Below are 57,671 nucleotides of genomic sequence, written 5' to 3'. Positions count from 1 at the left end.
TTAGCCGTTTTGTACTGTTCGCACGCGATTATGGCGTGTAGATCAGTAGAGTGGTAAATCGGCAGTTATAGGATCAATTTGTTCGGGAAAAAGCGGCTCAAACGCGCAGCAAGTGTAGGTTGCTTCACCGTGAAACTCGGTAAGTCCAGCATCCTTAATTAAAGCTACTAGAAAGCCGCTTTGTCTTCCTTTATCAACAATGCGCAACAACTCGTCTTCTGAAGAAACGTATACACAAATTTTTGCGACGCCTGCTTCAAACCACGCATCAAGAGGAGTTATATCATCGGAATAGGTTTCATGCGTTTGCGGTGCAAGATAGGCGTATGTATGCTCGTCATTCAGTGTTATATCTGATTGTCGTTCATTATGAGCCAAAGCCATAAGCACGGCTTCTACGCTTGCATGACTAGCTTGAGCTGCGATTTTTCCTTTTCGCATATGAAGATCTTTGCGCATGATAATAAGTTGCTTTGCTTTATAAGAACCACCAGACATAAATCCTGCTTTCAAAACGAATAGCTTATTGCGTACAGTATAGTGTAGCCGTGCTGAGAAGACGTTGCAATTTTGTTGAGTGACCTAGCGACAATGAGCGCTTTAGATATCGTTTCTTTAAGGTGGTCAACCTTTATTTTATACGAGATGACAACCGCAATACTCAAGTTGGCAATCGTAATAAGCGTGTAAACTCTTTAATTGCAGCTTATTGTGCCTTATACTTGTGTAATAATTTATATACGTGCGAGCCTGCGTAATGGATATAAGGTGAAAGTATGAGCAATCGTCAGGGTTTTATAGGCGTTTTTGATTCGGGATTAGGTGGAATCAGTGTTCTTAAGAAGCTGGTGAGCCAGCTTCCCCACGAAGATTTCTTTTATTTTGGAGATACTGGTCATAATCCTTATGGGGCGCGTAGTGCTGATGATATTTTTGATCTGTCAAAAGCCATTGTAGATAACATGGTCTGCAAAGGAGCAAAGGCCGTAGTAATTGCATGTAATACGGCAACTGCCGTTGCTGCGCATAAGCTGCGCACAATGTATCCTCAACTTCCGCTGATTGGCATAGAACCTGCTCTTAAACAGGCGTGTGACGCACATATCTATAAACATATTTTGGTATTGGCAACGCCTGTGACGCTGCGCATGGAAAAATTCCATCAGCTTCGTGATCGTATGTGCGCATGTAACAGTGCCAACGTAAAGATTTCCGCTTTGGCATGCGATGGTTTGGCGCATAGAATTGAGCAGGGAAATCTTGATGCGCCCGATTTAGATAACGATTTGCGAACTATATTGGCTCCCTATATTGGCTCCGTTGATGCGGTAGTTTTGGGGTGTACGCATTATCCTTTTGTAAAAGATCGCATTGTATCAATCTTGGGAAATCCCGTGTGCTTTGATGGTGCCGCAGGAGTTGCTCATCATGTACGTGATGTTTTGCAGGATAGAGATCTGCTGAACGATCAAATTGAGCGTGGGTGTGTGACGTTTGCAACAAGTGCTCATGACGCGCATCAACTTGATTTGTACGAGCAGTTTTATCATTTGCCACAGTAAAGCAAAAGAAAGCTTAAAGCGGTGTATAGAGAATTAAGGTGGTGCATAGAGAACTATGCACTTGCTTATTGTTTTGAGGAAACTGCTCTTTCTTTTCCCCAGTAAAATACGGCAACAGTTCCAGGTCCGGTATGACAGCCGATAGTGGCTCCAATTTCAAAATTTTGAATAGAGCTAGGCTCAAGCGATGGAAAAGCGTTTTGTATCTGTGACGCAAGTTCAAGCGCGTCTGTCTCGCAATCAGAATTGCTTAAAAACACCTTGCCACAGATTTCTTGAGGGTTAGGAATGGTTGCTTTTATTATGTCGATGAGGCGTTTTATAGCGCGATTTTTTGTACGCACCTTTTCTACAACTTCAAGCGCGCCTGTTTGAGAAATGGCAAGAATAGGACAGATTTTAAGCAAGCCGCCGATAGCACCAGCTGTTTTTGATACGCGTCCGCCTTTTATGAAAAAGCGCAAATCCGAGGTAAAAAACCAAGCTTGTATGTTTAGGCGATTCTTTTGTGCCCACTCAGAAACTTCCTTTGCATCCATGCCTTCATCGCGCAAGTCGGCAAGCTTATCTACTAAGAGCCCAAATCCAGCGGATGCGTTGAGCGAATCAATAACTTCAATGCGGCGCGCAGGAAAACGTTGTTGGAGCTCTTCTTGCGCGGTACATGCAGCGTTGTAGGTCCCCGAAACCGCAGAAGAAAGGCATACATGGACAATGTCTTTGCCTTCTTCTAAAAAAGGAGTCCATGATTGAATGTATGCTCCAGTAGACACGCACGAAGTTTTTGCATCAGCACCTTTAAGCATACGTTCAAAAATTTCATGACTAGAGTTAGAAGCGCCAAAATCATCTTTGAACGCAACGCCATCAAGCTCGTAATTAAAATAAATGCAGTTAATCGAACGCTTAGCAAGATACTCTTTTGTTAAGTCAACTGTTGAGCAGCAGCTCAATACAAAATCACTCATGTGCACTCCCTTCTGTTTGTATATCAGAATAACTATTTTTCTTAAAAAAGTTTCGATGATTTGGCATGTGTCTTTGAAGTGTAACAATATATCAAAACTATATAAAGTAAATGATTCGATTGTCTTACGGTTTGCGTTTATAATTCTCAAATACACAGCATAGCTGGTATTAATATACATCTATTTGTATAAGAGATCGAGAAAAGACGCGAAAACATGAGTATCCCTCATTTTTTTCGTTTATTTATCGTGTAATTTTTATTTCTAGGTAATTTGCGTTCATACTTGACAAGAGATAACGATGAACTATAAACGCGTAAGAAGGAGTTGACCATGGTTTTTCAAACTACTCCAAATGAAGTTCTTTTTTTGGGTGATACTGGCGACGTTAAAGGTCGCGTACGCATGAGCGATCCACAAGATGGTGTAATTGATATTGTAGAAACATATGTAAGCCCTAATGACCGTGGCCTTGGCTTTGCAGGCAGGCTTATGGGTCGCGCAGCGGCATATATTAAGGATTCGGGCAATCGTGCAAAGCTTTCGTGTAGTTATGCAAAATCATGGTTTGCAAAGCACCCCGAATATCAAGATATTGTGGATGACGCCTCATAACACGAGGTTAAACGCTATCATATGCAAACAAACACGTACTGATTAGTTCATGCGTGTTTTTTATTGGCCTTGAGGTGCCGCGGCACAAAGGCATCATAAGAAAGGAGCGTTGATACATGATACTTACAGGAGCGCTTGTTGATGCAATTCTTGCATGTGCAGGAGGCATTTTAGGGCTTATTTTTCGCCGTCATGTATCACGTGATCTAGGGGAGTTCTTGCTGATCGGTCAAGGTCTTGTTTGTATTTTGCTGGGCATACAAGGAATGATTGGGTATCACAGCGATATTTGCGTTATAACGCTTTCTATGGGCTTTGGTTTTTTAATTGGATTTGCGCTCAATATAGATTCAAAAATTACACATTTTGCCAATATTATGCAGGAATCACTTGCGCGTCTTGCTCAAAAATTTTCTGGTAAAGCACAAACAAACGCAACTAGGAGCGAAGACGACTCATGTGCTCACACTTCCTTTTCTTCGGGCTTTATTTGTGCAAGCGTGTTTACCTGTACGGGTGCTATGGCTATTATTGGTTCGCTGCAAAGCGGTATGCAACTTGACCATTCAACGCTTCTGGCAAAGGGCTTTATTGATATGATTTCCTGTTTTGCGTTTGGTGCCTCTATGGGCAAAGGCGTGCCGTTTTGTGCGTTGAGCGTGTTCATTTATGAAGGATGCTTAAGCGTTCTGGCTCATATTGTGAGTCCATATTTAAGTCCTGAGGTCATTAATAATGTTGTTGCATCTGGTTCGCTTCTTTTAATTGTTGTGGGCTTTAACCTTATGAAAGTTGGAAAGTTTAAGGTTGCAAATATGCTGCCTGCTGCGTTTTTGCCCATTATTTTTGTTCCGCTTATTGCGTGGTTTAGTTCTTTACTTTAAATTGCTTGCGTAGGAATATATGCTTTTAAGTGTGCGCTCATTTCTTTTCTGATAAAAATATTGTTTGATTCGTTGTAGCACTCGATAACCATCTGCAGGCAATACACGTCCATATACGTAACTGTTGTATGACGCCTGTGCATCTTCGGTTAAGCTGATTTTGTGCTGATACAAATGTCTGTACATAAGCTTTGCGCTTTGCAGTGCCTTAATGGTAAGCTCGCGTACCGTGTACTCAAAAAACAGGCTCATTGTATCTAGGTTTGGTGTTTAGAACGTCAGCAGAGGTGACGACGAAATGGTATTTGAAGTTATGTTTATAATACTTGTGTGCGTTCCTCTTTTTGTTGTATGGCGCATGTGGGAGCGTTCAAACGATCTTGCCGAGCGACATCACGCACACCATGATACCTATTCGGTTTCTCCTGCATTGTTGCAAGTTGTTGCATATGCGTCCATTTGTAGTTCGTTCATGGGAATTGTCCTTGGTTGTTTGTGCGCAACTGGTAGTATTGCGTTTGATTCGATAACCGTGACGGTATTTTTTTCTGCATTTTCGCTTACATGCGCGGCTATTTGGGTGCTATTAAGCCGTTATTGCATTGCAACCTATGATACACAAATGTGTATTACGCCATTTTTTGGTAAATCCTTTATAGTTGCGTACGAAAAAATTACCGCAATGAAATGGACGCCTGCGTATTTCTTTGCCACGCAGCAAAGTATCCGCGTTGCGTTTTGCTCGTCTCAAAACCATTCTGATTATGTATCCGCAAGTAAGTTCCTACAAGATCCCAAGAAATGTACATACGAACAAGAAGAGATAAGCAATCAAGCTCAAAACAAGCTCGCTCATCACACGCAAGATGCGATCACCAATACTAAGTCAGCGGCAACTCATGATGTATCGCAAAGTGTTGACACCAATACGTATCACGAGGATACACATTATGTATTTCATATCTGGTCAATTTTGGATATTGAACAAATTTTAATGCGTATCAATCGCTTTGATGTGCTTGATTCTCATAAATAGGTAACCGCGTGGTATATCTGGGTTGTCCTTCATTATCTGAATCATACGTATAGATGTATGATATCTGCGTAATGGTTGCTCTCACGCAACGGTTGCACTCGTTATTGTGATTATTTATTGATATATATATAATTTGCATGATAGAATATCTAAGTCTGTATAGTATATATTTTATACACATACGCTCTCTTAATTTGTTTATAAATTAAGATAAGCCTTACGTGATGATAATGCTTGAGGAGGCTAATATGCCCGGTAAACGTAAAAATGTTATCACATGGGATGAGTTTTTTATGCGCGTGGCCGCCGCAGCTGCCATGCGTAGTAAAGACCCTCATACGCAGGTTGGAGCATGTATTGCCGACAGCAATGACCGCATTTTATCGGTTGGGTATAACGGAACGCCAACAGGAATTAACGACGATGAATTTCCGTGGGAATCATCGGCAGATCCGCTTCGCGATAAGCATAATTTTGTTATCCATGCCGAGGCAAATGCATTGCTTAATTATCGAGGCTCTCTTAAAGACATGCAGGGGGCAACGGCATATGTTACGCTTTTCCCTTGTCAGGAATGTGCAAAAATGCTGGTACAAGCAGGTATTGGAGAGGTGATTTATGCCGAGGACACCTATAAAGATACCGAAGGCGCAGAAATTTCGCGTAGTATTTTAGACCGCTGTGGCATCACGTATCGTCAAATACCTTATGTAACTAAGTAACCAGCGCATCAAACATGCATCAAGCTTATAGCATATATTTAGATAGGAGATAATACCGTATGATAAAGTTTAAAACCGAAAGCAAAAAACTTCTTGATTTGATGATCAACTCCATTTACACCAATAAAGACATCTTTTTGCGCGAGCTTATTTCTAATGCATCTGACGCCCTTGATAAATTAGCATTTGCTTCACTTACCGACCCCTCAATTAAAGTTGATTCTTCAAATGCAGCTATTACCATTGATTTTGATAAGGACGCACGCACTATTACCATTCACGATAACGGTATTGGTATGACGCGCGAAGAACTAGACACCAATCTTGGAACCATTGCGCATTCTGGTTCTGAACAGTTTAAGCAGCAACAAAACTCATCTACAAGCGAAGTACAAAAATCTGATGATACCGCAGATAATACCGCAGATAATGCAGCACAAAGTTCTGCGCAGAAACCAGTTGATATTATCGGGCAATTTGGTGTTGGATTTTACTCGGCATTTATGGTTGCAAAACGTGTGCGCGTCATCAGCCGTTCTATGAGTGAGACCTGCGCCTACGAGTGGGAATCTAACGGCATTGACGGCTACGAAATTAAAGAAAGCTCTAGTCGTCCCGAGCCTGCTGATCATGGTTCGGATGTTATTTTGTATCTTAAAGATAATACCGAAGAAGATAATACTGACCATTTCTTAAGCGAGTGGACGTTGCAAGAGCTTATTCGCGAGTATTCAAACTATATTCACCATCCCATTAAAATGATGGTCACAAAAAGTCGCGAATTGCCACGTCCTAAAGACGCGGGCGATGATTACAAGCCGCAGTACGAACAATACCAAGAGCTTGAAACCATCAATTCTATGACACCTATTTGGAAAAAGCGTGCAAGTGATGTAGAAGGAAAGGATTACAACGAGTTTTATAAGTCAACGTTTCACGATTGGAATGACCCACTTTCTGTGTTGAGCTTTCACGCGGAGGGTTCGCTTTCCTATGACGCGCTTCTGTTCATTCCATCACAAGCTCCCTTTGATTTATATAGCAAGGATTACGAAAAAGGCCTTGCACTTTATTCGTCTAATGTTCTTATTCAAGATAAATGTGCCGAGCTCTTGCCCGATTATTACAACTTTGTGCGCGGCGTAATTGATTCGTGCGACATTAGTCTTAACATCTCGCGCGAAACGCTCCAAAAAAATGCTCAATTACATGCTATTGCGCGCAGAATTGAGAAAAAAGTTCATGGCGAATTGTTGCGTATGCTCAACGACAAACGCTCAGATTACGAAAAATTCTTTGAGCACTTTGGACGCGGGCTTAAATTTGGTATTTACAGTAGCTATGGCGCAAAAGCGCAAGATTTATCGCAGCTGTTACTCTTTTGGTCTGCACGCGATAAAAAGCTTATTACGCTTGCCGAATATGCAGAACACATGCCAACAGATCAAGACAAGATTTATTATGCTGCCGGCTCTTCGCGCGAGCGTATAGCACAGCTTCCTATGGTAACCGCGGCGCTCTCTCACGGCTTTGATGTTTTGTTATGCACGCAAGACGTGGACGAGTTTATGTTCCAAGTATGGCGTAACTATGAGGCGGCTGCTGCTGTACAAGATGGTGAAACGTCTGAAAAGACCACGCGTGAACTTGCATTTACAAATGTTTCAGCGGCTGGTCTTGACTTTGCGACTAAAGAAGAAAAAGAAAAGGCTCAAAAGACTCGAGAAGAGCACAAGGATGTCTTTGAGGCGCTTAAAGACGCACTTGGATCTAAAGTTAATGACGTAAGGGTTTCTGCTGAACTAGGAGATTTTCCTGCACGTATTTCTGCAGAAGGCAATGTATCTCTTGAGATGGAGCGTGTGCTTGAGCAAAGCCCCGATGCAGCACATGCGCCGCGTGCACAGCGTATTTTGGAGATCAACCCAGAGCATCCTGTGTTCAAAAAACTTGTTGATGCCTGTGCTTTAGAAGATAAAGACAAGCTTAAATTATATGCAAACGTACTTTTGGATCAGGCACTGTTGGTTGAAGGTCTTACCATTGAGGATCCAATTATGTTCGCAAAGCATATTTGTGAGTTAATGTAGACTAACTTAAGTGTTACGCTTACCATGATATAATCAAACGGTAAGCACGGTTAAAGCCTTAGTACGTATCGACAAGTATCGTGCATGTACGAGGGGAGCTTGGGTGTTGTGGTAGAGCGACGTTCATATAACACGCGACAAAAGAAGATCATAGGCGAGTTTTTGGCTAACAACCAAGACCATTATTTAAGCGTGGACGAAATTTACGCACGTCTTGCACAACAAAATGAGTCGCCTGGTAGAACAACCGTGTATAGAACTCTGGAAGCATTTGTAAAAGATGGCATTGTTGCCAAGGTTGCAGCTCCAGGGGGAGAAGAGTCGAGGTATCGTCTGGCAGGTAAAGGCCAAGAATACGGTCAACTTGTTTGCATATGCTGTGGTAAGGTTATTCCCTTTGATTGCGACGCTCTTGTTAATTTTGCCTCCCATGTTCATAACGAGCATAAGTTTGTAGTTGATCTGATGAGGTCGGTTATGTATGGGTATTGCAGTGATTGCACGCTTCATCAGTCGCCTGCTGTGCATGATAAAAAGTAGTATACCCAAGGCTACGTATGCGTTCAAAACGTAAGAGGTGCCCCTTAAAGTGAACTAAGTAACTTTAAGGGGCACAACCATTGTGCTTATGCAAACATTTCGCGCTCTTTGAACTCTGCTTGAACGGTTCTAAACATAAGATCTACGTCTTCAAGGCCAAGGTGTTTTTCTTTTTCTCCGCTTACAAGCGTTTTTCTTCTGCGTGCCCAGCTTTCAAGCGCTGCAGGTCTTGATTCACGTGGAAGCGATTTAATTTCGGGGTCGCATCGTCTACAAATATCACGAGAATCGATCACTACAATTTTTCCTTCTTTGCGTGCTTGAGCATAGCCGTTGAGGTGGAGCATAAACCACGAATCCTCAAATGCGGCATTGTGAGCCATGATAGGGAATGTACAAAACGCATGCAGCAAGGCTTCTTGAATTTTTGTTGCTTGCCTAAAGGGAGTTTTTCCTGCAATATTATCCCAGGTAATGTGATGGATTTGTGCAAGAGGAACGCCTTTTTGTGCATAGAGATCTGGCATTCCAAAATACGCACTGTGTCCGTCACGCGGGTCGGAATCTTCGCGTAAATCAATGAACTCCATACCAAGGTTAATGATGTAACCGCGGTCGGGAAAGCGCGAGGTGGTTTCGAGGTCTACACCTAAGATAGAAATAGGTTTAATAGTAGCTTCTCGATATGCGATTGAAAGATCTTGTAAGGCAGAACCTGCAGTTTTTTGCACCTTTTGAAAGCTGCGTTGTTGCATGACTGCAACAGCTCGGATGAAGTCATTGTCTGAGAGCGTTCTTTGCAGACTGCTGCCATTAACGCGTTCAAGACGTTCAATTCCGTACGAATCGCAAAGCTCGCGATTTCTATCCGCTACTTGCATAATAGTGGCAAAATCACAAGGTTCTTCACCTGCTTTAGACGCTTTCCATGCACTCATAAGCGTGGCAACGCAATCTTCGTTGCGTCTACGCTCTTCCGTGATAGCGGTATCTCCGGTGATAAAGCCTGGCAAAACAGAGCTATGTGCATGTTCGAGTGCTTGCTGAATATTCATGATGATCGTTCCTTAGGATGACTGATAACATAATATAAGTGTACACGTATAGGCAGACATTAATTGACCAAAACTAAGTTGAGGCTGTTTGCTTTTGTGAGACTAATTAACTTCTTCAACAAAACACACAAAATCAAGTGCTTGAACTGCGTCGATGAATGGCTGCTTACGTGCTCCACGCTCGAGCTTAATGGTAAATGTAGCAGCTCCTCCAAACTTACCTGCTTCTCCTTTTACCAGTTGAAATGAAGAAAAATTGCAATTCCAACTATGGAGTTTTTTAAGGAGTTCTTTAATTGCATGCTTGTCTTCTAACTCAACATACAAGGTGAAAATTCGTGCGTTTTCGTGGAGCCAATGATCGATTTTGTTAAGAATTACAAAGGTAAAGATAACAAACAGCATGGCAATGATAGTGCCTTCTGCAAATCCTGCGCCTGCCGCAAGACCAATACATGCACATGCCCATAAACCAGCTGCGGTTGTAAGGCCTTGAACTTCATTTTTGCCTGTAATGATAATAGTTCCTACGCCCAAAAAACCAACGCCACTTATGACCTGCGCGCCAATACGAGCCATATCTGCACGTACTCCAGGAAATTGATGGATAAGATATTCACTTACGATCATCGCCATAGCGGATCCTAGGCACACCAGAACATGTGTTTTAATCCCAGCGCCCTTATTTTTGAACTCGCGCTCAAAACCAATAAAAGTACCTACAAAGGTTGCTAAAAGCAGTCGTAAAAAGATAGCAAGTGGGCTCCAACTTGCAATTGAGCCTATAATATCGCGCAGCATATGTACCTTCTTCGTAGTAACGAACGTTTACTTTTGATTATGGGTAAACGTTCCCAAAACATTGTAATCCCAGTGCCTCACGAGTTGACGTGCGTTCAACATACAGTTGCTTTATAATGGATAAAGGCAGGTGGTATGTTTTTTCACTCATACCTTGTGTGTGATCTTGTGTATAAGATAGCATACCTTACCTATCAAGACGTATTGTAATGTAATTATGTGACGAATAAAAAAGGTTCTTCTTGTGAGCACATTCCATAATCTACTCACCAAACATGCATGTTTGCGGCATGTTTTACACATAGGGGCCTATGTGCTTGCCTTGTTGTTTCATATGGGTGCAACCACGCTTACTACACTTTTTTGCGTTTACCGATGTAACTTTGACCTTATGCTCACTTATGAAGCTGCAAGTCTTGTTTGGGCCATATTGCTTTGCGTGCTTCTCAACGGTTTGTCGATATTTAAAGCCACTAAAGTACAATTATGCATTTCATGGGATATATATAAGCCAATGATTTTTATTTCAATGGTAAGTGCTGCGCTTTCGATTCCCATGCTGCTGCACGATTCTATAACATCTCATGTATGCCAATCTGTTATGTATCAAATGGTCTTGTGCATAGGCATAGGCTTTTCCGAAGAAGTTTTGTTTAGGGGAGTGCTTTTCCACGGGTGCCTCAAGATATTTTCTACACATAAGCATAAATTATTCTTGAGTTGTATTGTAGTATCTTTGGTATTTGGAGCGTTTCATATACCTTGGAATCAAATTGACCTATCTGACACCATACAACTTGCCCAAATTGTAGGAAAAATTGTGCAAACGGGTTTGTGCTCTATTTTGTTGTGTTTGGTCGTGTATAAAACCAAGTCAATTGTGGGTGCTTCACTACTTCATGCGTTGGATGATTTTATTGTCATGATTATCCCATTTGGAATTTTGGGTCAGCCTGTATCAACGGACTACGTTGTTAAGGGCGCTGATGGTGTTTCGCTGTCTATCTTTTACACAATTTTGATTGTGATTTATATTGTTCCAGTTATACGAGGCATTAAATGCTATAAGCGGACTTTAGAGCCCGCGTATGCACCTGCTCAACAAAAGTTTTTTTCATGACACTATATATGTTTAAGCGTCTAGTATCATGCAACACGCTTGCACGCACGCATGCGCTCTACATGTCTACATGTTAGCTTTTATGATTTGGAGCTGTCAGGTGTTACCAGTGAACTACTACAGAGTCGCCCACGTGTACTAACGAAAAGAGTTCGGCAGCTTTACTAGGCGGTAAATTAACACAGCCATGACTTCCATTTGTTTTATAAATGCTGCCACCAAATGAACTGCGCCAGGGGGCGTCGTGCAAACCTACCATGTTACCAACAAAGGGCATCCAATAATCTACGTGTGATTTGTAGTCAGGTTCACCGTCTTTGTCGGTATCGGCACCTATAAGCGTCTGATTGCGTGCCTTAGCTCTGATTTCAAAGGTACCTGTAGGGGTGGCGTGATCGGTGCTGTTGCCTCCCGAAACAAGCCACGATTCCCATAGAATATCACCGGATTCATCGTATAGACGTGCATATTGCGTGGCAAGATTAACGTCTATGTGACGCCCAAGTTCACGCGCACCAGGGGTTTCGGCAGGTGCGCCTTTTGGTGTTGTATGTAAAACTTTAACGGGTAGGGTAATTTCGTGTACATCAAGATTACATACAGCTTGGGTAAGCAACTCATTGAGTTTGTCATAATTTATTTTTGTGATAACGCCTGCGTCGTTCGATTTAATGTGCAAATTATCTTTACCCCATGTTTCAACAGCACTTTGGTCGATGGATAGCGTTTTAGGATCGGCTACGTGCATCCATTGTGCCAACAAAGTTTTGTCTACGGTGGCAATTTGTTGCTGGTTATACATAAGCGCAATAGAAAGTTCAAGAGCCTTGTTAGCTTTGTTGTTTATCGCAATAAGATCCGGATCTTGTGCGGTAAGTGTTGGTTGTTTAAGCACGCTATCATCTAATAGCGATTCTGAGCGCAGCTCATAAATATCATGAATTACACAATCGCTTACGGCTTTGGTCTCAAGCGCGCTTCCAACTTGTGCATCTTTTATGGTAAATGATTGAGTAGAGCTGTCGTATTGTGAGTAGGCATTTACCGGATTGGTAGCGTTAGTGTTAAACGCGTTTACCTGCTCGGTTATGAGCGATTGAACAGAATCCTCATCAAAACTTGGCTGTTGCTGCATATTTATGTGCTGTGGTTGAAATACATATTGCACCCATGTAAAACCAGCTGCATTGTGCTTAAGAACATCCTCGGCACAACTTTGTGTATCAACATTTAGGTTGAGTTGGCTCTGATCAAGCGTCATATCAAAGTTGAGTCCACTTACGTGTATGGTATAAGTGGAAAGTTGCTTGTCCAAATAAGTGGCAAGCGTGTTGATATCCATATACGAAACGTCTTGTCCATTAAGGGTAGTGCGATACATAAGATGGTTGGTAAAGTATATCCCCGCACCAACATAACCTAGGATCAGAAGAACAAAAACCGCCAGAGCAATACGACGCCCGAGATGTTTGTGTGTCTGTGTATCTTTTTTATGCATGTCTTGCTGAGCGGAGCCATTCATTTCAGAAGAAGTGATGGTTTTAAGATCGGTACAAACAGCAGTATCGTTGGACGCTTGAGTTGTTTTGAGGTTGGTAATAGTTTTTGAAGGATTATTTTGCGTATCGTTGGAGGAAGCAAAGTGTGCTGCATGTTTAGACAAAGTAACCTCGATAGTTAGATTTATGGGTACAAAAGTGCTGCGTTTCAAAAGAACGTTCTCTATTTTAACGACTTAATCTATAACATTCAACATAATATATACCGTTTTTATGTATTGTTGTTTTATAGCATGTATACCACTATCAACGGGCTTTATAACCACTTAAACAAATAACCGTTTGCCAAAGTGGTTAAACCCTTTACCTAAAATCTAAGCTGTTTTGCCGATACGTGCTTGAGTGCGCTTGTATATTGTCTTATAAAAGAAACAGCTTGATTTGTTCCGGTTGCATTGTTTTTGGTTGCATGGGTTTTCTACTTCTTTGTAAGAGCATGTAGAAGATGTGCACGCATTGCATTCCTTTTATGTCAAAGTAAGTTGTACGTTCAACAGGAGCAAAAAGCACGTACCGTGTGAGGTGTATGTCTGTGAAGCGTACACGTAAGGAGAGATTTCGTTATGGAGGCGAGACATATGGTTTCTATTTCGCGCAGATCATTTTTGAAAAACACAGGAATTTTGGGAGCTGCAGTTGGCTTGGGTGCCCTTGCAGGATGTGATAAGGGCTCTACTTCGGCAAACGATGGTGGAGATTTAAGTAGAATTGCAAGCTCAGATTTAATTGATGCTGCAAAAAAAGATGGCAAGCTTGTTGTATACGGTTCAAGTGAAGAATCTCACGTTGCGGCAGTGTGCGAGAATTTCCAAACATTATTTGGCATTGATACTCAATATCAACGCCTCTCAACAGGTGAGGTTGAGTCTAAGGTTGAAGAAGAAGCTGGCAATCCATCTGCAGATGTTTGGTTTGGTGGTACAACCGATCCATATAATGTTGCTATTACTAAGGGCATTTTGGCCCCTTATCAGGCAAAAAACGCATCACACCTTATCTCTAAAGTATACATGGACAAAGACGGACATTGGTACGGTGTTTATAAAGGAATTTTGGGATTCTTCTACAATAAAGACGAGATGGATCGTCGTAATTTGGATGCTCCAAAAGACTGGCCCGATTTAATCGACGAAAAATATAAAGGCCTTATTTGGCTTTCAAACTACAATACCGCAGGTACGGCAAAGCTTGTTATTAACACCATTATTCAAAAGTACGGACACGACAAGGGCTTGGAGTATCTTACCAAGCTTGATAAAAATATTTCTGTTTATACAAAAAGCGGTTCTGGTCCTTCTAAAAATGTTGGAACGGGCGAGTGCACGCTTGGCATTGGATTTTTGCATGATGCAATCTATCAGATTGTAGATAATGGTTATCAAAATATTGGTATGGTTATTCCGTCCTCGGGTGCATCGTTTGAAGTTGGTGCAACTGCTATGTTTAAGGGCGCAAAGCACGAGAACGCCGCAAAGCTTTGGATTGAATACGCGCTTTCACCTGCATGTGTTGATCGTGGTCAGGAAGTAGGATCGTATCAATTCTTGGTAATCGATGATGCTAAACAACCAGAAGTTGCAACTCAATTTGGTCTTGATCCTAATAACGTTATGGATTATGACTTTGAAGACGCCAAGAAAAACACCGAGCAGTATGTCAAAGACACTATGGAGGCTCTTAAAGGCGGAGACGATCGCTTTAAGACCAAGTAAGTCTTGGAAAGACGGTGTGCATAACCATGTATGCACACCGTTCTTTTTACTGGTAACATTATCGAGAGCAGATAAAGGAGGGTGTTATGGCAACAAGTCAAAGTGCGCAGCTTGATCGTAAAAAGCTTTTAGCCGATCCTATCTTGGTATCAACTATTATCGTACTGGTAGCAGCACTTGTGCTGTTTATTTTGTACCCACTTGCTATCTTAATGGTTGATAGCATTGTAGGCGAACACGGTCCAACGCTTGATGTATTTGCGCGTGTTTTAGCTATGCCTACGTTTGAAACCGCTATCATTAACACACTGAATGTAGGTTTTTTTGTAGGTATTATTGCAACGTTTATTGGTCTGCTTTTTGCGTATGTAGAGGTGTACGTTAAGCTTAAAAGTCGCTTTATTAGCGGACTGTTTAAGATTGTTTCTATGTTGCCTGTTGTTTCACCTCCGTTTGTTTTGTCCTTATCGGTTATCATGCTGTTTGGTAAAGCAGGTATTATTACCAGGCACTTATTGGGCATTTACGACAATAACGTCTATGGTTTTTGGGGCATTGCGCTTGTACAAACGCTTACCTTTTTCCCTGTATGCTACATGATGTTTAGAGGTTTGCTCAAAAACATTGATCCTTCTCTTGAAGAAGCAGCTCGTGATATGGGAGCTTCTCGTTGGAAAGTCTTTACCTCGGTTACGCTTCCTCTTATTTTGCCTGGTTTGGGTAATGCATTTTTGGTTACCTTTATTGAGTCAATTGCCGACTTTGCAAACCCCATGCTTATTGGTGGTTCTTACGACACACTTGCAACATCTATCTACCTTCAAATTACGGGTGCATACGATAAACAGGGTGCTGCAGCAATGGCAGTTGTATTGCTTGGTATTACGCTTGCCATGTTTGTGGTACAAAAATATATTCTTGAGGCAAAAAGCACGGCAACGCTTACTGGTAAGGCAAGCCGCGGCCGTATGCTTATTTCCGACCTTTCGGTTCGCCTACCGCTGACCTTGTTATGCGGTTTGCTTGCATGCTTTGTTATCATGATGTATATATGCGTACCGTTTGGTGCATTGTTCAAAACCTGGGGTTATGATTTTTCGCTTACTACTAAGTGGTTTGAACAAGTATTTAAGCTCCACCACGGTTTTCAAGCGTTTAGAGACTCGTTTATTTTGTCGCTCATTGCTTCTCCCATTACAGCGCTTTTGTCTATGATCATCTCGTATTTGGTTGTAAAGCGTAAATTTGCACTTAAAGGCTTTATCGAAGCAGCATCTATGCTGGCTATGGCGGTACCTGGTACGGTATTAGGTGTTGGATATATTCGTGGTTTTTCTGGCGGACTTTTCCATACGGGCGTTATGCAAGGGCTTTATGGTAGCGCTGCAATCCTCATCATCGTATTTGTTGTGCGTTCACTTCCTACCGGAACTCGCTCTGGTATCTCTGCACTTCGACAAATAGACAAATCTATTGAGGAATCTGCCTATGACATGGGTGCAAACAGTTTCCATGTGTTTATGACGGTTACGTTGCCTCTTATTAAAGACTCGTTCCTTAGTGGTTTGGTTACAGCGTTCGTGCGTTCAATTACCGCAATTTCGGCCATCATTTTGTTAGTTACACCTCAATTTTTGCTTATTACCGTGCAGATTAACGAATTTGCCGAAAAAGGCGCATATGGTATTGCGTGTGCGTTTGCCACAATTTTGATACTTATTACCTATGGTGCAGTGCTCTTGATGAATATTGCCATCAAGTTCTTTGGTACAAGTGCATCTACAAGAGATTAACAAGGAGTATATGATGGCTAAAGAGAAAAAAGGTGTTCGTCTTGAACACGTTTCAAAGATTTATCAAGATCCAAAAACTCATAAAGACTTTTATGCAGTTCACGATGCAAACATTACCATTGAACCAGGAGAGTTTGTAACACTTCTTGGACCTTCGGGTTGTGGTAAAACAACCATCTTGCGTATGATTGCTGGTTTTGAGTCTCCCGATGAGGGCGAGATATTCTTAGCTGATGAGCCTATTAACGAGCTTACGCCTAATAAACGCGATACTGCTATGGTATTCCAAAGCTATGCGCTTTTGCCGCATTACAATATTTTTGACAATGTTGCCTATGGCTTAAAGCTTAGAAATATGGACAAAGAAACCATTAAAGCCAAAGTTGAACACATTTTATCCCTCGTAGGTCTTGAAGGCATGGAAGACCGCAAAACTAATCAGCTTTCTGGTGGCCAGCAGCAGCGTGTTGCCCTTGCTCGCGCGCTTGTAATTGAGCCTGGTGTTCTTTTGTTTGACGAGCCGCTTTCTAACTTGGACGCAAAACTTCGTGTTGATATGCGTACCGAAATCCGTCGTATTCAACAAGAAGCAGGAATTACCGCAATTTACGTTACCCATGACCAGTCCGAAGCTATGGCGCTTTCAGACAAAATTATTGTTATGAAAAAAGGCGTTGTTGATCAAATTGGAGATCCGCGCACCATTTATCACCGTCCGTGCGATGAATTTGTCGCCGACTTTATCGGTGAATCTAACTTCTTACACGGTAAAGTAACCGAAGCCCACGAACAGAGGGGTGTAGCGGTTATAGAGGGTTCACCAGTAAAAATTGCCGATCTTAATGGTAAGCACGTAGACGACGAGATTACGCTGGTATTACGCCCCGAATCGGTACATGTAGCCGATGAAGGCGTGCTTCCCTGCGAAGTAATTCTGTCTCGTTTTATGGGACATTATCAAAATTACCATGTGATGTGTGGCGATACGCTAGTAAAGATCACGGAATTCAACCCAAAGAACAAGCGTATTTATGAAGTAGGAGAAAAGGCATTCATTAAGTTTTCGTCTGACGACGTTCACGCTTTATAAACGTGCAGTGCAAAGGAGTGCCTTGAGCACTCCTTTGTGTTAAGGAGCAGCTATGCAGTCGTTTCTTGAATTAGCACGAGCTCGGTATTCGTGCAGGAGCTTTGACTCAAAACCTGTTGAGAATGAAAAGATAACAAAAATATTGCAGGCGGGGCAGCTGGCACCTACCTGTGTTAACAGGCAACCTTGGCACGCTTGGGTGATACAAGGTGAAAAAGCTCTGAGCCGTGCATACGAAGCCACGCGTTTTAATTTTGACGCCCCTTTGATCATAGCTGTGGGAGCAAAGCCCGGAAGCGGTTGGATGCGTCGTTGTGATGAGCATGATTTTGTGGATGTAGACGCTGCGATAGTGGTTACTCATATGATGCTTGAAGCTCAAGACTTAGGGTTATATAGCACGTGGGTAGGGTATTTTGATCCCAAAGTGCTGGCTGATTCTTTTGAAGAGATGAAGGGTTATCGCATGCTTGCGATGCTTGAGATCGGCTATCCATCAGCTCAAGGCGTGCCATCTGCTCGTCACGAAGAGCGTAAAAGTTTGGATGAGTTGGTGAGCATTATCAAATAGTTAGTGTGTTTTCTTGCACGGTGAACACCACAATCAATATAAAAGCTTTGTGAATATTCATATTTACTTGTAATATACTTAATATTTGCTTCTTATTGCATATTGGCTCATACTCAAAGGACAGGTTATGTCACAACTTGATACCTCGATCATCATTCGCCCTTTTAAGGATATTGATTTTGATGAAGTTGTTAATCTGTGCGTCAGAAAATGGTGCAGTGATATTACGGGTGCATATGACCGTATTATTTTTGGGCGCGTGCTTACCGCTGGCGCGCTGCAGCGTTCGGTGTATACGATGGTTGCCGAAGAAAATGGTAGTGTGATAGGTGTTTGTTTTGGTGGATTAAGTAGCAATAGGAGCATTTCACAAAACTCGTTTTGGCACCGTCGCTTTGAAGACATTATGGTAATTGCGCGCGACCGCGCACGCCGTGGTGGTGTAAAAGTTGAGGATCGTCTTTTTAGTCGTTTAAGAAGCTACACAACGGCGGATGTTTTTATCTCGCTTGGCTATGCAAATTCCGAAGCAGAAATTAACTTATTGATTGTAGATCCTAACCACATGGGCAAAGGTGTTGGCTCGCGATTGTTTGACGATATGACAACACGCTTTAAAGATGCTGGTGCTCGTGGCTTTTTCCTTATTGTAAGTTCGGAATCTGACATTGATTTCTTTGAGCACCGCGGGCTTAACTGTATTCAGGAAAAACAGGGAACCTCGGGCGATAGAGGAAATAGCGTTATTTATTTATATGGGCGTCGTTTGTAACTGCGTTTTGTTCATCTAGAAAGTGCGCCATAGTCATACGGATGTTTAATTTTACAAGATGAGGGTGTAATAACAGCAGGTATAACAGTAGGTAAACATGTGTAGAGTTAGGAAATTGCTGTGAGTGAGCTTTTAGATATCTACCGTTCTTCATCTGCCCATATGCGCGTAGGCGTAGGCATAACCCTTGCGTGCTTACTTGGGTGGCTTTATTTTTTATGGGCATTTACCTGGTATTTTGCGCTCAACGCACTTACAACTTTGTGTTTGGTTGCATGTGCTTTGGTTGATAACAAGTATCGCGTTATTCCGCATACGTTGCTTGTTATACCTGCTTGTATCGGGGTATTTTTTGCGCATCTGAGCTGCTCGCTTTTGACATATGATAGCGCCCCCTTTATATGTTTTATCTTGTGTATTATTTGGTTTGTATTTGCTTATGCAAATCACGACGCAAACGCGGCACCGCTGATAGGCGCTGGTGATATAAAACTTTTACTTGTATTGTCTTTGTATATGACACCGTTGTCCTTTTTGGTTATGTTGGTTATTGCGTGTATAGGCGGTCTGTGTCATGCTGCGCTCATTAGGCAGAAAACGTTTCCATGGGCTCCTTCTATTGTGTTTGCGTGGTATATGGTTATGTATACGCCCTTCTTAAACTATGTGTATATTGCGTTTGTGCAAATATTTTAAGTGGAGGAGCAATTTGATTGCGCTCCAGATACGAAAAAATAGTTGATAATATTAACTAATATGACTATCCTTATGTTCACTTTTACATTTGAACAAAGGAGTTGTAATGGATACAACACTACACAATACAACACCGCATAATGCGACGCTGCACAAACCTATTCACATCTTAAGTCCCGAGATAATAATTAAAATCGTTGGCGTGATAGCTGCATTTTATGGAATGGCAGTACATTGGGAGGGCTTATTTTCGTTTACCTATTTTACAAACTTATCTAATCTTGTTATAGCCACCATTTTGTTATATGCACTTGTGGGTAAATTAACTTGTCTAGTAATGCATGGTGATTGTGCATGTGTAACAGACGCATTGGCACAAGACGCTGCAGGTGGTTGGCGCGTTTTTATACAGAAAACGCTTTCTACACAAGTGTGGTACCGCGTGAAATATATGGCAACTCTGGCAATCACTATTACATTGTTGCTCTATCTGTGCTTTTTGGCTCCAACATCAGATGCTGGTTTTGTGGGCGCATATCTCAATAATCATGCTTCGTCACTCTGCACCCATTTTATTGCTCCTCTGTGCGCTATAGCAGATTTTTTGTTATTTGATCATGGCTTTAAGCCGCAGACTCACGATGTGTTTTGGGCATTGCTTCCACCCTTTGTTTATATCGGATATGTGTGCGTGTTGTCGCTTGTATTTGGTGTGCGCTGGAAAACCGTTATGCTTGCACCATATAATTTTCTAAATTTTGGTGCGCCATGTGGATGGTTTGGCATTGATGTAACCACAGCAAATACCTACACATTAGGAATTGGAGTTTTCTATTTTGTGTGCGTATTCACCTTGATATTTATAGCTATTGGCGTATGTTTTCTTAAAATCGTAGAGCACCGCGCAAAATAGCATAATCGGATGCAAGCTTGGATAAGCACTCATCTTCTATATACGGTTATAAGGAATTGTGAATCTATAAACTTGGGTATGTAGTTGTGTTAGAATATCTGTACATATTCGATAACAAGCTCCTACGAGACATCGTAGCATAAATACAACTAAGGAGTTGGAACTTGGCTATCAAAACGTTTACACGGCGAGAAATTTTGCAGCTGTTTTCTATAACCGCAGCTCTTGCGGCTATGCCTGCTCAGATTGCGTTTGCTGACACACAAGATGACTTAAATGCTGCTCAAAAAAAGCTCGACGAAGTTCAAAAACAACTCGATACCATTGCTTCCCAGTACGAAAAGCTCGTGGGTGAGCAAGAAAAAACATGTGAGCAAATAGAAGATGCGCAGACACAAATAGCCTCTACGCAAGATCAGATCGATAAAAAACAGCAAGAGCTTGATGCAAAAAAAAGTGCGCTTTCAAAACGTGTTTCAAGTGCATATAAGTCTGGCATAGATGGATTTTTATCGGTGCTCTTTTCTTCGTCGTCGCTCGAAGAGCTTTCTTCTAACATTTATTATCTTGATAAAATTTCCGAAAAAGATCGAACGATGATAGAGGAAGTCAATCGTGTTAAGCGTGATCTAGATGATAAAAAGAGCAGTCTTGAAAGTCATAAAGCAGCTCTTGAACAGCTTAAGGAAGAACAAGATAAAGAGCTTACACAAATGACCGCCAAGCAAGATGAGTCTAAACGTGTGCTGGATGGTCTTTCTCAGGATGTAAAAGATCTCATGGCAAAACGCGATGCTGAACTTCAAGCGGCTGCACAGCAGCGCGCGCTTCAAGAGGCTCAGGCTGCAGCTGCTCGTTCAGGAAAACGTACCTATACGTTAAGTGAAGTATCTGGTGAGGTTAATTTAAGCCCTAATTTATCGGGGAGCCAAAAGGCAGTTATTTCGTATGCATATCGAGTAGGTTCGCCGGGTTATGGCTTGTGTGCTATGTGGGTTTCTCAGGTTTTCTCGGCAGCGGGGTTGGGCTATCCTTCAGGTGATGCTTGCGATATGTATTATGCTTGGTGCCATAGCTCCAACAAGAGTGAGCTCAAACCGGGGATGATTATTGCTGTTCCTGCTCATGCAGGAACGCCCGCTGGTAGAATTTATGGCCACATAGGTATTTATGTTGGAAACGGAGAAGTTCGCCACAACATAGGCTCTGTTGCAACGTGGTCTTTGGATCGTTGGATTAGCTATTATAGCTCTATTACAACACCGCGTTGGGGTTGGTGTATGGGGATACCGCTTTCGTAAGGTCGTAGAGTTGTGAGGTTGTAAGGTCGTAATCGCGTGAAGACGCAAGAGTGAAAAGTCGTAAAGCCGCAATCGCGCAAAGGCTAAAAACACGTAAACTCGCAGGCGCGAAATTGTGCACGTTTCATACATTCTTTTTATAACACGCGTTTATCTAACGCACAACAAATTCAACTGCATGCATACTTGGTATGCATGCAGTTTTTTACACGTTTACTAATGGTCGCTTCTGTTAAAGCCGTTTTTCATACCCATAGAAGCGCTATACAACACCTTGTCAAGGGTTGTATCGGTTTCTTGTTTGGTCATATCGGCTATAGCCTGATTGGTTTTTTCTAATACCTCTGTGCAAGCTTCGTACGAGAGTTTTTGATCTTCTACCTGTTTATCGCATTGAAATACTAAACGCCAACCTTGTGATCCAACTGCTTCTTGATAATGCTCAATATGATTGGCGCATGCATTAAAGTGAGCATCTGCCAAAGCTCCAATTAAGCGATTTGCCCAGTAAAAACTTTGGGTATCAACGTGTGCACAGGTGTTATTAAGATATACAGGTGTGCTATTAACATTTGCATAAAAAGGTACCAGCGCATTAAAGGCATTAGATCCATACGCCATCCATTGAAGTGCTTGGCAACCCCGAGGTGCCCATCCACGCAGCTGCAGTGCTGCAAGCTCGCTATTACGGTTAATACCAATAGGGCGATACAAAGAACGCGTTGCAGCTGTTCCCTGTGCTGAATATGGATCAAAAACGGTTCCTTGGTAATGAAGCGAAAGCGAGTATTTAACATCTTCCATGGTGATCTTGCGATCGGGGATAAGGCACCAGGGAATATCGTCACTTTCGGGTTGCCAAGGAGCACATGCAGGATCGGCAAACAGTGACGGAACAAAGTATTTGTGCATACTCCACGCGCGTGGCGTGTTGTAGACGTGGTCGGCATCACTGTGGCTGCCGAAAGCATCGCGCGGATTAAAGATCTCGTGCTTGCAGGCGCAGCTGTCGTCACAAGAGCAATCGGCACAGCATGCATTGTCGTCGCAGTCGCAATCATCGTCGCAGTCGCAATCATCGTTGCAGTTGCACTCATCGCCGCAGTTATCTTCATCACAGCAGCATGCACATTCATCTAAGTTGTCGTCTTTGAGTGTAAGATCAAGGTGATAGGTATCTATCCAGTCTTTAAGATCCGCAGAACACATATACGACTTTTGTTCACCATAAGCATCGGTAAGGTCAAATTCGTCAATTCCCAATTGGTTTGGCATGGTAACATAGGCATCATCAGGCACGCGACGCGCGATCCAGTGATGACCACCTACGGTTTCGAGCCACCATATTTCTTCGGTATCACTAAACGCAATACCGTTCATCTCGTAGGTACCATACGTTTCAAGCAAATGACCTAGGCGCTCTACGCCTTCGCGCGCAGAGTGAATATAGGGAAGAACAAGCGTAACCATGTCTTCTTCGCTAATACCACCGCGGACTTCGGGCGTATAATCAGCGTCTCCTTCTTTACCACATGCCTTCTTAAAGTAAACCAAGGGATCAGCACCTAAAACGCGCTCGTTGGATGTAAGCGTTTCGGTGGCAGTCATGGCTACGTTAGCTTCGTTTACACCTGCTGCAGCCCAGATACCCTCATTTGAAAGCGCATTGGGAACCGCGGTATAACGCATAGGATTATCAGGCAGATCCATTTCAAAATGCGTTAACACCGATTTGTAGTGACGCGGTTGATCCTGCGGTTGTACAACGGTAAAGTTTTTAGGACAAAATTCGCCATTGGGAGAATCTTCGTTACGCGCAATAATAGTTGACCCGTCAAAACTTGCATCTTTACCAACAAGTAAGGTGGTACATGCCATCATAGCCTCCGTTTCTAAGAAAACATTTCATTAAATTATTGTATCTGATTTTGACATAGCATACTATTCATCTTAATCTGTATATATTGTTTTATTTCGTTTTACGCGCTCAAGATAAGGTTAGCACGTCAGCACGCGCGTGTTACAAAAGCTGTTCGCGCGCTCACAAAGGAGTTTTTCTATGTCCATGAATTTTAAACGACGCTTACCTATTCCCAAAGAAATTCGCGAAGAAATGCCGCTCGCCCCTCAAATTGCGGCTCAAAAGCCTGCATTTGATGCAGCTGTAGCAGATGTATTGTGCGGTAAAAGTGAAAAAAAATTGCTCATTATAGGACCGTGTTCTGCCGATAGAGAAGACTCTGTTTTGGAATATGTTGAGCGTCTAGCGCGTGTTGCCGAAGAAGTGCGCGACAAGCTCATTATCATTCCTCGTGTGTATACCAATAAACCTCGTACCAAGGGAACGGGCTATAAAGGTTTGTTGCATAATCCCGATCCCTTAGGTGCGCCCGATCTATTAGGTGGCGTAAAAGCTATTCGCCATATGCATATTAAGGTTGCAGAAACAACTGGCATGTTTACTGCCGATGAAATGCTGTATCCCGAGAACTACCAATATCTTATAGACGTTATTGCATATAATGCAGTTGGTGCGCGCTCAGTTGAAAACCAAGAGCATCGTTTAGTGTCAGCCGGAATTTCAACTCCTGTTGGTATGAAGAATCCAACTGGTGGTTCGTGTTCGGTTATGCTTAATTCCGTTTATGCAGCTCAACAGCCTCAGACATTTATTTTTAGAAATTGGGAGGTTGAAGCAACGGGTAATCCTTTAGCACATGCTATTTTGCGTGGATTTCAGGGATTGGATGGTCGTAATTATCCTAACTATCACTATGAATATCTTGAGCGCCTGTGCGGGCTTTATACCGCAGACACCTATGCTAATCCTGCCGTGGTGATTGATTGCAACCACGATAATTCGGGCAAACGTCCGCTTGAACAAATTCGTATTATTCACGAAGTACTTGATAGTGTACATAGAAACGAAGATATTGCGCGCCTGTTTAAGGGTTTTATGGTGGAGTCTTACCTTGAAGACGGCAATCAGCCTGTTGACGGTGGTGTATTTGGTAAATCTATCACCGATGCTTGTTTGGGTTGGGATAAAACAGCTCGCTTAATTTATAATATTGCAGACCGCCTGTAAGCCATCTTAGGTGTAGATATACCTGCATGTAAAGCACGTATCGCAAGCGTGAGTTAAAAGACAAGTTACAAGTACAAATTAAAGCGTTTACCTCACAACAAAGGTAAACGCTTTTTTCATGGTTGTATCACTAAATCTATAAGTAACGTGTTCTAGGTATTTCTATTGTGCAACACCTGTTGCAACACAAGCCGTTTGCTGCGTCTGCATGCGCGCTTGTGCTTGCGCTGCCTGGGCTGCTCTAAGCGCCATTTTACGCGCCATAAGTCGCTCAGCACGCGCTTTCATAACAATATCTCTAAGTTCCGGTATTTTTGCAGCGTCCATTGAGGGCACGCCTTCAAGTGGATAGGGAATATTGAGGTCTTTGTATTTTGGTACGCCCATCTTGTGATACGGCAATAAATCAAGTCCAACTACATTATCCCAATCGGCGATAATGTAGCCCACGCCTTTAAGCTCGTCCACTTGATCGGTAATACCTGGTACTACAACGTGACGAATCAATACAGGAATATGTCTGCGGCACAGTTCATCACCAAACGCGCGCGGACGCAAATACGTTCCCTTTACCAGCTCCATATGGCCTTTAGGATCTGAGTGCTTGATGTCTAGTAAAACCATATCGGTGTGGTCAAGCAAATCCGACACATATTCGGGATGACGTGGATTAAAGGTAGCGCCCGAGCTATCCAGGCAGGTATGTATACGACCTTTAGGATCTTCGTGCGCTGCTTTGAAAAGTGCTGCAATAAAATTTGGTTGAGCCAAAGGCTCGCCGCCACTTGCCGTAATACCGCCACGACGATAAAAAGGACGGTTGCGGTCATAAACCTTCATTAACTCAGCAACACTCATGCGTTGTCCTGTGTCAAACGCCCACGTTTCGGGGTTGTGGCAATATTTGCACCTAAATGGGCATCCTTGACAAAAAACAACCATACGAGTACCAGGGCCATCTACGGTACCCATGGTCTCTAGAGAGTGAACCCGCCCAACTACCTCGAGCGGGTTCACTGTCTTGTTTATGTTGGTTTGAGCTACCACAAAAACATCTCTTGTTTAGACTTATTAAAGAGCATCGTGGAACGTACGAGAAATAACGTCGTCCTGTTGCTGTTTAGTAAGTGTGGTGAACTTAACGGCATAACCAGAAACACGAATGGTAAGCTGAGGATATTTCTCAGGATGAGCCTGTGCATCAAGCAAAGTGTCTCTGTTGAATACGTTAATGTTCAGGTGGTGACCACCTTTTTCGGCATATCCGTCAATCATGCTGACGAGGTTGTCGACTTGCTCTGTAGATGCTGCCATAGCAACGCTCCTTTCTTGTACACCGATTACACGGTGCGCCCTTTATTTGTTGTCTTCGCATCCTTCTTTTGCACTTGCGTCTGCAGCACATGCGCAATCAGGTTTGTTTTCGATGGTAAAGTCAACCGTTTTAAAGTCGATCTTTGAAACATCGTCTAACTCTTTCATCTCACACATGTCGCACTCACCAAACATGACGTTACCGCTCTTACCCAAAGCAGCTGGAACAATAGAGAAGGTATTTGATATACCATCCTCTGCATCACGGAAGGGAAGTTTAGAAACAGATGCAAGAGATGCAACCGCACCGTGTGTATCACGCTGGTGCATGGGGTTGGCTCCTGGTGCAAATGGAGTTCCTGCGCGACGACCATCAGGAGTATTACCCGTTTTTTCACCGTATACAACATTAGATGTAATAGTTAATACAGAAGTTGTAGAAACTGCATTTCTGTAGCAGTTGAATTTACGTATTTGTTTCATAAAGTATTCAACTACATCGCGAGCAATGCTGTCTACACGGTCATCGTCGTTACCATACTTAGGATAGTCGCCCTCGATCTTGAAGTCGGTAACCAAGCCAGTTTCATCGCGGATAACTTTAACTTTTGCATATTTGATTGCAGAAAGTGAGTCGGCAACAACCGAAAGACCAGCAATACCAGTTGCAAACCAACGGTGAATATGTTCATCATGGAATGCCATTTGAATGCGCTCATAGGCATATTTATCGTGCATGTAGTGAATAACGTTAAGAGCATTAACGTATACGCTTACCAACCAGTAAACCATGTCACGGTATTTTTGAATGACGTCATCGTAGTCCAGATAATCGCCTTCTACAGGACGGAAACGAGGTCCTATCTGCTCACCAGTAATTTCGTCACGACCACCATTGATGGCGTAAAGCAAGCACTTTGCAAGGTTTGCACGAGCACCAAAGAACTGCATTTCCTTACCTACGACCATGGAGCTTACGCAGCAAGCAATTGCATAATCATCGCCGTGGTAAACACGCATAAGGTCATCGTTTTCGTATTGAATTGACGAAGTGGTGATAGAAATCTTTGCGCAATAACGTTTGAACGGCTCAGGAAGACGTGTTGACCAAAGAACAGTTAAGTTTGGCTCGGGGCTTGTTCCCATGTTTTCAAGTGTGTGCAAGAAACGGAAGGAGTTCTTGGTAACCATAGGACGACCGTCTATACCAATACCACCGATGGACTCGGTTACCCATTGTGGGTCACCTGAGAAGAGTGCATTATACTCGGGAGTACGTGCAAACTTAACCATACGAAGCTTCATAACAAGGTGGTCGATAATTTCCTGAACTTCGCTTTCGGTAATGGTACCTTCTTGCAGGTCGCGTTGGGCATAAATATCGAGGAACGTTGACGTACGGCCAAACGACATCGCAGCACCATTTTGCTCCTTAACCGATGCAAGGTATGCAAAGTACAGCCACTGAACAGCTTCTTTGAAGTTCTGAGCAGGTTTTGAGACGTCAAAGCCATACTCGCCCGCCATAACGTTAACTTCTTTAAGGGCGCGAATTTGCTCGGAAAGCTCCTCACGGTGACGAATGGTTTCCTCGTCCATCGTGGTGTGAGTGTTTGCCTTCTCTTCTTCTTTTTCTTCGATCAGGCGATCAAGACCATAGAGTGCAAGACGACGGTAATCACCAATGATACGACCGCGGCCGTATGCATCGGGCAAACCAGTAATAATGTGAGAGTGACGGCAAGCGCGCATCTCAGGTGTGTATACGTCAAAAACGCCCGCATTGTGAGTCTTACGACGGTCAGTGTAGAACTTAACTAGATCAGGATCTACTTCGTAACCATAGCTTTTGCAGGCAGACACTGCCATACGAATACCACCATTAGGCATTAAGGCACGTTTTAATGGCTTGTCTGTTTGCAATCCAACGATTTTCTCGTATGGTTTGTCAATGTATCCTGCTGGGTGGCTGGTAATAGTAGAAACAATCTTGGTATCCATATCAAGAACGCCACCATGTTCACGTTCTTGCTTGAATAAATCCATTACTTCTGCCCAAAGCTTAGTGGTAGCTTCGGTAGGACCAGCTAAAAACGATTCATCTCCTTCATAGGGAGTGTAGTTTTTTTGGATGAAGTCGCGAACATCAATAAGATGTGTCCACTCTCCACCAGTAAATCCACGCCATGCCTCTTTCATTGGACACGCTCCTTGCTCGTATGTTACTTAACTCTACTTAATTTACCAAAAATCGACTGCAATATTACACACAATAGCCGAGTGGTTTTAGAAAATGAGTTTTCTGATGGTAAAATCGTGAGTAACATAATCCGACAGATTAAATATATATTGTATACAAAAACACAAAATTTTTATGAGAAAAGTTCAAATATTTTTTGTCTGTCAAATAATTATCAAGTCATGATAGACTTATTACAGGTAAACGTATTACTAAGATAAGATATACAACACATGTTCCGCACAACGCGTATGCTAGGTGCGAAAGGATTTTAAAACAATGCAGGGTAAGAGTGAAGACTTATATACAAAACATCCACATGAAAAAAATATAGATGATAAGCCATTCACGGAAAGCGTACTTGCGCAAAATGAGTTAGACGAGTATAATTCCAAAAATTTTCAAAAGTCGCACGAGCTTTTTATTACCTATCATCCGTGGAAACTCTTTTGCATTGCGGCAATTCCTGGAGCTTTGAGCATGCTTTCTTCGGCAATTTACGAAATTGCTGACGGTATTTTTGTAGGACAGATTCTAGGTGAAGAGGCGTTTGCGGCAATCAATTTAGCCATGCCATTTGTTATTATGCTATTTGCATTTGGCGATATGGTGGGAGTTGGTTCGTCTGTTCCTATTTCAATTAGCTTAGGTGAAGGAAACACACGCCGCGCAAATAATATTTTTACTTGCGGTATTTTGATGATTTTAGCTGGCGGTGCGCTCATTGGTACGCTCTTTTGGTTTTTAGCGCCAGCGCTTATGGAACTGATGGGTGCATATGGAACGCTGCGTGATATGGCAGCCGATTATTTGCGGATGTTTGCTCTGTTTGCGCCCTTAGGCACCATTTTGTTTGCGGTTGATAATTATCTACGTATATGTGGCAAGGTTAAAAGCAGTTTTGCACTTAACGCGTTTACCTCACTTTTTGGCTGCGTTTTAGAATTTTCTATGCTTTATTTTTGGCATTTAGGTACCCTTGGTGCAGCACTTGCATTTTCAATTGCAATAAGCGTGGGCTCTTTGTGTGCGCTCATTCCTTTTATGGCCAAAAAAATGTTACTTCAATTTGTTAAGCCACAATTCTCGTATGCACTGCTTAAAGAAATTGTTCAAAGTGGAACACCTGCGTTCTTAAACGACGTAGCAGGGCGTGTGACCGTTATTTTCTTGAATGTAGAGTTGATGATAGCAGGAGGAACTGCCGCTGTATCGGTCTACGGTTTTTTGATCTTTGCAGGAAGTTTTATTTATCCTTTGATTTATGGAATCTGCGACGCTTTGCAACCTGCCGTAGGCTACAACTGGGGCGCGCGCCGCTACGATCGTATTAAACAGATCGAAAAGTACGTATTTTCAACGGTCTGTGCTATTGCGCTGCTGCTCGCCGCTATTATGGCAGTGTTTCCCGATGAATGCGCGCGTTTATTTATGGTTGATGTTTCACAAGACATACTGGTTATGTCACGCGATGCATTTAGATTCTATGCGCTTTCATATGTGTTTCGCTGGTTTCCGCTTGCCTGTGGAAGCTTGCTTACCGCGGTCGAAAAAACCAAACTTGCGTCACTGTTGTCATTTTGTATGGTCACGTTGTTGCCGCTTGTGGTGCTGTTTGCGCTTAAGCCGCTTGGCCTATTGGGGCTGTGGCTTAACGCTCCTGTTTCGGCAGGTATTGCAGCCTTGATTTCAATATGGATTCTAATTGTGTTTAGACGCGAACTTCATTTGGAGTAATACCATAGAGGTAAATAAAACTTGTTACGAGTATATTTGTTTGTGACAAGTGAGCGTGTAATAGATGTGCGTGTCTGTTTATGCGCACCTTTATACTAAGAGTATGGGAGGACAATATGTCAAAAACTCAACCGCGTGTAGCTCTCTTTTTGGCGCCAGGTGTCGAGGAATGCGAAGCACTTGTTATCTATGATTTGTTATTTAGAGCCTCTATTGCGTGCGACAAAATTGCCGTTGCACCTACGCGCAGCGTTGTATCTTCTCATAACGTAGAGCTTACCTGCGATTACGCCTTAGATGATCCAGATTTTTCGTTTGATAATTACGATTTACTTTTCTTGCCCGGAGGCCTTCCAGGAACCACAAATCTGCAAGAAAACAAAAAGCTCTGTGACGCAGTGGTAAATCATCACAAGCAGGGCAAGCTTTTGGCAGCAGTTTGCGCTGCTCCTTCGGTATTTGCACGCTTGGGATTGCTTGAGAATAAGCGTGCAACGTCTAATCCTGGTTTTCAGGATGTTTTGCGCGAGTTTGGCTCTGTTGTTGTGCAAGATAGCTATGTTAAAACGGGTAACATTTTTACCAGTAAAGGGCTTGGTACGTGCATTGATTTAGGCTTGGCGCTTATTGAAGAATTAGCTGATCACGATACCATGGAAAAAGTTAAGCAAGGTATTGTGTATATGCACTAACAGGTTTATCTTCGGTGGGAGCGTGTGTATGCTTGCTGTATAAAGCAGCAAAGCGTGTACGCTGAGCACATAAGGAGTGTGCGCGGTGGCATTTGTTGAGTTCAAAGATGTTTCTAAAACCTATCATATGGGCGATTGCGAAGTTCATGCAGTTCATCATATGAACTTTACTATGGAACAAGGCGAGCTTGTGGTCATCGTTGGTGCTTCTGGTGCAGGTAAAACAACCGTTTTGAATATGCTCGGTGGCATGGATTCTCCAACCGAGGGAAGCATTTTACTTGCGGGTAAACAAATTAGTGGACTCAATGCGCGCGAGCTTACTCTGTATAGAAGACATGCTATTGGTTTTGTGTTTCAGTTCTACAATTTAGTTCAAAACCTCACAGCACTCGAAAACGTAGAGCTTGCCAGTCAAATTTGTAAACATCCTTTACCAGCTGCAGATGTGCTCAAACAAGTTGGCCTCGAAAAACGTATGCACAATTTTCCGGCGCAACTTTCTGGTGGTGAGCAGCAGCGTGTGGCTATTGCCCGCGCGCTTGCCAAGAATCCTCAGCTGCTCTTATGTGATGAACCTACGGGTGCCCTTGATTATGTAACGGGCAAACAGATTCTTAAATTGTTACAAGACACCTGTATTAATACAGGAAAAACGGTTGCCATTGTTACGCATAACAGCGCGTTTACCGAAATCGCGCATCGCGTTATTCATGTTCACGAGGGGAGTGCGCAGTCTATAGAAATACACGATCACCCTCGTGATGCTCTCGATGTTGAATGGTAAGGTGATGAAGTGCTCAAAAGAATTGCGCCGCTTCTTCACCAAACTTTGCGGTCCATACATACCACGTTCAGTCGTTTTTTGGCTATTGTTGCGATAGTTGCCTTAGGCACGGGTTTCTTTGCTGGACTTATGATGACAGGTCCCGACATGCGACAGGCCATGGATACCTATTACGACGATAACCACGTTTGGGATATACGCCTCATTTCAACGCTTGGTTTTTCTAACGACGATATTCATCAATTTGACGATGTAGAAGGTGTGCGTGCTTGCATGCCCAATCATACGGTTGACGCTATTGCACGTATGAATGATACGCAGGTAGCGGTGCGCGTTTCTTCGTTTGACACTACGATGGCACAACAATTTGTTGATGGACATACATATGCTGCAAAGGATTCTTCTTTTGATTTTCTTAATCGCTTTCAATTGGTAACAGGAAGACTTCCGCAATCACCTGACGAATGTTTGGCTGCGGCATATGCTCCTCATGCACAATTGAGTGAAGGCGATATTGTTGATATTACCTCGGCAAACGAAGATCTTGATAAAATTTTTTCTACCAGACATTTACGTGTGGTTGGAACCATAACATCTCCTTTATATCCCTACACGCGAAGTTTTGGATCTACAACTATTGGTTCGGGCTCTATTGATCAATATATTTTTGTACCAACATCTACATTTCAGCAGGATTTTCCCTATACCGAGCTGTATATAAGCGTTGAAGGTGCTGATAGTGTTCAAAGTAATAGCGATGCATACAAAAACATCGTAGGTGCTACTAAAGAGCGTCTTGAAGCTCAAAAAGACCGCATGAGCGTGTTTCGCCAGCACGAGGTGCAAGAGCTGGCACAAAGCAAGCTTGACGAAAAAAAGACTGAGTTTGAGCAGCAAAAAAACGAAGCATTTGAAAAGTTAGAAGCTGGCGAATCTGAGCTTGCGCGCAAACATAGCAAGCTGCAGGAATCATGGCGCAAATACACACAAGGTACAAGCAAGTTAAAAGCGTCGCGAGAAGCCTTTGAATCACAAAAAGCTGCCTCACAAAACAAGTTGTCTCAAGCTCAAACGCGTCTTGCCACGCAAGAAAAAACTTTGTTATCAACACTTCGCGCACAAGGGATGGATGTTTCTTCACTTGAGCAAGCTCAAACAGTTTTGCAACAACGCATACAAGACTTTAAGCTCCGCGCGCAAGAAGGGCAAACTACAGGATCTAAGCAGGTTGAGGATGCTGCAACGAAAAAACAGTTTTCAACACTAGATACGCCGCCTTTTGCAAGCGATCGCTCTGCTCAAAACACAAGTTCAAATCGTGTCGCTCGCCTGCACGTGCCTCATGCGCCGTTTTCGCAAGCTGCGTCTTCGTTATCTAAGCAAACTGTATCGCCTGATGAGCAGCTGCAAGGTTTGCAACAAGGGCTTGCAGGGGTACAGCAATTACTTGCAGCAAAAGCAAAGCTACAAGATGAACGCGCTGTGGCAGATAAAAAATTGACTCACGCCGAGCAAGAGCTTGCACAAGCTCAAGCCAAGCTTGATGCGTCGTATGTTCGTCTGCAAGAAGGTCAAAAGAAATATGATGAAGGCGCGCGTGTGCTTGCACAGCGCAAGCAAGAACTCGATGACAAATTTGCTACCGTTCAAAAGCAGCTCGATGATGCACAAGAAACGATTGATACAACCGATCTTCCCGACATATACATTTTAGATAGATCTCAACACGAAGGCGCTGCTATTTACCATGCCGATACCGAGCGCATGGACGCTTTGGCTCGTGTATTTCCTTTTATGTTCTTTTTGGTAGCAGCTCTTGTTTCGCTTACCACTATGACACGCATGGTGGAGGATGAGCGCATACTTATTGGCACCTATAAAGCATTGGGCTACTCTACTATACAAATTGCAACAAAATATTTGGTGTATGCGTTACTGGCTGCTGGTATTGGCTCTGTTTTAGGCGTTGGCGTTTTATGCCAAGTTTTGCCACTTATTATTATGAAGGCGTACTCAGTAATATATGCTATTCCACTGTTGCCACCACCGCTTCCCATAAAAGCCGACGTAGCAGTCTTTTCTGCGGGATTGGGTATAGGCATTACGCTGATTGCAACCATTTGTTCGGTGCTTTCAAGTTTGCGCGAACAGCCTGCTCCGCTTATGCTTCCGCGCGCTCCCAAGGCAGGAAAACGTATTCTTCTTGAGCGTATTCGTCCTTTATGGCGCCGCATTTCGTTTTCGTGGAAAGTAACGCTTAGAAATCTCTTTTTGTATAAAAAACGCTTGTTTATGACCGTTATTGGCATTGCAGGTTGTACCGCTTTATTGCTGGTGGGCTTTGGTTTACATGACGCCATTTGGGATATTATCAACAAACAGTACGTAGATATTACGCATTATCAGATGACGGTTGGTTTAAATGATCATGCCAACGATCTGGATGTGCAGCATGTTAAAGACGTACTTAACCAACATCCAGAAATTGAGCATATCGATCGCGTGCATACAGCACATATGGCAGCAAAAGGCGAAGACGATACACTTTCTTCAACGCATGTAGATGTTGTTGTTCCGCAGTCGTTGGATATTTTTAATAAGTCAATTACGCTTAAAAACCGAATCAGTGGCAAGCAGGTTCCCTTTGATGAGTCAAGCGTTGTTATCAGCGAAAAGCTGGCAACACTTCATCACTTGCGTGTTGGCGATACGCTTGTACTTTTCGACCGCGATAAAGTGGGGAATTCAGTTGGCGCCGGCCATAAACTTACTATTACGGGAATATGCGAAAATTACGTAGGCACTACCGTTTACATTGCACCAACAATTTTTGCCAAGATTTCGTCGTCACCTGTTATGTATGAAACGCTCTTTATTCAAGCGCCCGATCTTAAACCCGGCGAACAGCAACAAAATATTGCCAGTGAGTTGCACAGTTGTGACGATGTTTCGCTTGTTGCGTTTTCAGACGAAACCATTTCTTTATATCGCAATATGATTTCGGTGGTTGATTACGTAGTGGCAGTTCTGATTATTTCTGCCATTTTGTTAGCGTTTATCGTTTTGTATAACCTTACCAACATCAATATCGAGGAACGCTTGCGCGAAATTGCAAGCCTTAAAGTTTTGGGCTTTACCAAGCGCGAAATATATGCGTATATCTTTAGAGAAGTATTTTTGTTGTCGTTATTAGGTGATGTATTTGGTTTGGGTGTAGGTGTATATCTTGAACGCTTTGTAGTGGCAACTGCCGAGGTTGATTATGTGATGTTCAGTAGAACTATTCACCTTGAGAGCTTTGTGATTGCTTTTGTCTTGACGCTGGTATTTACCGGACTTATTGTATTGGTTATGACGCCAAAACTTAATCGTATTGATATGGTTGAATCGCTTAAAAGTGTTGATTAGTGCGTTGCCAAGGTGTATGTAGTGGGATTTTTATTTCCTGTCGTTTTTGTAATTTGCGTGGCACATCAAGTTTATGCGCGCTCACGTGTTCAATTTAAGCTAATCTAAGTTTGGGAGCTTACAGCGAGGTAGGCTGAGAAAGATGCCAGCATCTGACCGTACCTGATCTGGACAATGCCAGCGTAGGAATCATATACAAACACATACGCCTAAGCTTTGGCATAGGCTTATTTTTGCCCTGTATTGGTAATCGATTCCTCGGTAATTGTAAGTGCTATGTTAAGAGAGTTGAGGTTAGTATGGAGTGTTCTGTTGCTATTCAATTTTTACCCATGGACGCCAAAGATGATAAAACAATATGTAAGCAGGTAGATGCTGTAATTGCTTATATTGCTTCGACGGGTGTAAATTATTTTGTTGCTCCTTTTGAAACCACCATTGAAGGCTCTTACGAACAATGCTTAGAAATCGTTAAAAATTGCCCGCTTGTTGGCGCACAAGCTGGCTGCCACTCAATGATGACGTACGTAAAAATCAATTATCATCCTCAAGGCGAAGTGCTTTCAACTGCGCAAAAGTTATCTCCTTATACCCAGCATAATGCAACAACACAGCTTAGCTCGTAAATGCGTACATTCATGCAGGTACTGTATGAGTATACAGACGCACGCACATGTTGTGTATTTAGTATCTATTCCGCACGTCGATTGATAGTAAGATGGAACTTCGTAAGGCGCTCCCAACAAAACAAATCATAATTCCTGTTGTAGTAACGCTGTTGCTCATTTGTATCTGGGAAGCAGCAGTTGATACAGGAGCTATTGCCAACTTTTTACTTCCCAGCCCGCTTCAGGTATTGAGCGCGATGATTCGCGACAAAGACTTGTTGTGTGCTCACGGTATCACAACTATAACCGAGGCAATTTTGGGCTTGTTTTGGGGCTGTGTTTTAGGATTTATTGTTGCAATTCTTATGGATTCCTCACCGCTTATTCATGCGGCACTTAATCCACTTATCACCATTTCGCAAACTATTCCAACTATTGCCATTGCTCCTCTTTTGGTGTTGTGGCTTGGCTACGATTTGTTACCTAAAGTTGTTTTAGTGATTATTACTACGTTTTTCCCTATTACTATCTCGCTGGTTACAGGGTTTGCATCGGTTGACTCGCAAACTATTAACCTCATGAAGATTATGAATGCACGCCCGTGGCAGGTATTTTTGCACGTTAAACTCCCGTGTGCGCTGAGTCACTTTTTTAGTGGATTAAGCATAAGCGCAACTTACGCCATTATCGGTGCCGTTATAGCCGAGTGGTTGGGAGGTATATCGGGGTTGGGTGTGTACATGATTCGTGTTCGTAAGTCGTTTTCTTACGACAAAATGTTTGCCGTCATCTTTTTAACATCGGCACTTTCATTGGTATTGATGGGTGCGGTTCGCGCACTTGAACATATATGTATGCCTTGGAAAAGGTAGAAAGGAAGTAGTATGGCTTCTCAATTAACTCGTCGTGCATTTATTGGAACAGCAGGTGCGGCATTTGCGGGCTTTTCGCTGTTTGGATGCTCTCAAAATAGCGCGTCTTCAGGCGATTCAGATAACAATGAATCTAAAAAACTCACCAAGATTACGTTTTGTTTAGACTATACGCCCAATACTAACCATACAGGCATATATGTTGCACAACAAAAAGGTTACTTTAAAGATGCAGGCATTGATATCGAAATTGTGCAGCCTGCAGAAGATGGAGCCGAGGCTATGATCGGCTCTGGCCAAGCGCAGTTAGGTATTAGTTACCAAGACTTTATTGCCAATACGCTTGCAAGTGATAATCCTGTTCCTATCGAGGCTATTGCAGCCATTATTCAACACAATACATCAGGTATTATGAGCAGAAAAGAAGACGGTATTACTTCGCCTAAATTTATGCAAAATCATACCTATGCAACTTGGAACATGCCTATTGAACAAGCTACGGTAAAACATGTTGTAGAAAAAGACGGCGGAGATTTTTCAAAGATTAAGATGGTTCCTGCCGATGCTACAACCGATGAAGTTCAAGGGCTTAAAGCAAAATTGTATGATTGCGTGTGGGTGTTTGAAGGCTGGGGTGTTCAAAACGCTCATGTTCAAAATTATGACATCAATTATTTTGCGTTTAACGACATGGATGAAGTGTTTGATTTTTATACACCGGTGCTTGCAGTTAACAGTAATTTTGTACAAGAAAGTGAAGATAATCGCAGCTTGGTACAAAATTTTGTAGAAGCTTGCAGTCAGGGTTACACGGACGCAGTTAAAGATCCTGATGGAGCAGCACAAATTTTGTGCGACGCTGTTAAAGAGCTTGATCCGGCACTGGTGCGCGAAAGTCAACATTTTCTTTCTAAAAAGTATATTGACGATGCGAAGAGATGGGGCATTATCGATCCTGTACGTTGGTCAAGATATTTCCAATGGCTTAATGACAACAAGCTTGTAAATAACCCAATTGATGTTAATAAAGGTTTTAGCATGGAATATATCACATATTAAGAGGTTACGCGCTTACTGGCACATCTATAATTATGAGGTGTGCCAATGCGCGATTTGGGCATGCTTAAACGTCTGTATATGCTCTATTGCCGCGTACGGGCTTGCACAAAGAGTCTTTGCTTTTGCACATAAAATTGTGCTTGTATAGCTAAGTTGGATTGTATATGAATGAACAAACAGATATGCCTACACTTATGGCACAACACATGTATCTTTCGTGGCAGCAGGTGCCGTCTGTAGAGCACAAACATACGTTATTTTCTGGTTTTAATCTTAACGATCATCAAAAGAGAGCAACATGTGATGAGCGTCTATGGAGTTCGGTGGTTGTTGCGGATATAACCATGTCTGTTAAAAAAGGCGAGCTTGTGTGTTTGGTGGGAAGATCGGGCTGTGGTAAAACAACCATTTTACATGCGCTATCAGGACTTATGAAACCTGTGATGGGGCAGGTGTTTTTTCATGGAACAGATATTACAGGACGCCCTGGTCATGTTTCTTACATGTTCCAAAAAGATTTGCTTTTGGAACATAAACGTATTATTGATAATGTTTGCCTTCCACTTACTTTGCGCCGTGTTGTGCAAGCAGAAGCATACGGTCAAGCGCAGCCACTTTTTGAGCGCTTTGGCTTGGCGGGTTGTGAATATAAGTGGCCACACGAGCTTTCGGGCGGCATGCGCCAGCGTGCCGCATTTTTGCGCACCTATCTTATGGGAAGCGATTGTATTTTGCTGGACGAACCTTTTTCGGCACTTGATGCGCTTACGCGCGTTGCCATGCGGAATTGGTATTGTGATATTGCGCACGATTTAGGCATTGCAACGCTTGCGATTACGCACGATGTAGACGAAGCTGCTACTATGGCATCACGCGTGTACGTATTAGGACATATGTCCAAAAAAACGCAGCGTACTCTTCAAAATCAACAGGTACCCACTACGGCGCATACTATAGTTGGTGAGGTTCATGTTCCTACGCACGATGTATCAATGCACGCCGATGCTTTTGCGCTTACCCCCGAATTTCTATCATGCAAAAAAGAGATACTATCGCTTCTGTAGCTGGGTCGAATGCCTGCTATGTGCTTGTTAGATGCACAGACGCTTTACTTGAGTAGACGCTTTACTCATTAGTTTTCGTTAGTGTCTGTTGATGATTTTTGCTGTGTGTCATTTGGTTGGTTATTGGCGTTATTGTCTTTCTTCTCTTGTCCAGAAACAGATGTACCACCTTGAACGGTGCCTTCATGTTTCTGATGAGTAGCGGTGGGTTCATTGGTATTTTTTTGGCCGCCTGTGTCTGATTCGGTGTTGGTATCCGTGGTATCTTTTTGTCCTTCGTTTTCACTATCTTGCTGGTTTTGAGCATTTTGAGTGGTAGAAGTGCCTTTATTTTGTTTAGGAGATGCATTATCGCGTTTTTGCGCAATTGTTTCGTCTTTTTTAGGCAATGATCCTTGTTTATCTTGTATGTTGTGTACTTGAGGTGCTGGGGTAAAGACTTGTTTTGAGCCAATGCCTTCGCCGTGCGTTGCAAACATGACAACAGCTGCGTAAATTCCAACGCATGCAAGCGCAGCTAGAGTACTCAACGCACCAACAAGTATCAATCGTTTTCTTGCTTGCTGTGACGCTGCCAGTCTTAAGGATTGTGGAGCAAGTCGTAAATTATAGTGTTGGGCGTTATGTTCTGGTGTCTGTGTGCCTGCATGTGGTGTTTGAGCCGGAGCTTGCGTGCGCGCTTGCTGTAGGCGCGCTTGTTCTTGCTGATCCTGTTGTGCTTTAAGTTTTTCACCAGTAGCGGTTAATACTGAACTACATACTTGTGATGCAAGAGCCGATGCTGCGGCAGCAATACCTACACCTATAATCGAACCTGTAAGGCCTATCTGAGAAGAAAGTACAAAAGACGTAAGAGAAGCAAGCGTACTTGCAACAATGGCAACAAACGATATATCGTTGAGCACGCCTTTTTTAGTATGTGGCTGCTGATTTTGTTTCTGATTTGTAATAGACGGCACGTGTTCTGCAATGTTAGTGGTCTGATTTAAGTTATTTTGCTGCACATCATACGCGCTTTGTTTTTGTTGATGAGTGGAATACATTGTTTGTGTTGGTTGATACGTTGAGTATGATGCTTGCTTTTGCTGTTGGTGTGTAGACGCAGCTTGTGTTTTCTGATATATGTCTATAGGAAGCTGTGTTTGTTGAAGCTGCTGTTTGTCCATGTATATATCCTTTGTTTGCTATGTCCTCTTTGAAATATATCCCTAAATATTCGCATGCAAACAAAGACAATAGAAGTGTCACATGATAAGCATGAAATTGTATACATTTTGCAAATTTTAGTATAAATAAGTATCAAGGCATAAAGTCATATTAAGAACAGAAAAGCTGGGTGTAGCTTTCTAGTAAATACTGCACTCCATGGGAATGCGACCGCCAAAAATACGCCCAAATGTCCATACGCCTAAATTCCATAAAAATGCACTGCCCTACACCTATGGTAGCAAGGCAGTGCAAACTTTGGTGCAGCTAAAACTTAAGCCACAAACTCAAATGAAATTAAAGTAGAGGTACACCTATCGTAAGAGCCGCAACCAAAGCAAAGGTTACAACGAACATGTAGATAGGACCAATAAGTTCAGCCTACATAAGCGTTAAAAATGCCTGATACAACAATGCTCCGCAAACGCCGCCTACGATTGGGCCAACAACAGGGATCCATGCATAACCCCAGTCGGAGTCACCTTTGTTTGTGATAGGTAAAATGGCGTGCATAATACGAGGACCGAGGTCTCGAGCAGGGTTAATAGCATAACCAGTTGTTGCACCAAGAGAAAAACCAACAACGATAACTACCAAACCAACAACAATAGGACCAAGGCCGCTCGCAAGGTTGTTTGGGCCTAATGCCATAACGCAAATAACCAGTACAGCGGTGCCAAGTGCCTCGTCAAGTACGTTAGACCAGGTGTGTCTAATGGCAGGAGCAGTTGAGAAGCAACCCAAGATAGTGGGAGCGTCTTTGGTTTCTTTCCAGTGTGGGTAGTAGTGCAGCCACACTAAAGTAGCACCAGCAGCTGCGCCAAGTGTTTGCGCAAGAACAAAGCTGGGTACTTGCTCAACAGGAAACATACCAGCGGCGGCAAGTGCAATAGTTACTGCAGGATTTAAGTGACCAGGACATACAACACCTGCAATATATACGGCAATGGTTACTGCAACACCCCAGCCAAGGACTATTGCTGTCCAGCCAGTTCCTTCCTCTTTTGTTTTGTGCAAGATGTTACCTGCTACAACGCCGTTACCAAGCAACACCATGATCATAGTGCCAAAAAATTCACCAATAAGAGCATTCATACGTGCCTCCTTTTAGCAATTACACCTAACTATTCATCTCATTTCAACGAGATTATTTGGTAATTTTGAGGGGTTCTAACTCGTCTAAGACTTCGCTAAGCGCAGCGCCTGCCTGGATTAACACAGCTGCGGCAAACGTACCCTCAACAATAGGAACTGGCTGCATAAGTACTTTTTTTGTACACGTTTCGCACGCAAGCTCCAAGTTGAGCTTTGCGCTTCCCAAGTCATAAAATGCAAGCAGCGTATCAGCGGTATTTTCTTCGATAGCTCCTAAAACCACATCAAACGTACTTCCAATGTCACCGTCTGCCGTACCGCCACAATAGGTAATACTTACATCATGGGCAACCTGATCCACCAGCTTTTTTACGCCGAGTGCAATTTCGGGTACGTGCGAAACAATAACGATACCAACGCTGCCAGTGCCTTGTGTATCTGTTGTGCTCATACTACACTCCTTGCTCAAGAAGGGCGCAAAAGAGCATGCCAGATGAAGCCGCGCCAGGATCGATATGGCCGCACGAGCGCTCGCCGGTGTATGAAGCACGACCCTTCGTTGCGCGCAAAGGTGCAGTAGCGTCTACCAGAGCTTTAATACTGTCGCAGCTAAGTTCACCACGGCGCAGCTGTTCAATGGCTGGGCTCCAAAAATCAACCATGGTTTTTTCTCCCAGCTCGGCATGACCACGCTTTTGGATTTGATCAAGCCCGCACTGCAACATGTCGGGAAGACTATCGTTTGCATGCATACTCATGCCCAAAAATGCCGAACCGTACAGAGGACCTGATGCACCACCAACGTGGCTCAGAAGTTGCATTGCACACAGTTTAAGGGCTTCGGCTGTTGTTTTAGGTGGTTTTTCTTCAAGTGCTTTGCGCACAAACTCCATGCCACGCGCCATGTTTGCGCCATGATCGCCGTCACCAATGGGGGTGTCAAGGTCGGTAAGGTAGGTTTTGTTTTCTTGAATTTTTTTATCAAAGGCTAAAAGCCACTTTACAGTTACTTGAGTTTCCATGTTATCACTACCAAGCTGGTGTATTAACAGGTGCGTTAAGCGCCTTAACGTCGTTATCGGTTACCTGCATAAGGGTAAGCGATAAGCCCGCCATATCAATAGATGTCATATAGTTGCCAAGTTTCTTAAATGCAACTTCAATGCCTTTTTCGGCTAAAAGTTCTTCAACATCGTGAGCAAAAATGTATTGTTCCATAAGTGGAGTAGCACCCATACCATTAACAAGAAGAGCAACTTTTTTATTGGTATCCCAATCAAAGCTTTCATACAGTTTTCCAAAGAGCTCTTGTGCAAAGGTTTTGGACGGAGCCATCGCATCGCGCTTGTAACCAGGCTCACCGTGAATACCAATACCAAACTCAATTTCGTCTTCGTCCAAAACAAAGCCAGGTTTTCCAGCCTCAGGCACGGTTGCACCTGAAAGTGCTAAACCAATGGTGTGAATACGTGGAACAATGTCGTCGGCAAGCGCTTTGATCTCCTCAAGCGTGCAACCACGACGTGCCGCGTCGCCTAAAATTTTATGCACAAAAATGGTTCCTGCAACGCCGCGGCGCCCTTGTGTGTACAAACTGTCTTCAACAGCAATATCGTCGTCTACAACAACGCTTGCTACCCTGATATCTTCGGATTCGGCAAGCTCTTGTGCCATCTCAAAGTTCATGATATCGCCTGAGTAGTTTTTGATAACCATAAATACGCCCGCACCCTCATCTGCCTGGCGGATTGCCTCCAAAATTTGGTCGGGCGTAGGAGATGTAAACACGGCACCACATACAGCACCAGAAAGCATGCCTTCACCTACAAACCCTGCGTGAGCAGGCTCGTGACCCGAGCCACCACCCGAAATAATACCAACGTGACCTTGCTTTTCAGCGCGGCGCATAATAACGTCAAAACCTTCTGCACGGCGTAATACATCGCTGTGAATAAAGGTGAGGCCTTGCAACATCTCATCTACAACGGTAGTGGGATCGTTGATAATCTTTTTCATGGCTACCAACCCTTCTATAAATGTTTAATGCAAGCGCACAATTAAACGTTGGTGTTGCAGGCGTTGAGTCTTGTCAGGCCAAACGTGATACCCATGTAGTTATGCAAGCCTTGTGTACCATGGGTCATCTCTTGCAGTAAACGCTTGTGTATGTGCGCTTTGCATTCTTGTTAGTGCTATTGTATGCAAGGAATTTTTTTGATTGTAGTGGACAACTTATACTCCTTGTCCATTGTCCTTGGTCACATTTTCCGTAATAATTTATATACTGTTGGTACACGTGGGAGGTGATAGAGTGCATGTCTGGTTCGATCATCACCAAAAAGAAAATTGCAAATGCGTTCAAAACAGAAATTGAATGTCGCACGTTCGATTCAATCTCGGTAAGCCAGATAATGAAACGTGCACATATCCGCAGGCAAACCTTCTACGATTGCTTTATCGACAAATACGATCTGGTAGATTGGATATTCCAAAACGATCTTCACGAGCAAATTTCCGATCGGCTCGACTTTTTGAGTGGTCTGGACTTGCTGCAAGAAGTGTTTTACTTTTTTGAAAAACACGTGCATTATTATGCACAATTATTTAAGATTGTTGATCAAAACGACTTTTCAACCTATTTTTTGGACTATTGCGAACAACTCATACGCAAAATCTTTGATGAGGAGCTAAACGGTGCAGATATAGACATTGCTCCGTATATAAGTTATCACAGCATCGCGCTTTCTAATGTTATTCGCTACCATGTGATGCATGAAAATTTTAACCGTGAGATATTGTTTAAGATGTGCAAGAATACCATAAACATTACTTTACAAATTATTTCGGACGATACGCTCTAGCGCAGCCACATACGTAAGATACAGAACAGGAAGCATCATGATACAGATTATCAATCAGCCGGAGAACGTTGTTGAAGATATGCTGAGCGTTTTGCCTGATATTTACCCCAAACTTAAGTATAAAAAAGAAACGGGTATTGTATATCGTACAAACCTAACAAAAGACTGTGTGCCACTGCTTTCGGGCGGTGGATCGGGTCATGAGCCCGCGCACTTTGGATATGTTGGCCAGGGAATGCTTAGTTGTGCTGTTGAAGGTCCGATCTTTGTTCCTCCTTCAGCCGAGCACATCCTTGAGGGCATTAAAACGGTGTATAACGCCAAAACGGGTTTACTTGTTATCATTAAAAACTTTGAAGAAGACGTTACAAACTTTGGGAGTGCCATACGACAGGCTCGTGAGATGGGCATGAACGTTGAGTATGTAATTTCTCACGACGATATTTCTATTGAGTCTAGTTCGTTTACGCGTCGGCAGCGTGGTGTGGCAGGCACCGTGCTTATGCACAAAATTCTAGGTGCAGCAGCGCAGGCAAAAGTTGATCTTGACAGCTTAGTGTACATGGGGAATCAAATTTCTGAATGTATTGCTACACTGGGTGTTGCAAGTCGAGCAGCAACGCTACCAGGAAAAACAGAGCCCATGTTTGAGCTTGATGACCATGATATTTCTTATGGCATTGGTATTCATGGCGAAGAAGGTTATCGCACTATTGGTTTTGAATCGTCTGAAAAATTAGCCGTTGAGCTGGTAAATAAGCTCAATTTAAAGTTCCACTGGCATACTCACGACCCCTATATTGTGCTTGTAAACAATCTGGGTGGCTGCACGCGCGAAGAGGAGCTTATTTTCACGCATGACATTCTACAGCTCCTTGATCTTGAAGGGCTCAATATTATCGATGTAAAAATTGGAACATTTATGACAAGCTTAAATATGGCAGGGCTTTCGGTTACCCTCTTTAAGCTTCACGATCCGTCATGGCTTGCCTATTATCAAGCGCCCACTGATGCATTTGCGTGGTAAGCTCACATCGCAGGCTTGTTGGTATAAAATATGTCGTTAAATGTTTGCATGCAAACAAAGACAATAGAAGTGTCACATGATGAGCATGAAATTGTATACATTTGGCTCATTTCATCAAATTTGCCTTCAAATGTAATGTGCCACCACGAGCAAAAATAAGCAGAAAATCCGTGATAAAACGTTATATCACGCCGTTATTCGTGAAGTTTCGTATATATTTCGTATAAGTTACAATACCTACGTTACTCTTATGGAGAAAAAGGTATTATATATATGAATGCTAACGGTTGGTACGTCAAGGAGGTACTTTCATGCTCGTTTCTGCATCTTCTATGCTTCGCAGCGCAGAGCAAGGACATTATGCTATTGGTGCGTTTAACACCAACAATCTTGAGTGGGCTTCTTCAATTTTGGATGCCGCTGAAAAAGAGCAAGCTCCTGTCATTGTTCAGTGCACAGGTGGAGCTGCTAAATGGCAAACTTCATTCAAGCTTGTTAAAGACATGGTCGAAGAATTAGTTAAAGTTAAAAATATTACGGTTCCTGTTGCTATGCACCTCGATCACGGTAACTACGAAGAAGTATTTCAGGCTATCGAGGCAGGATTTACCTCTGTTATGTATGACGGTTCTCGTGAGAATGATTTTGAACTCAATCGTAAGCGTACCGAAGAAATTGTTAAACTTTGCCACAAAAAAGGTATCTCTGTTGAGGCAGAAGTTGGTGGCATTGGTGGTACCGAAGACGGCGTAACCAACACTGGTGAATTGGCAGATCCAAAGCAATGCGAAATCTTTGCTAATCTTGGCGTAGACGCACTTGCTTGTGGTATTGGTAACATTCACGGCGTTTATCCTAAGAGCTGGAAGAGCCTTTCCTTTGAGCGTATTTCTATGATTAAAGAAAAAGTTGGCGATCTTCCTTTGGTTCTTCACGGAGGAAGCGGTATTCCTACCGAGCAAGTTCAAAAAGCAATTTCTATGGGTATCTCCAAAGTTAATGTTAATACCGAGCTCCAACAAGTATTTACCGCTGCAGTTCGTAAATATGTAGAAGAGGGTAAAGACTTAGAGCCTAAGGGCTTTGATCCTCGTAAGATCTTAAAGCCTGGTCGTGAAGCTATTGTGGAGCGCGCATGTGAACTCATTCGCGATTTTGGCTCTGATAACAAGGGTTGGAACTAAGTTTTTACACCTTTTGAGAGGCTATAAGAGTAAATTACGTATATTTATACGCTGTTTATAGCTTATAGCACTTGCATAAGACAAGGGGTGTTTAGGTACTTTTTCGCATAAGCGGAAAAGTACCTTTTTTTATAGCTGATTGCGCAAACAAGAATTTGAGTATAAAAACCGTTTAAGCTGACTTAGGAAAGTTGTATATCAGCGCGTGTATAAGTTATACAGTGAATTTTTATCTGTTTTCGCGTGCACACCATAAATCATGCGTTTTGCCAAGCATATACAATAAAATAACCGTATCGAATATTTTTAGTCGACTTATGCAATAAATATACCGTCTGGATATAAATATCTACAGACGCTTATATCCATAGGCTTTAATCTGCTAAAACAGGAGAAACAATGATTGCTCTATACAAAGCTTAGCACCGTTGTTACAATAGTTAAGCTTATAGGTGTAAATATCGATTATTGTATACAGGTGTTGGTATGGTTAAAAATAATAGGATGGAACAAATTACATCACATAAAAAAATAACCGCAAAACATAAGCGCGAGAAAACGTCTTTAGGTGTTGCAGCAAGTGTTGCCCTTGTTTCTACACTTGCAATTACCACGCCAGCATTTGCTGCTCAATCAACAAAGAAGGCAGACAATGCAACGGATGCTGCTATCGAACAAGCTTCGGCGTCTGCGCAAACGACCCCACACGATTCAGCAAACGCTGGATCTAAGGCTACCCACCCGTCAATTTCTGAGCACACTCAAGCAGCAGCGCATACAATTTCTGCAGCAAAGTCAGCTCAAACGCCCAATGTAGCGCCGGCTCCTGTAAGTGCACAAGGTGCACAAGGCGCACAACCTTCAGGCACCACTGCGCATAATGAGCCAAATTCGGCTACCCCCCCCCTTCACCAACCAGCTAATACGCCTTCAAAACCTAAAGACAACACCAACCAACAAGTTGTAAAGCCCAATACCGAGCACCCAGAAGCAACAGATCAACCTACGGCAAATGGTCAGGTGGCACGCCCCGAAAATGAGCGTAAGACGGTGTATAACTTTACGGTGCATTATGCGGTTTCGGGCAACCAAACTAAACAACTTCTTCAGCCAACAGAATTTTCGTTTACCGAGGCAAAACTCAACGAAATTAGCGCACAAGGCGCAGATGGTGTATACATTCCTGTTCCTACTACTAAGGGCTATCGTGCTCCACGTGGTAAATATATTAAAAACGAGCAGGGCAAATATGTACTTGATACCGAGCAAAATGCATCGGTGCAAACCTATATTAAAATTGATAAAGAACTTATTGAAAAATATAAAAATGACCGCTTGAGTAAGGGCGATACGGTTGTTAGTGAGTTTACGCTTGAATATAACCCCAAGCAGGTAACGTTTTATGTTCGTCATATGCTGCAAAATCCAAACTATGACCCAACGGTTACCGATTCTAGTGATCCACGTTCCAAGCGCTTTATCGAATATAAAGACATTAATCACAAAGTACAATTGCAAGACGAGCAAGGACATTGGCATACGGTATGCGTAAGTAAGGCAATAGGTTTGGTGGGCTCGCAAGTATTTGCGCAGCCGGTAAATATCGAGGGCTATAGCCCAGAGCCCAATTTGGTAGGATCTGCAATTCCAGACGACGCGTATTATACCGAAGCCGATGACGACGAGGCGCAAGATCCCAGTTCCACTCAAACGCCACATAAACATTTGGTGTTTGAGCTGCGTTATTTGCTTAAAAAGCACGAAGTTTCCTACGACGTGCAAGGCGGCACAGCCATTCAAGGTCATGTGTATAAATTTGGCGAAAAAACGCTCAAACAAAATAATCCTGCACGCAAGGGTTACAAGTTTTTGGGTTGGACCGTAAAAGGTATTAAAGGAAAAGAAAGTGACACGCCTTCGCTCGACCCGAATTTTACCAAACAGGTTCTGCCCGATAACGACGTTAAATTTATAGCGCACTGGAAGCCCGCCCAAGAAGAAACTACCTACTGGGTAAATGTATGGGTGCAAAAAGCACGCCTGGTAAAACCCAACGATCCCAACAGCCTTGACAACTACGACTACGTGGGACGTGTACAGCGCACAGGCAAAAGCGACCAGAATATCGAAAATGAATTCACGAAATACAACCCATCGTTTGACGCACCAGCCGATATGCTAAACGGGAAATATCGTGTGATCAAAGGCACACTTACCGCAGAAGAGCGCAAGCAGGTGCACTTTGACGGGCTGGATACCACCAATGATCGTATAAAAGCAGACGTTGAAAAAGTCCTTGCGAGTGATAAAGAGTTCGATAGATTTTATAAGCCAAACTATCAGCTAGAAAATAAGCTGAACGCAGGCGAGGCGCCTGAGTGGTTTGGTGCAAAAGAGATGCGTCCGCTGTATAAGCTGCGTCCCGATGGCACAACCGTGCTGAACGCGGTGTATGACCGACAGGTGTATACCTACTACTTTGCTAAGCCTGATGGGTCGAAGAAGAGTACAGATGCAGATCCCTACGCCAATCCTCCCATAGCTGGCGACCCCGACTATAAGGGTAATGCAAGAGGCAGCAGCACCACGGTTACGATAGGCGGGAAAAAATATACATACGATAAAGATAAACATGATTCTGCATACGCTATTAAAGTGCGCTTTAACGAAGAGCTGCGCCCTGGTATAGAATTTCCAAAGACATCTCAAATTACCTATAGCCCTGTTGATAGAACACATGATATAGACGGAAGAGAAATCGACGGTTCAAAAGAAGAGCCTCAGGCGAATATGGGCTTATACATACTTGGTGACGCTACCAACAAGCATAAGGGTATATCAGATGATGGCGACAATGTGTTTGATACGCCGCCCTATCGCTTTGGTTTTGAAGATGTGTATTACACGCGTGAAGTAAAGGGCGCAGATTTTTACAACAAACAAGATTTCTTCTGCTTTAGTGAGCATTACCATCAAGGCACCTCTACAACCGAGGTAGGTAACTACGACTACAACCCCTACCAGCGGCTTTTTACGCCTTTTCCTATGGACACGAGGCAATTTCAATCAAATGAGCCATCAAATGGGCCTTTTCATGTAGTGATACGTGTAGAAACACCTGAATCTGCTGCAGCACGACTTAAAGACCCTCACGCAAAACCGCAGTACAAAATAAGCGTGATGTCTTACACCCAGTATAACTATATATATAGAAACGGAAATTTTAGCGAATCGAGTTTACTTGGTTGGAATGGATTTGTCGGACCAAATCTTATTGGGTATAAAACGCCCTCGAGTACATCAGGTGGAGATCCTGCTATTTGGAATAATGAAGACGAGTATTTTTTTGGCAATTCAGAGCAAAAACCCATACTCGATCCAAATGCCTCTATACCCGAAAAACACATGCAATGCGTGTATGAACTGCTGTATCAAGACTATTGTGCATATCTTAAAGCGAAAGGCGAATCACCTGTTGCACTTGTAGGTGACAAAGAAAAAGATAAAGACGAAAAAGAGCGCTTTAAGAAATACGTTAATGAAAAGTGGAAAGACGCATTTGACTTTACCTATAAGAAAAACAGCAAAGGCGAATGCATACAAGAAGTAGTTGATAAGGAGGGTAACCTCAAAGAAGTACCTGTTAAGTACCCCTTTAGCGCCATTCTTGTGTGGACCTACGATCGTACTACACCCACACTTCACTTCTATAGCGACGCAGCTACCAAGGTAACAGATAATAACGGTAACGCCGCTACTATCCAATCTCCTTTTGGGAGTAATCTTTTCAAAAAAGATTATATTATGGGCGGCCGCATTCAAGATGGAAAGTTTACGCCTACTATTAAGCCTTATACGCCAGCTGGGCAAGCGCCTGAGCAGTTCCCCGGTATGTACAGTTTTGAGCTTAACGGTAAAGAGTACTTCATAAAACGACCTGATAATCTGCCTAAAGACTACGTCTTTGACGGCTGGGCACTTGACGCCAATGGCTCGCAGGTGCTTATTCCGCACATGAAGTCTGACGGTACGCCGCTAAGTGCACAAGACATTCTTGATTATGTACAAAAACAAACAACACAGCGCGTACTACCAGATGGTGGACTTACGCTCTATGCACATTGGGTGCCTGCTCAGGTTACACATACCATTAAGGTCGATATGAACCGTGGGGATGGTTCGCACTCAGAAGTGTTTGTAAAGCATGGAGCACATGCTCACAAAGCTAAAAATGATGGTATTACGCGTGACAAGAATAAAATTCCTAAAGATGAATTTCCTCTTCCTGCCGAGCGTTCTGGCTATGTATTTTATGGTTGGGAAGTAAAAACGCACGATGCAGACGGTCACGAACACTGGTTGCCGTTTGCGTTTAGCACGCCTGTAGTAGAAGACTTAGAAGTTCGTGCCGAGTGGATTGAAGACAAGCGTGTTACTGGTACGGTGCGTCAAGTGTTCCTCAATCCTGGTTGCACCATTGAACAATATGAAGCAGCTAAGAAAACAGGCAATCAAGAAGAGCTTAACAAACTTATTCACAATATAAAAGTTGAGCAACTCCACGATTTGCGCCCCGGTTCTTCTACCTCGGTACAAGCGGGGTACCGCGATGATGAGTATTTCCCCGATCATACGTATTCAACATTTGTGGTAAATGATGACGCAAGCAAAAACAGCGCCGAGTTTGTATATCAGCCGTATTCAAAACGACACTATACGGTACATTATAAAGATGCTGCAGGTAATGAGATTGCCGCGTCCGAGCCTCAAGAGGGAAATGTTTCTGTTTACACTACAAATAAGCTTAACTATAACGTTGTTGAAGCAAAAACAATTCCTGGCTATGTACTTAAACATGGTATTGCTCCGCAGTACCAGTTTGTGATTAAGCCAGAGTCAAACGGTAGCTATAAAGACAGCTACGACTACACGTTTGTTTATGATGACGTGCGTATACTTAATCGTAAAGACGATACGCAAGTAACACCTACCAATTATTCGCGCTTGGTATTTAAGACAGAAACTACCGAGCTGGTTGTAAAAAATAAAAAAGTTATTTCACAAATTTCTAAAACGGCTGGCGGTGAGCTTAAGCCCTTTGCGTTTGATCCAAGCGCGCCTGCAACAAATGTTTCGGAGATTGTGCTTGACGCGGTACAGGGCACAAAAGCATATCAGCTGCCTTTGCCAACTCCTGTTGCAAAAGAAGGCTTTACCTTTGTAGGCTGGACTTCAGAAGACTACTATGACGGACAAAAATACGATGGTGCCAATCGTTTGCCTGCCAACTCGCAAACGTTTGACCATAAGATTGTTTACATTGCCCACTTCAAAAAGACCGAAAATGCCTTTGTAGGCTCCGACCCCAAGGCAGAAACGCCCACGGGCTACTACAAAGTTAACTACACCGCCGACCAAAACGGCCGCCTCTCGCGCCAAATTTCTGACGGTCATGGTGGTACTAAAGATGAAACGCTTGATACGCTTACCAATATTGTTGTTTTGGACAAATATAAGATAAACGTTATCAAAGCTCCAACTCCTGTACCCGATAAAGGTTTTAAGGCTATAGATGGCTTTACGTTTGAGGGGCAAGACGCCAAAGACCGTACCTACACCAAGCATTTTGTGATGATTGACCCTATAGCAATTGATCATCGCTATGTTTTGCCAGGCGCTCCTGTATTGGGCACCAATGAAACGATCATGAGCCTTATTAAAAATGCTAAAGAGTATAAAAATGAGGCAGATGCTAGTACCCCTGGTGCGGCTGCAACGTATAAGCTTTTCGATGAAAATGGACAGCCTGTAAGTTCGCTTGACTCAACCACAGCAGGTGAGCACAAGGTATTTATTGAGGTTACCGCAGGTAGAGAAGGCCATCGCGTAAGCAAAAAAGTTCCGTTTTTCTATACGGTCATGCCGCGCGCGTTCCTCCAAGGCGATCTTAATAAATATGACCCAGCTCAGGTAGCTGCACACTATAAGAAATATACCTTTAAGTCTAAGACTAACCAAGGTATTATGACTGGTCGCGAAACTGCGCACCAAGAAGGCGAATACGAAACACTAGGCGCATATGTATATGTAGGCACTACCGAAAAACCTGCAGACACCTATACGCTTGATATTCCTTCTGCTGCTGGTCGTGACTTTGAAGCCGACGGTTATCATTATGTGTTCCGTGGTTGGAAAAAAGTTGATACGGCGTCTGCTCAAACTGGTGGTGCGTCTGGTAGTACCGCACCTGACGTGTTACCCGCCGACTTTACATGGAAAAACTTTACACCTGATATTGGTCCAAAAGACCACTATAAAGACATTAAACCTACGGATAATGCGTCATATGTAGCAATGTACGAGAAAATCCCCTACATTGTGGCTAAATCCGAAGATGGTACTGTTCCGCCCGACAGCGTTGTTGTTTCGTTTAAGCCAGCAGCTGGTCGCGCTTGGAAAGACGGACAAACAGGTCCTAAAGTACTCTACATTAAAAAGGGTATGGATATTTCCAAGCTCGATGAGCACGGTAAACCCATTAAAGCAGACGACCATACCACTAAGTCGATCCTTCAGGTTTTGGGTGAAAAACTCTATGGTTACACAGGCGACTGGACCAAGTCATCCATGGAAGGTATCCAGCTTATCGAAAGCATGAAAAAACATGGCGAGGGGATAAGCGGTGCCGATGAAGCATGGAAGTCTAATAACGCCTTCCAAGAGTTTGTTGCACGTCAAACAGCGTATGTTGATCCTGTTGGCGGTGTAGAAAAGACCATTGTCAAGGGCACCGCGGCACCTGAGGCACTTGACTTTGTTAAGAATAAAGACCAGTTTAAGGCTGCTGATGGCTCTCCATTTGAAAGCATAAGCGCTGAGTTTGTAAAAGCTCCTTCAACCGATGCTGCTGCAAACCTTACCGTACCTATCAAAGTAACCGTTAAATATAAAGACAGCGCAGAAACCACGCATACTCGTGTGTATAACATCACAGGTTCTTTGCACGTATTAGGCGATGTACTTGAAAAGAAAAACGCTCCAAGTGACCCTGCACTTACAAGCAAGTACACAACCATTACCTTTGTAAGCAAGAAGCAAGATGCTCCTTTGAAAGAGGGTCAAGCGGTTGCCGACAAGGAAGCGCCTGGTCAGGTATCGGGTGCTACGGATAATGGCGATCAGAGCGAGCTACAATATTTGGCGTACAAAAAAGACGATGCCAACTACACAATTACCATCCCGCAGGTTACGGGCAAAGATTACACTGCTAACGGATACCACTACGTCTTTACGGGTTGGAAGAAGGTACAAACTGGCGCACATGCTCAAGAGGTGCTGCTTGACGCTTCTGCTCGTACGCTAACTTTTGACGCAGACAGCAACGTTGTGTATGAAGCGCAGTATAAAAAGATACCTTATATCATGGAAAAGAGTGAGGACGGAAACGTTCCACCCGACAGTGTTGTTGTTTCGTTTAAGCCGGCGGCTGGTCGTGCGTGGACTGATGGCTCAACTGGTCCAAAGGTTCTCTACATTAAAAAAGGCATGGACATTTCCAAGCTTGATGAGCATGGTAAGCCGGTGAGCGATCCAAGCAAGAGTATTCTTGCACATCTGGGCAAGCAGCTCTATGGTTACACAGGCGACTGGACCAAGTCATCCATGGAAGGTATCCAGCTTATCGAAAGCATGAAAAAACATGGCGAGGGGATAAGCGGTGCCGATGAAGCATGGAAGTCTAATAACGCCTTCCAAGAGTTTGTCGCACGTCAAACACCCTACACAGACCCACAAGGTGGCGTAGCAAAAACTATTATTCAAGGAACAGATGCGCCTGCGGCTCTTGAGTTCATTAAGAATATCAACGAATTTAAGACCGATGCAAATTCACCCTTTGAAAGTATTAAGGCAGAATTTGTAGAGGCTCCTCAAACCAATGCAGCTGCAAACCTTACGGTTCCCATTAAGGTGACCGTCAAATACAAAGACAGCTCAGATTCTACGCATACGCGCGTGTACAACATTACGGGTAGCCTGCAGGTATTAGGTGCTGTTCTAAAATCTGAAAACGCACCTTCGGATCAAACGCTCAAACAACAATATACAACGGTTACTTTTGTAACAAAGAAAACCAATGTGTTAGATGAGCACGGTAAACCCACGGGCGCACAAGAAGAACCCGGACAGCTGTCGGGTGCAAATGATAAGGGCGAACTTGGATACCTTACCTTTAAGAAAACAGGCGCGTCATATGACATTGCTGTTCCTAAGGTATCGGGTCATGATTATGAGGCAAATGGATATCACTACGTCTTTACGGGTTGGAAGAAAACCTCTACAGGTGGCGCGGCAGCGGCTGAGCTTAGCTCGGATACGCGTATTATAAAGTTTGACGCGCAAGAAAATGTAATCTATGAGGCTCAATATAAGAAGATTCCCTACATTGTAACCAAACCTGAAAATGGTAATGTTCCACCCGATAGTGTTGTTGTATCGTTCAAGCCAGCTCCTGGTCGTAAATGGCATGATGGCTCAACTGGACCAAAGGTACTCTACATTAAAAAGGGCATGGATATTTCTCGTTTGGACGAGCACGGAAGACCTATTCCTGATGGTGATACTACAACTCCTTCAATTTTGCAGGTATTAGGTTCACAGCTCTCGGCGTATGATAACGACTGGACAAAGTCGTCCATGGATGGCATTACGCTTATTGACAGTATGAAAAACTCTACTGATCCAAATGCGTGGAAGTCTAACAACGCCTTCCAAGAGTTTGTTGCACATCAAAAGAAACATACCGAGCCCGAACCTATCCCAGATTATCTGGCAATCATTCAAAATACCAAGGTTCCTGCTGCAAATGACTTTATTAAGAACGACGCTGCATTAAAGGCATTGGTACGCGCGTCTGGGCAAACGATTCCAGGGTCAGAAAATATAGATTCGTATACAGTGGAGTTTGTTGGAAATCCGCCACAGTCTAAGGTTTCGGGTGTATATCTGGTTCCGCTTAAGGTGACCATTAAGTATCACGACATGGCAGAGCCTAAAGTATTTAAGATGAATTCTCAGCTTAAAGTTATATATGGCGTGCTGTACAGCAAGAATAAGCCCGATCAAAACAAGTCACCCATTGATTACAAGGTTTTTGATGGAAACTACCGTAAAGTTACCTTTATTACCGACGATAACGAAAAGTCGCAGCATAAGGGTACGATGATTGGTGAAACCAAAAATTCTGTTGACTACTATGTAGCAAAAGACCAAAAACTTAAGGTACGCGTTCCTAAGATTTTGAATCAAGACTATAAAGATGATGGATATCACTATCGTTTCTTGGGATGGCGACTGGTTTCAGCTTCTAATCAGCAGGTAGCAGACGCTCATAAAGCAGCAGATGGTGACTTAGTAGCAGGAACACCAGCGGCAGAGCAACTCACCTTAGCCGAACAAACAGGTGACCTCATCTATAAGGCGGTTTATGAGAAAGTTCCTTATGTAGTAACTAAGCCTATAGATGGTACGGTTCCTGCCGACTCGGTTGTTGTATCGTTTAAGCCTGCTCCCGGCCGTATGTGGCGTGATGGCTCAACTGGTCCAAAGGTACTCTACATTAAGAAAGACACTGATATTTCTAAGCTTGATAAGGACGGTAAACCTATTACCGATCCTAAAGACAGCGTACTTGCATGGCTTGGCAATCAGCTTGTTGACTATGAGGGCGACTGGTCAAAGAGTAATATGGAAGGAATTACCGCAGAAAGCAGTATGAATGCTGCCCACGCAACCAATCCAGCCGCATGGCTCTCAAAAGACGCATTCCAAGAGTTTGTTGCACGTCAAAAATCGGTGGTTGATCCTTCTGTTAAAAAAGAAATTGTTATCACGCAATATGGTCAGGTACCCGATGCAAAAGACTTTATCGCTAACATGGCTGCTATCGAAAAAGATAACATTGCTACAAACAATGATGGTAGCTATCAAATAAGTGTAACTTATGGCGATAAGAACAATTCTGAAAAACCAAGCTCTTCTGATGCTGCGGTATATACGGTACCGCTGACGGTGACCATTCAACATAAAGATATGGATAAACCTATCGTGTATAAACTTACCAGCGTTTTGCGTGTTATGGATAAGGTTCTCTCTAATACGCAAGGTGGTAAAATAGTTGGCGAGATTACACGTAAGCAGCAAACATCTGAGCCGCTTAACGGAGAAGAGCAACAATTTAAGGACAACTATGCCAAAGTTGTATTCTCTGCAGCAGATGGAGGTGTTCTGGCAGGCGGAGATAATGAATCAACGCTTACTCATTATGTAAAGAAAAATACCGACATTACGCTTGCTGTTCCAAGTGTTATTGCAAAGGTAGATCAAACCGACGCTTCAGGTGAAAAATTCAAGTGGGTATTTACTGGTTGGAAGTTGCAAATAAAGCCAAATGCTCAGCACACACCTCAAACAGGCAGCTCGTCACGCCAGCGTCGAAGCCTTGACGGTGTATTGCCGTTCACCACGTTGGTACAAACTGACACGCCAACAGGCACAACCGTGACGAATATCGTGCTTTCTGCCGAAGACTTAAAGCCAGAAAACTTAACGAAAACACTTCGTAAACTTGAGGCTGTCTATGGTAAAGCCTTTAGTGACGCCACGTATGAGTTTGTTGCACAGTATAAAAAGCAACCCTACATTTTGGACTCAAGTCAACAAGATACCGTTCCAGAAGGTTATGTGCCACTCGCGTTCTTACCTGGTCCAAAACATACATGGAAAGATGGCTCTACGCGTCCGTATATCTTCTACATTCAAAGTGGTACCGATATTACCAAGCATAAGCATGAGCTTGAGGCGTTACTTTCGGGCTTTGTTGATTGGCAGGTGTACGACAAAAACGGTGCGCTTATTCAAGACGCAGACCAAATTAACGCTGCCAATAATCCAAAGCATGCGTATACCTTAATTGCTCACCAAACCGAAGTTCCCGACATTTCGGCAAAGGATGACGTTGTTATTGGTGTGTATGATGAAGTGCCCAATTATGACAAACTCATCAACGATATTAAACAAGGAACTACGGTAGTACCTGGTTTAGCTGCGTTTATGAACTCTGATCGTTTTGTTGGCTTTGAGGCTCCGTCAACTGAGGTGCCGCTGAACCCGCTTGCTGGAAAACCAGGTGTATATGTTGAGCGTTTTGGTCTTAAGTACAAAAACGATAAGGGTGATATTGAAGTAAAGAACATTGCCGTAAACATTCGTGTCCTGCCTCGTGTCATACCAGAGCAACACCTCCCAGCGCAAGACACACCAGAAGCTGAGTTCATTAAGCATAACTACACCAAGGTTATGTATCGCGTTGGTTTGCGCGATCATGGACGCCTTACCTCTCCATTTACAACGTTTTATGTACGTCGTGGCTATACCATTGATCCTAATGCACTTCTGTACTTTGACAAAGAGCTTCGTAGTGCTCATACACAAGGAAACGAAGAAATAGGTGTTCCTTCAACCCAAGCTGATACAGGTTATACCTTCTTTGATTGGCAAAAGCTTGTCGCTAACGATAAGGGAGATGTAGTATATCTTGCTCACTTCCATAAGCTTCCTATTGCGCACTTTAC

44 protein-coding genes (1 of these 44 running past the window's edge) are annotated in these 57,671 nt (G+C 43.1%); 30 read left to right on the top strand and 14 right to left on the bottom strand.

The genetic code is table 11. The features are described 5' to 3' along the window. Window positions 1-4, top strand: the 3' portion of a protein-coding gene (asnS, locus tag HMPREF0091_RS00230; protein WP_006302155.1) for an asparagine--tRNA ligase. It extends 1,397 nt beyond the left edge of the window; 4 of the gene's 1,401 nt are visible here — the last part of the coding sequence; its start codon lies beyond the left edge, outside the window; the stop codon is at window positions 2-4. Window positions 5-42: 38 nt separating this feature from the next. On the opposite strand, the gene HMPREF0091_RS00225 is transcribed toward asnS, so the two are convergent. Further along, complete coding sequence (locus HMPREF0091_RS00225) at window positions 43-498, bottom strand: aminoacyl-tRNA hydrolase (RefSeq protein ID WP_006302154.1); 456 nt, start codon at window positions 496-498, stop codon at window positions 43-45. Window positions 499-776: 278 nt separating this feature from the next. On the opposite strand from HMPREF0091_RS00225, the gene murI reads away from it, so the two are divergent. Then, entirely contained in the window at window positions 777-1,562 is a 786-nt protein-coding gene (murI, locus tag HMPREF0091_RS00220) for a glutamate racemase (protein ID WP_006302153.1), read from the top strand. 65 nt (window positions 1,563-1,627) lie between these two features. Here the strand turns inward: murI and HMPREF0091_RS00215 are convergent, their stop codons facing one another. Further along, the gene (locus HMPREF0091_RS00215) at window positions 1,628-2,530 is read right to left on the bottom strand and encodes a DegV family protein (protein ID WP_010241103.1); all 903 of its coding nucleotides are present in this window, start codon (window positions 2,528-2,530) and stop codon (window positions 1,628-1,630) included. A 333-nt stretch (window positions 2,531-2,863) separates the two neighbouring features. On the opposite strand from HMPREF0091_RS00215, the gene HMPREF0091_RS00210 reads away from it, so the two are divergent. The 6 genes from HMPREF0091_RS00210 (at window position 2,864) to HMPREF0091_RS00180 (ending at window position 8,417) form a co-directional block, all read left to right on the top strand. Beyond that, complete coding sequence (locus HMPREF0091_RS00210; protein WP_006302151.1) at window positions 2,864-3,145, top strand: GNAT family N-acetyltransferase; 282 nt, start codon at window positions 2,864-2,866, stop codon at window positions 3,143-3,145. A 116-nt stretch (window positions 3,146-3,261) separates the two neighbouring features. After that, window positions 3,262-4,029, top strand: coding sequence for a DUF554 domain-containing protein (locus HMPREF0091_RS00205; RefSeq protein WP_006302150.1), 768 nt, complete (start codon window positions 3,262-3,264; stop codon window positions 4,027-4,029). Between the two features lie 298 nt (window positions 4,030-4,327). After that, the gene (locus HMPREF0091_RS00195) at window positions 4,328-5,065 is read left to right on the top strand and encodes a hypothetical protein (protein ID WP_006302148.1); all 738 of its coding nucleotides are present in this window, start codon (window positions 4,328-4,330) and stop codon (window positions 5,063-5,065) included. Between the two features lie 248 nt (window positions 5,066-5,313). Next, window positions 5,314-5,787 (top strand): deoxycytidylate deaminase, encoded by a 474-nt coding sequence (locus HMPREF0091_RS00190; RefSeq protein ID WP_010241112.1) that lies wholly within the window; start codon window positions 5,314-5,316, stop codon window positions 5,785-5,787. A gap of 59 nt (window positions 5,788-5,846) precedes the next feature. Further along, window positions 5,847-7,877 (top strand): molecular chaperone HtpG, encoded by a 2,031-nt coding sequence (htpG, locus tag HMPREF0091_RS00185; RefSeq protein WP_006302146.1) that lies wholly within the window; start codon window positions 5,847-5,849, stop codon window positions 7,875-7,877. Window positions 7,878-7,961: 84 nt separating this feature from the next. Continuing rightward, window positions 7,962-8,417 carry a Fur family transcriptional regulator gene (locus HMPREF0091_RS00180; protein WP_006302145.1) on the top strand — a complete coding sequence of 152 codons (456 nt, stop codon included), beginning with the start codon at window positions 7,962-7,964 and terminating at the stop codon, window positions 8,415-8,417. 86 nt (window positions 8,418-8,503) lie between these two features. On the opposite strand, the gene HMPREF0091_RS00175 is transcribed toward HMPREF0091_RS00180, so the two are convergent. Together HMPREF0091_RS00175 and HMPREF0091_RS00170 are read right to left on the bottom strand one after the other, a co-directional pair. Beyond that, on the bottom strand, window positions 8,504-9,472 hold the full coding sequence (locus HMPREF0091_RS00175; RefSeq protein ID WP_006302144.1) for a 3'-5' exonuclease: 969 nt from the start codon (window positions 9,470-9,472) through the stop codon (window positions 8,504-8,506). Between the two features lie 102 nt (window positions 9,473-9,574). After that, window positions 9,575-10,273 carry an MgtC/SapB family protein gene (locus tag HMPREF0091_RS00170; protein ID WP_006302143.1) on the bottom strand — a complete coding sequence of 233 codons (699 nt, stop codon included), beginning with the start codon at window positions 10,271-10,273 and terminating at the stop codon, window positions 9,575-9,577. A gap of 514 nt (window positions 10,274-10,787) precedes the next feature. Between HMPREF0091_RS00170 and HMPREF0091_RS00165 the strand changes: the two genes are divergently transcribed. After that, on the top strand, window positions 10,788-11,393 hold the full coding sequence (locus HMPREF0091_RS00165; RefSeq protein WP_155811595.1) for a CPBP family intramembrane glutamic endopeptidase: 606 nt from the start codon (window positions 10,788-10,790) through the stop codon (window positions 11,391-11,393). Window positions 11,394-11,496: 103 nt separating this feature from the next. Here the strand turns inward: HMPREF0091_RS00165 and HMPREF0091_RS06105 are convergent, their stop codons facing one another. Beyond that, window positions 11,497-13,056, bottom strand: a complete 1,560-nt coding sequence (locus tag HMPREF0091_RS06105; RefSeq protein ID WP_050791074.1) for a L,D-transpeptidase — start codon at window positions 13,054-13,056, stop codon at window positions 11,497-11,499. Between the two features lie 459 nt (window positions 13,057-13,515). On the opposite strand from HMPREF0091_RS06105, the gene HMPREF0091_RS00155 reads away from it, so the two are divergent. The 8 genes from HMPREF0091_RS00155 to HMPREF0091_RS00120 all read left to right on the top strand — a co-directional run bounded on the left by HMPREF0091_RS00155 (window position 13,516) and on the right by HMPREF0091_RS00120 (window position 21,800). Next, the gene (locus tag HMPREF0091_RS00155) at window positions 13,516-14,664 is read left to right on the top strand and encodes an extracellular solute-binding protein (protein WP_006302139.1); all 1,149 of its coding nucleotides are present in this window, start codon (window positions 13,516-13,518) and stop codon (window positions 14,662-14,664) included. Window positions 14,665-14,750: 86 nt separating this feature from the next. Then, a complete protein-coding gene (locus HMPREF0091_RS00150) occupies window positions 14,751-16,457 on the top strand; it encodes an ABC transporter permease (protein WP_006302138.1) in 1,707 nt (568 codons plus the stop codon). A gap of 13 nt (window positions 16,458-16,470) precedes the next feature. Then, on the top strand, window positions 16,471-17,547 hold the full coding sequence (locus HMPREF0091_RS00145; protein ID WP_010240845.1) for an ABC transporter ATP-binding protein: 1,077 nt from the start codon (window positions 16,471-16,473) through the stop codon (window positions 17,545-17,547). Between the two features lie 52 nt (window positions 17,548-17,599). After that, a complete protein-coding gene (locus tag HMPREF0091_RS00140) occupies window positions 17,600-18,118 on the top strand; it encodes a nitroreductase family protein (protein ID WP_006302136.1) in 519 nt (172 codons plus the stop codon). Window positions 18,119-18,245: 127 nt separating this feature from the next. After that, the gene (locus HMPREF0091_RS00135) at window positions 18,246-18,890 is read left to right on the top strand and encodes a GNAT family N-acetyltransferase (protein WP_010240849.1); all 645 of its coding nucleotides are present in this window, start codon (window positions 18,246-18,248) and stop codon (window positions 18,888-18,890) included. A gap of 120 nt (window positions 18,891-19,010) precedes the next feature. After that, window positions 19,011-19,586 carry a prepilin peptidase gene (locus HMPREF0091_RS00130; RefSeq protein ID WP_035434523.1) on the top strand — a complete coding sequence of 192 codons (576 nt, stop codon included), beginning with the start codon at window positions 19,011-19,013 and terminating at the stop codon, window positions 19,584-19,586. Between the two features lie 106 nt (window positions 19,587-19,692). Further along, window positions 19,693-20,499, top strand: coding sequence for a hypothetical protein (locus HMPREF0091_RS00125; RefSeq protein ID WP_006302133.1), 807 nt, complete (start codon window positions 19,693-19,695; stop codon window positions 20,497-20,499). Between the two features lie 164 nt (window positions 20,500-20,663). Further along, a complete protein-coding gene (locus HMPREF0091_RS00120) occupies window positions 20,664-21,800 on the top strand; it encodes a coiled-coil domain-containing protein (protein ID WP_006302132.1) in 1,137 nt (378 codons plus the stop codon). 216 nt (window positions 21,801-22,016) lie between these two features. Here HMPREF0091_RS00120 and HMPREF0091_RS00115 read toward each other — a convergent pair whose 3' ends face one another. After that, on the bottom strand, window positions 22,017-23,678 hold the full coding sequence (locus HMPREF0091_RS00115) for a C69 family dipeptidase (RefSeq protein WP_035434521.1): 1,662 nt from the start codon (window positions 23,676-23,678) through the stop codon (window positions 22,017-22,019). Between the two features lie 181 nt (window positions 23,679-23,859). Between HMPREF0091_RS00115 and HMPREF0091_RS00110 the strand changes: the two genes are divergently transcribed. After that, the gene (locus tag HMPREF0091_RS00110) at window positions 23,860-24,888 is read left to right on the top strand and encodes a 3-deoxy-7-phosphoheptulonate synthase (protein ID WP_006302130.1); all 1,029 of its coding nucleotides are present in this window, start codon (window positions 23,860-23,862) and stop codon (window positions 24,886-24,888) included. Between the two features lie 162 nt (window positions 24,889-25,050). On the opposite strand, the gene pflA is transcribed toward HMPREF0091_RS00110, so the two are convergent. The 3 genes from pflA to pflB are packed head-to-tail and all read right to left on the bottom strand — an operon-like array spanning window position 25,051 to window position 28,401. After that, window positions 25,051-25,935 (bottom strand): pyruvate formate-lyase-activating protein, encoded by an 885-nt coding sequence (pflA, locus tag HMPREF0091_RS00105; RefSeq protein ID WP_006302129.1) that lies wholly within the window; start codon window positions 25,933-25,935, stop codon window positions 25,051-25,053. 24 nt (window positions 25,936-25,959) lie between these two features. Then, window positions 25,960-26,229 (bottom strand): autonomous glycyl radical cofactor GrcA3, encoded by a 270-nt coding sequence (gene grcA3 / locus HMPREF0091_RS00100; protein ID WP_369073830.1) that lies wholly within the window; start codon window positions 26,227-26,229, stop codon window positions 25,960-25,962. A 15-nt stretch (window positions 26,230-26,244) separates the two neighbouring features. Further along, on the bottom strand, window positions 26,245-28,401 hold the full coding sequence (gene pflB / locus HMPREF0091_RS00095) for a formate C-acetyltransferase (RefSeq protein WP_006302127.1): 2,157 nt from the start codon (window positions 28,399-28,401) through the stop codon (window positions 26,245-26,247). Between the two features lie 319 nt (window positions 28,402-28,720). Here pflB and HMPREF0091_RS00090 point away from each other — a divergent pair, with 319 nt between their 5' ends. From HMPREF0091_RS00090 to HMPREF0091_RS00055, 8 genes are all read left to right on the top strand, one after another. Further along, on the top strand, window positions 28,721-30,178 hold the full coding sequence (locus tag HMPREF0091_RS00090) for an MATE family efflux transporter (protein ID WP_006302126.1): 1,458 nt from the start codon (window positions 28,721-28,723) through the stop codon (window positions 30,176-30,178). Window positions 30,179-30,294: 116 nt separating this feature from the next. Then, window positions 30,295-30,870: a DJ-1 family glyoxalase III gene (locus tag HMPREF0091_RS00085; RefSeq protein WP_010241974.1), complete on the top strand. Its 576-nt coding sequence runs from the start codon at window positions 30,295-30,297 to the stop codon at window positions 30,868-30,870. A gap of 85 nt (window positions 30,871-30,955) precedes the next feature. Then, window positions 30,956-31,657, top strand: coding sequence for an ABC transporter ATP-binding protein (locus tag HMPREF0091_RS00080; RefSeq protein ID WP_006302124.1), 702 nt, complete (start codon window positions 30,956-30,958; stop codon window positions 31,655-31,657). A gap of 9 nt (window positions 31,658-31,666) precedes the next feature. Beyond that, window positions 31,667-35,065: an ABC transporter permease gene (locus tag HMPREF0091_RS00075; protein ID WP_006302123.1), complete on the top strand. Its 3,399-nt coding sequence runs from the start codon at window positions 31,667-31,669 to the stop codon at window positions 35,063-35,065. 299 nt (window positions 35,066-35,364) lie between these two features. Then, the gene (locus HMPREF0091_RS00070; protein ID WP_006302122.1) at window positions 35,365-35,691 is read left to right on the top strand and encodes a thiamine-binding protein; all 327 of its coding nucleotides are present in this window, start codon (window positions 35,365-35,367) and stop codon (window positions 35,689-35,691) included. A 92-nt stretch (window positions 35,692-35,783) separates the two neighbouring features. Further along, the gene (locus HMPREF0091_RS00065; protein WP_006302121.1) at window positions 35,784-36,545 is read left to right on the top strand and encodes an ABC transporter permease; all 762 of its coding nucleotides are present in this window, start codon (window positions 35,784-35,786) and stop codon (window positions 36,543-36,545) included. Between the two features lie 12 nt (window positions 36,546-36,557). Beyond that, window positions 36,558-37,604 carry an ABC transporter substrate-binding protein gene (locus HMPREF0091_RS00060; RefSeq protein ID WP_006302120.1) on the top strand — a complete coding sequence of 349 codons (1,047 nt, stop codon included), beginning with the start codon at window positions 36,558-36,560 and terminating at the stop codon, window positions 37,602-37,604. Window positions 37,605-37,768: 164 nt separating this feature from the next. Next, on the top strand, window positions 37,769-38,668 hold the full coding sequence (locus HMPREF0091_RS00055) for an ABC transporter ATP-binding protein (RefSeq protein WP_006302119.1): 900 nt from the start codon (window positions 37,769-37,771) through the stop codon (window positions 38,666-38,668). Window positions 38,669-38,736: 68 nt separating this feature from the next. Here the strand turns inward: HMPREF0091_RS00055 and HMPREF0091_RS00050 are convergent, their stop codons facing one another. The 5 genes from HMPREF0091_RS00050 to dhaK all read right to left on the bottom strand — a co-directional run bounded on the left by HMPREF0091_RS00050 (window position 38,737) and on the right by dhaK (window position 42,985). Further along, window positions 38,737-39,834: a hypothetical protein gene (locus tag HMPREF0091_RS00050; protein ID WP_006302118.1), complete on the bottom strand. Its 1,098-nt coding sequence runs from the start codon at window positions 39,832-39,834 to the stop codon at window positions 38,737-38,739. Window positions 39,835-40,255: 421 nt separating this feature from the next. Further along, window positions 40,256-40,969, bottom strand: a complete 714-nt coding sequence (locus HMPREF0091_RS00045) for an MIP/aquaporin family protein (protein ID WP_006302117.1) — start codon at window positions 40,967-40,969, stop codon at window positions 40,256-40,258. Between the two features lie 52 nt (window positions 40,970-41,021). Next, window positions 41,022-41,420, bottom strand: coding sequence for a dihydroxyacetone kinase phosphoryl donor subunit DhaM (gene dhaM / locus HMPREF0091_RS00040; RefSeq protein ID WP_006302116.1), 399 nt, complete (start codon window positions 41,418-41,420; stop codon window positions 41,022-41,024). A 1-nt stretch (window position 41,421) separates the two neighbouring features. After that, window positions 41,422-41,991, bottom strand: a complete 570-nt coding sequence (gene dhaL, locus HMPREF0091_RS00035; RefSeq protein ID WP_006302115.1) for a dihydroxyacetone kinase subunit DhaL — start codon at window positions 41,989-41,991, stop codon at window positions 41,422-41,424. Between the two features lie 7 nt (window positions 41,992-41,998). Further along, window positions 41,999-42,985: a dihydroxyacetone kinase subunit DhaK gene (gene dhaK, locus HMPREF0091_RS00030; protein ID WP_006302114.1), complete on the bottom strand. Its 987-nt coding sequence runs from the start codon at window positions 42,983-42,985 to the stop codon at window positions 41,999-42,001. A 299-nt stretch (window positions 42,986-43,284) separates the two neighbouring features. Between dhaK and dhaS the strand changes: the two genes are divergently transcribed. The 4 genes from dhaS to HMPREF0091_RS06100 form a co-directional block, all read left to right on the top strand. Beyond that, window positions 43,285-43,830, top strand: a complete 546-nt coding sequence (dhaS, locus tag HMPREF0091_RS00025; RefSeq protein WP_006302112.1) for a dihydroxyacetone kinase transcriptional activator DhaS — start codon at window positions 43,285-43,287, stop codon at window positions 43,828-43,830. A 37-nt stretch (window positions 43,831-43,867) separates the two neighbouring features. Then, entirely contained in the window at window positions 43,868-44,857 is a 990-nt protein-coding gene (gene dhaQ, locus HMPREF0091_RS00020) for a DhaKLM operon coactivator DhaQ (RefSeq protein ID WP_006302111.1), read from the top strand. A gap of 311 nt (window positions 44,858-45,168) precedes the next feature. Then, the gene (locus tag HMPREF0091_RS00015) at window positions 45,169-46,041 is read left to right on the top strand and encodes a class II fructose-bisphosphate aldolase (protein WP_006302109.1); all 873 of its coding nucleotides are present in this window, start codon (window positions 45,169-45,171) and stop codon (window positions 46,039-46,041) included. Window positions 46,042-46,527: 486 nt separating this feature from the next. Continuing rightward, window positions 46,528-57,671: InlB B-repeat-containing protein (locus HMPREF0091_RS06100; RefSeq protein ID WP_006302105.1), on the top strand; the 11,144-nt coding region annotated here is incomplete at its 3' end.

This window comes from Fannyhessea vaginae DSM 15829 (assembly GCF_000159235.2).
GTDB classification, from domain to species: domain Bacteria; phylum Actinomycetota; class Coriobacteriia; order Coriobacteriales; family Atopobiaceae; genus Fannyhessea; species Fannyhessea vaginae.
This window is presented reverse-complemented; position numbering and strand designations above follow the sequence as displayed.

Bases quoted from the DNA above. Each gene is read 5' to 3' on its own strand.
- HMPREF0091_RS00175 (WP_006302144.1), bottom strand. From the start codon at position 9,472: ATGAATATTCAGCAAGCACTCGAACATGCACATAGCTCTGTTTTGCCA.
- htpG (WP_006302146.1), top strand. From the start codon at position 5,847: ATGATAAAGTTTAAAACCGAAAGCAAAAAACTTCTTGATTTGATGATC.
- HMPREF0091_RS00210 (WP_006302151.1), top strand. From the start codon at position 2,864: ATGGTTTTTCAAACTACTCCAAATGAAGTTCTTTTTTTGGGTGATACT.
- HMPREF0091_RS00225 (WP_006302154.1), bottom strand. From the start codon at position 498: ATGTCTGGTGGTTCTTATAAAGCAAAGCAACTTATTATCATGCGCAAA.
- HMPREF0091_RS00165 (WP_155811595.1), top strand. From the start codon at position 10,788: ATGATTTTTATTTCAATGGTAAGTGCTGCGCTTTCGATTCCCATGCTG.
- dhaK (WP_006302114.1), bottom strand. From the start codon at position 42,985: ATGAAAAAGATTATCAACGATCCCACTACCGTTGTAGATGAGATGTTG.
- HMPREF0091_RS00055 (WP_006302119.1), top strand. From the start codon at position 37,769: ATGAATGAACAAACAGATATGCCTACACTTATGGCACAACACATGTAT.
- HMPREF0091_RS00015 (WP_006302109.1), top strand. From the start codon at position 45,169: ATGCTCGTTTCTGCATCTTCTATGCTTCGCAGCGCAGAGCAAGGACAT.
- HMPREF0091_RS00195 (WP_006302148.1), top strand. From the start codon at position 4,328: ATGGTATTTGAAGTTATGTTTATAATACTTGTGTGCGTTCCTCTTTTT.
- HMPREF0091_RS00170 (WP_006302143.1), bottom strand. From the start codon at position 10,273: ATGCTGCGCGATATTATAGGCTCAATTGCAAGTTGGAGCCCACTTGCT.
- HMPREF0091_RS00060 (WP_006302120.1), top strand. From the start codon at position 36,558: ATGGCTTCTCAATTAACTCGTCGTGCATTTATTGGAACAGCAGGTGCG.
- HMPREF0091_RS00140 (WP_006302136.1), top strand. From the start codon at position 17,600: ATGCAGTCGTTTCTTGAATTAGCACGAGCTCGGTATTCGTGCAGGAGC.
- HMPREF0091_RS00065 (WP_006302121.1), top strand. From the start codon at position 35,784: ATGGAACTTCGTAAGGCGCTCCCAACAAAACAAATCATAATTCCTGTT.
- HMPREF0091_RS00145 (WP_010240845.1), top strand. From the start codon at position 16,471: ATGGCTAAAGAGAAAAAAGGTGTTCGTCTTGAACACGTTTCAAAGATT.
- murI (WP_006302153.1), top strand. From the start codon at position 777: ATGAGCAATCGTCAGGGTTTTATAGGCGTTTTTGATTCGGGATTAGGT.
- HMPREF0091_RS00150 (WP_006302138.1), top strand. From the start codon at position 14,751: ATGGCAACAAGTCAAAGTGCGCAGCTTGATCGTAAAAAGCTTTTAGCC.
- HMPREF0091_RS00215 (WP_010241103.1), bottom strand. From the start codon at position 2,530: ATGAGTGATTTTGTATTGAGCTGCTGCTCAACAGTTGACTTAACAAAA.
- HMPREF0091_RS00155 (WP_006302139.1), top strand. From the start codon at position 13,516: ATGGAGGCGAGACATATGGTTTCTATTTCGCGCAGATCATTTTTGAAA.
- pflB (WP_006302127.1), bottom strand. From the start codon at position 28,401: ATGAAAGAGGCATGGCGTGGATTTACTGGTGGAGAGTGGACACATCTT.
- HMPREF0091_RS00115 (WP_035434521.1), bottom strand. From the start codon at position 23,678: ATGGCATGTACCACCTTACTTGTTGGTAAAGATGCAAGTTTTGACGGG.
- HMPREF0091_RS00090 (WP_006302126.1), top strand. From the start codon at position 28,721: ATGCAGGGTAAGAGTGAAGACTTATATACAAAACATCCACATGAAAAA.
- dhaS (WP_006302112.1), top strand. From the start codon at position 43,285: ATGTCTGGTTCGATCATCACCAAAAAGAAAATTGCAAATGCGTTCAAA.
- HMPREF0091_RS00110 (WP_006302130.1), top strand. From the start codon at position 23,860: ATGTCCATGAATTTTAAACGACGCTTACCTATTCCCAAAGAAATTCGC.
- HMPREF0091_RS00045 (WP_006302117.1), bottom strand. From the start codon at position 40,969: ATGAATGCTCTTATTGGTGAATTTTTTGGCACTATGATCATGGTGTTG.
- dhaL (WP_006302115.1), bottom strand. From the start codon at position 41,991: ATGGAAACTCAAGTAACTGTAAAGTGGCTTTTAGCCTTTGATAAAAAA.
- HMPREF0091_RS00180 (WP_006302145.1), top strand. From the start codon at position 7,962: ATGTACGAGGGGAGCTTGGGTGTTGTGGTAGAGCGACGTTCATATAAC.
- HMPREF0091_RS00125 (WP_006302133.1), top strand. From the start codon at position 19,693: ATGGATACAACACTACACAATACAACACCGCATAATGCGACGCTGCAC.
- HMPREF0091_RS00085 (WP_010241974.1), top strand. From the start codon at position 30,295: ATGTCAAAAACTCAACCGCGTGTAGCTCTCTTTTTGGCGCCAGGTGTC.
- HMPREF0091_RS00135 (WP_010240849.1), top strand. From the start codon at position 18,246: ATGTCACAACTTGATACCTCGATCATCATTCGCCCTTTTAAGGATATT.
- dhaM (WP_006302116.1), bottom strand. From the start codon at position 41,420: ATGAGCACAACAGATACACAAGGCACTGGCAGCGTTGGTATCGTTATT.
- HMPREF0091_RS00070 (WP_006302122.1), top strand. From the start codon at position 35,365: ATGGAGTGTTCTGTTGCTATTCAATTTTTACCCATGGACGCCAAAGAT.
- HMPREF0091_RS00190 (WP_010241112.1), top strand. From the start codon at position 5,314: ATGCCCGGTAAACGTAAAAATGTTATCACATGGGATGAGTTTTTTATG.
- dhaQ (WP_006302111.1), top strand. From the start codon at position 43,868: ATGATACAGATTATCAATCAGCCGGAGAACGTTGTTGAAGATATGCTG.
- HMPREF0091_RS00050 (WP_006302118.1), bottom strand. From the start codon at position 39,834: ATGGACAAACAGCAGCTTCAACAAACACAGCTTCCTATAGACATATAT.
- HMPREF0091_RS00205 (WP_006302150.1), top strand. From the start codon at position 3,262: ATGATACTTACAGGAGCGCTTGTTGATGCAATTCTTGCATGTGCAGGA.